At 41.7% G+C, this 57,671-nt stretch carries 48 protein-coding genes (1 of these 48 running past the window's edge); 20 read left to right on the plus strand and 28 right to left on the minus strand.

The annotated features are described in order from the left end of the window. Window positions 1-381: 381 nt before the first annotated feature. The 3 genes from clpB to rluD form a co-directional block, all read right to left on the minus strand. The gene (clpB, locus tag ACWU4D_RS13590; RefSeq protein WP_456051982.1) at window positions 382-2,955 is read right to left on the minus strand and encodes an ATP-dependent chaperone ClpB; all 2,574 of its coding nucleotides are present in this window, start codon (window positions 2,953-2,955) and stop codon (window positions 382-384) included. 129 nt (window positions 2,956-3,084) lie between these two features. Beyond that, on the minus strand, window positions 3,085-3,804 hold the full coding sequence (pgeF, locus tag ACWU4D_RS13595; protein WP_456051983.1) for a peptidoglycan editing factor PgeF: 720 nt from the start codon (window positions 3,802-3,804) through the stop codon (window positions 3,085-3,087). Next, window positions 3,804-4,784, minus strand: a complete 981-nt coding sequence (gene rluD / locus ACWU4D_RS13600) for a 23S rRNA pseudouridine(1911/1915/1917) synthase RluD (protein WP_456051984.1) — start codon at window positions 4,782-4,784, stop codon at window positions 3,804-3,806. The genes pgeF and rluD overlap by 1 nt, the downstream gene beginning before the upstream one ends. 152 nt (window positions 4,785-4,936) lie before the next feature. Here rluD and bamD point away from each other — a divergent pair, with 152 nt between their 5' ends. From bamD to yjjX, 6 genes are all read left to right on the plus strand, one after another. Next, entirely contained in the window at window positions 4,937-5,662 is a 726-nt protein-coding gene (gene bamD / locus ACWU4D_RS13605) for an outer membrane protein assembly factor BamD (protein ID WP_456051985.1), read from the plus strand. Between the two features lie 434 nt (window positions 5,663-6,096). Further along, window positions 6,097-6,426: a ribosome hibernation-promoting factor, HPF/YfiA family gene (gene hpf, locus ACWU4D_RS13610; RefSeq protein ID WP_456051986.1), complete on the plus strand. Its 330-nt coding sequence runs from the start codon at window positions 6,097-6,099 to the stop codon at window positions 6,424-6,426. A gap of 176 nt (window positions 6,427-6,602) precedes the next feature. Then, the gene (locus ACWU4D_RS13615; RefSeq protein WP_456051987.1) at window positions 6,603-7,781 is read left to right on the plus strand and encodes a chorismate mutase; all 1,179 of its coding nucleotides are present in this window, start codon (window positions 6,603-6,605) and stop codon (window positions 7,779-7,781) included. 159 nt (window positions 7,782-7,940) lie between these two features. Next, window positions 7,941-8,984 (plus strand): polyamine ABC transporter substrate-binding protein, encoded by a 1,044-nt coding sequence (locus ACWU4D_RS13620; protein ID WP_456051988.1) that lies wholly within the window; start codon window positions 7,941-7,943, stop codon window positions 8,982-8,984. Beyond that, complete coding sequence (locus ACWU4D_RS13625; protein ID WP_456051989.1) at window positions 8,968-11,307, plus strand: putative bifunctional diguanylate cyclase/phosphodiesterase; 2,340 nt, start codon at window positions 8,968-8,970, stop codon at window positions 11,305-11,307. Before ACWU4D_RS13620 ends, ACWU4D_RS13625 begins: the two co-directional genes overlap by 17 nt. Continuing rightward, window positions 11,279-11,794 (plus strand): inosine/xanthosine triphosphatase, encoded by a 516-nt coding sequence (gene yjjX / locus ACWU4D_RS13630; RefSeq protein ID WP_456051990.1) that lies wholly within the window; start codon window positions 11,279-11,281, stop codon window positions 11,792-11,794. Before ACWU4D_RS13625 ends, yjjX begins: the two co-directional genes overlap by 29 nt. Here the strand turns inward: yjjX and trpR are convergent. Both trpR and ACWU4D_RS13640 read right to left on the minus strand, forming a co-directional pair. Then, a complete protein-coding gene (gene trpR, locus ACWU4D_RS13635) occupies window positions 11,791-12,096 on the minus strand; it encodes a trp operon repressor (protein WP_456051991.1) in 306 nt (101 codons plus the stop codon). The two genes, yjjX and trpR, sit on opposite strands and share 4 nt — an antisense overlap. A gap of 58 nt (window positions 12,097-12,154) precedes the next feature. After that, window positions 12,155-14,116: a transglycosylase SLT domain-containing protein gene (locus tag ACWU4D_RS13640; RefSeq protein ID WP_456051992.1), complete on the minus strand. Its 1,962-nt coding sequence runs from the start codon at window positions 14,114-14,116 to the stop codon at window positions 12,155-12,157. Between the two features lie 279 nt (window positions 14,117-14,395). Here ACWU4D_RS13640 and ettA point away from each other — a divergent pair, with 279 nt between their 5' ends. Then, a complete protein-coding gene (gene ettA / locus ACWU4D_RS13645; protein ID WP_456051993.1) occupies window positions 14,396-16,063 on the plus strand; it encodes an energy-dependent translational throttle protein EttA in 1,668 nt (555 codons plus the stop codon). Window positions 16,064-16,169: 106 nt separating this feature from the next. Next, complete coding sequence (locus ACWU4D_RS13650; protein WP_456051994.1) at window positions 16,170-16,550, plus strand: PilZ domain-containing protein; 381 nt, start codon at window positions 16,170-16,172, stop codon at window positions 16,548-16,550. An 88-nt stretch (window positions 16,551-16,638) separates the two neighbouring features. On the opposite strand, the gene tyrA is transcribed toward ACWU4D_RS13650, so the two are convergent. Continuing rightward, window positions 16,639-17,763, minus strand: a complete 1,125-nt coding sequence (gene tyrA / locus ACWU4D_RS13655; RefSeq protein ID WP_456051995.1) for a bifunctional chorismate mutase/prephenate dehydrogenase — start codon at window positions 17,761-17,763, stop codon at window positions 16,639-16,641. A gap of 15 nt (window positions 17,764-17,778) precedes the next feature. Further along, a complete protein-coding gene (locus tag ACWU4D_RS13660; RefSeq protein WP_456051996.1) occupies window positions 17,779-18,855 on the minus strand; it encodes a 3-deoxy-7-phosphoheptulonate synthase in 1,077 nt (358 codons plus the stop codon). A gap of 311 nt (window positions 18,856-19,166) precedes the next feature. Here ACWU4D_RS13660 and ACWU4D_RS13665 point away from each other — a divergent pair, with 311 nt between their 5' ends. Beyond that, the gene (locus ACWU4D_RS13665; protein WP_456051997.1) at window positions 19,167-20,885 is read left to right on the plus strand and encodes a LytS/YhcK type 5TM receptor domain-containing protein; all 1,719 of its coding nucleotides are present in this window, start codon (window positions 19,167-19,169) and stop codon (window positions 20,883-20,885) included. Next, entirely contained in the window at window positions 20,879-21,592 is a 714-nt protein-coding gene (btsR, locus tag ACWU4D_RS13670; RefSeq protein WP_456051998.1) for a two-component system response regulator BtsR, read from the plus strand. The genes ACWU4D_RS13665 and btsR overlap by 7 nt, the downstream gene beginning before the upstream one ends. Before the next feature lie 37 nt (window positions 21,593-21,629). On the opposite strand, the gene nagZ is transcribed toward btsR, so the two are convergent. Further along, complete coding sequence (nagZ, locus tag ACWU4D_RS13675) at window positions 21,630-22,616, minus strand: beta-N-acetylhexosaminidase (protein WP_456051999.1); 987 nt, start codon at window positions 22,614-22,616, stop codon at window positions 21,630-21,632. A 174-nt stretch (window positions 22,617-22,790) separates the two neighbouring features. On the opposite strand from nagZ, the gene ACWU4D_RS13680 reads away from it, so the two are divergent. From ACWU4D_RS13680 to ACWU4D_RS13695, 4 genes are all read left to right on the plus strand, one after another. Beyond that, window positions 22,791-23,945: an anhydro-N-acetylmuramic acid kinase gene (locus tag ACWU4D_RS13680; protein WP_456052000.1), complete on the plus strand. Its 1,155-nt coding sequence runs from the start codon at window positions 22,791-22,793 to the stop codon at window positions 23,943-23,945. Between the two features lie 35 nt (window positions 23,946-23,980). Continuing rightward, window positions 23,981-24,898 carry an N-acetylmuramic acid 6-phosphate etherase gene (gene murQ, locus ACWU4D_RS13685; RefSeq protein ID WP_456052001.1) on the plus strand — a complete coding sequence of 306 codons (918 nt, stop codon included), beginning with the start codon at window positions 23,981-23,983 and terminating at the stop codon, window positions 24,896-24,898. 199 nt (window positions 24,899-25,097) lie between these two features. Then, window positions 25,098-26,576, plus strand: coding sequence for a carbon starvation CstA family protein (locus ACWU4D_RS13690; protein ID WP_456052002.1), 1,479 nt, complete (start codon window positions 25,098-25,100; stop codon window positions 26,574-26,576). 128 nt (window positions 26,577-26,704) lie between these two features. Next, window positions 26,705-27,214, plus strand: a complete 510-nt coding sequence (locus ACWU4D_RS13695) for a cytochrome b/b6 domain-containing protein (RefSeq protein ID WP_456052003.1) — start codon at window positions 26,705-26,707, stop codon at window positions 27,212-27,214. A 91-nt stretch (window positions 27,215-27,305) separates the two neighbouring features. On the opposite strand, the gene ispH is transcribed toward ACWU4D_RS13695, so the two are convergent. The 6 genes from ispH to murJ form a co-directional block, all read right to left on the minus strand. Continuing rightward, window positions 27,306-28,268: a 4-hydroxy-3-methylbut-2-enyl diphosphate reductase gene (gene ispH / locus ACWU4D_RS13700; protein WP_456052004.1), complete on the minus strand. Its 963-nt coding sequence runs from the start codon at window positions 28,266-28,268 to the stop codon at window positions 27,306-27,308. A gap of 42 nt (window positions 28,269-28,310) precedes the next feature. Next, complete coding sequence (gene fkpB / locus ACWU4D_RS13705) at window positions 28,311-28,742, minus strand: FKBP-type peptidyl-prolyl cis-trans isomerase (protein ID WP_456052005.1); 432 nt, start codon at window positions 28,740-28,742, stop codon at window positions 28,311-28,313. A gap of 114 nt (window positions 28,743-28,856) precedes the next feature. After that, on the minus strand, window positions 28,857-29,369 hold the full coding sequence (gene lspA, locus ACWU4D_RS13710) for a signal peptidase II (protein ID WP_456052006.1): 513 nt from the start codon (window positions 29,367-29,369) through the stop codon (window positions 28,857-28,859). Between the two features lie 5 nt (window positions 29,370-29,374). Beyond that, entirely contained in the window at window positions 29,375-32,221 is a 2,847-nt protein-coding gene (ileS, locus tag ACWU4D_RS13715; protein WP_456052007.1) for an isoleucine--tRNA ligase, read from the minus strand. Window positions 32,222-32,282: 61 nt separating this feature from the next. Then, window positions 32,283-33,218, minus strand: a complete 936-nt coding sequence (ribF, locus tag ACWU4D_RS13720) for a bifunctional riboflavin kinase/FAD synthetase (RefSeq protein ID WP_456052008.1) — start codon at window positions 33,216-33,218, stop codon at window positions 32,283-32,285. Window positions 33,219-33,289: 71 nt separating this feature from the next. Further along, window positions 33,290-34,852, minus strand: coding sequence for a murein biosynthesis integral membrane protein MurJ (murJ, locus tag ACWU4D_RS13725; protein ID WP_456052009.1), 1,563 nt, complete (start codon window positions 34,850-34,852; stop codon window positions 33,290-33,292). 271 nt (window positions 34,853-35,123) lie between these two features. On the opposite strand from murJ, the gene rpsT reads away from it, so the two are divergent. Next, on the plus strand, window positions 35,124-35,384 hold the full coding sequence (rpsT, locus tag ACWU4D_RS13730; protein WP_456052010.1) for a 30S ribosomal protein S20: 261 nt from the start codon (window positions 35,124-35,126) through the stop codon (window positions 35,382-35,384). 102 nt (window positions 35,385-35,486) lie between these two features. Here rpsT and ACWU4D_RS13735 read toward each other — a convergent pair whose 3' ends face one another. After that, window positions 35,487-35,798: an ArsR/SmtB family transcription factor gene (locus tag ACWU4D_RS13735; protein WP_456052011.1), complete on the minus strand. Its 312-nt coding sequence runs from the start codon at window positions 35,796-35,798 to the stop codon at window positions 35,487-35,489. Between the two features lie 173 nt (window positions 35,799-35,971). After that, window positions 35,972-36,862, minus strand: coding sequence for a transcriptional activator NhaR (nhaR, locus tag ACWU4D_RS13740; RefSeq protein ID WP_456052012.1), 891 nt, complete (start codon window positions 36,860-36,862; stop codon window positions 35,972-35,974). Between the two features lie 361 nt (window positions 36,863-37,223). On the opposite strand from nhaR, the gene ACWU4D_RS13745 reads away from it, so the two are divergent. Then, window positions 37,224-38,369, plus strand: a complete 1,146-nt coding sequence (locus ACWU4D_RS13745; RefSeq protein WP_456052087.1) for a Na/Pi symporter — start codon at window positions 37,224-37,226, stop codon at window positions 38,367-38,369. 82 nt (window positions 38,370-38,451) lie between these two features. Here the strand turns inward: ACWU4D_RS13745 and ACWU4D_RS13750 are convergent, their stop codons facing one another. The 4 genes from ACWU4D_RS13750 to rppH all read right to left on the minus strand — a co-directional run bounded on the left by ACWU4D_RS13750 (window position 38,452) and on the right by rppH (window position 43,088). Next, window positions 38,452-39,303, minus strand: a complete 852-nt coding sequence (locus ACWU4D_RS13750) for a thymidylate synthase (RefSeq protein WP_456052013.1) — start codon at window positions 39,301-39,303, stop codon at window positions 38,452-38,454. Between the two features lie 20 nt (window positions 39,304-39,323). Continuing rightward, window positions 39,324-40,127 (minus strand): prolipoprotein diacylglyceryl transferase, encoded by an 804-nt coding sequence (lgt, locus tag ACWU4D_RS13755; RefSeq protein WP_456052014.1) that lies wholly within the window; start codon window positions 40,125-40,127, stop codon window positions 39,324-39,326. Between the two features lie 184 nt (window positions 40,128-40,311). Continuing rightward, window positions 40,312-42,558, minus strand: coding sequence for a phosphoenolpyruvate--protein phosphotransferase (ptsP, locus tag ACWU4D_RS13760; protein WP_456052015.1), 2,247 nt, complete (start codon window positions 42,556-42,558; stop codon window positions 40,312-40,314). 2 nt (window positions 42,559-42,560) lie between these two features. Further along, entirely contained in the window at window positions 42,561-43,088 is a 528-nt protein-coding gene (gene rppH / locus ACWU4D_RS13765) for an RNA pyrophosphohydrolase (RefSeq protein ID WP_456052016.1), read from the minus strand. 613 nt (window positions 43,089-43,701) lie between these two features. On the opposite strand from rppH, the gene mutH reads away from it, so the two are divergent. Both mutH and ACWU4D_RS13775 read left to right on the plus strand, forming a co-directional pair. After that, window positions 43,702-44,370, plus strand: coding sequence for a DNA mismatch repair endonuclease MutH (mutH, locus tag ACWU4D_RS13770; protein WP_456052017.1), 669 nt, complete (start codon window positions 43,702-43,704; stop codon window positions 44,368-44,370). A gap of 144 nt (window positions 44,371-44,514) precedes the next feature. Beyond that, window positions 44,515-45,549, plus strand: coding sequence for an NADP(H)-dependent aldo-keto reductase (locus ACWU4D_RS13775; protein ID WP_456052018.1), 1,035 nt, complete (start codon window positions 44,515-44,517; stop codon window positions 45,547-45,549). Between the two features lie 64 nt (window positions 45,550-45,613). On the opposite strand, the gene ACWU4D_RS13780 is transcribed toward ACWU4D_RS13775, so the two are convergent. The 5 genes from ACWU4D_RS13780 to prfB form a co-directional block, all read right to left on the minus strand. Next, window positions 45,614-45,865: a DUF1127 domain-containing protein gene (locus ACWU4D_RS13780; protein ID WP_456052019.1), complete on the minus strand. Its 252-nt coding sequence runs from the start codon at window positions 45,863-45,865 to the stop codon at window positions 45,614-45,616. 103 nt (window positions 45,866-45,968) lie between these two features. Beyond that, complete coding sequence (locus ACWU4D_RS13785; protein ID WP_456052020.1) at window positions 45,969-46,142, minus strand: hypothetical protein; 174 nt, start codon at window positions 46,140-46,142, stop codon at window positions 45,969-45,971. Window positions 46,143-46,414: 272 nt separating this feature from the next. After that, the gene (vpsR, locus tag ACWU4D_RS13790) at window positions 46,415-47,749 is read right to left on the minus strand and encodes a cyclic-di-GMP-binding transcriptional regulator VpsR (RefSeq protein ID WP_456052021.1); all 1,335 of its coding nucleotides are present in this window, start codon (window positions 47,747-47,749) and stop codon (window positions 46,415-46,417) included. 332 nt (window positions 47,750-48,081) lie between these two features. Next, window positions 48,082-49,602, minus strand: a complete 1,521-nt coding sequence (lysS, locus tag ACWU4D_RS13795; RefSeq protein ID WP_456052022.1) for a lysine--tRNA ligase — start codon at window positions 49,600-49,602, stop codon at window positions 48,082-48,084. 113 nt (window positions 49,603-49,715) lie between these two features. Then, a protein-coding gene (prfB, locus tag ACWU4D_RS13800; protein ID WP_456052023.1) for a peptide chain release factor 2 occupies window positions 49,716-50,814 on the minus strand; the annotation gives its coding sequence in 2 pieces (ribosomal slippage) (window positions 49,716-50,738 and window positions 50,740-50,814; 1,098 coding nt in all). Between the two features lie 184 nt (window positions 50,815-50,998). Here prfB and ACWU4D_RS13805 point away from each other — a divergent pair. Together ACWU4D_RS13805 and srmB are read left to right on the plus strand one after the other, a co-directional pair. Next, entirely contained in the window at window positions 50,999-51,718 is a 720-nt protein-coding gene (locus ACWU4D_RS13805; RefSeq protein ID WP_456052024.1) for a tRNA1(Val) (adenine(37)-N6)-methyltransferase, read from the plus strand. 90 nt (window positions 51,719-51,808) lie between these two features. Next, entirely contained in the window at window positions 51,809-53,032 is a 1,224-nt protein-coding gene (srmB, locus tag ACWU4D_RS13810; RefSeq protein WP_456052025.1) for an ATP-dependent RNA helicase SrmB, read from the plus strand. Between the two features lie 76 nt (window positions 53,033-53,108). Here srmB and prfC read toward each other — a convergent pair whose 3' ends face one another. The 3 genes from prfC to ACWU4D_RS13825 all read right to left on the minus strand — a co-directional run. Further along, entirely contained in the window at window positions 53,109-54,698 is a 1,590-nt protein-coding gene (gene prfC / locus ACWU4D_RS13815) for a peptide chain release factor 3 (RefSeq protein ID WP_456052026.1), read from the minus strand. Between the two features lie 238 nt (window positions 54,699-54,936). Further along, entirely contained in the window at window positions 54,937-57,111 is a 2,175-nt protein-coding gene (locus ACWU4D_RS13820; protein ID WP_456052027.1) for an esterase-like activity of phytase family protein, read from the minus strand. A 153-nt stretch (window positions 57,112-57,264) separates the two neighbouring features. Continuing rightward, a protein-coding gene (locus ACWU4D_RS13825) for a low molecular weight protein-tyrosine-phosphatase (RefSeq protein WP_456052028.1) crosses the window boundary here: on the minus strand, window positions 57,265-57,671 show its 3' portion. Its footprint extends 37 nt past the window's final position; the window shows 407 of its 444 coding nt (coding positions 38-444); its start codon lies beyond the right edge, outside the window; it ends in the stop codon at window positions 57,265-57,267.

The following is a 57,671-nucleotide window of genomic DNA, read 5'->3' on the forward strand; positions in this document are numbered from 1 at the left end:
TTGAAACCTAAGTTACTTCTAAGAAGTAAAATTGATTATCATCAACGAGTGCCCACACAGATTGATAGGTCTAAATTTTTAAAGAGCGCTCTTCGTGAGTCATCACTGAAGAGGCGGTTATTCTAGCGATATAACTTAAAGTGTCAAACACTTTTACAATTTAGTTTTTATCAGCTTAAACACCTAACCAACTTGACGTACCGCCCTGTTGGTGTTGGCGCATTATAGGGAGTTAACAAAACTTGGCAATAGCAAAAACCATTATTTTTTAACTTTTCAAACCGACAGGTTAAAGAGTAGACAATCTGCCCATTTTATCTTCTTTATTTTAGTGAAAAGGCAAATTTACACTCGCCTTTCTTTCTAATAACCTTTCTAAATTTATTGTGTCATAACCAATTGGCCATTTTTCACTTTTAGATTGACAGCTTTGCCAGGTAATAATTGCCCACTCAAAATACTTTTAGCTAGGGGGTTTTCTACCATTTGTTGAATTGCTCGTTTTAACGGCCTTGCTCCATAGACAGGATCAAACCCAACTTCCGCGATAAGCTCAAGAGCATTTTTACTTAAATTTAAGTCATAATCTTTTTCTTGCATCCGTTTACGCAAGCGTTCTATTTGAATAGATGCAATCGACGCGATCTGTGCTTTACCTAACGGGTGGAACACTACGCTTTCATCGACGCGATTTAGAAATTCAGGACGAAAGTGCTTACCAACCACATCCATAACTTTCTCTTTCATTTGATCGTAATCGAGATCGTTAGCATTTTCTTGAATATGATGAGATCCTAAATTGGACGTCATAATGATAACAGTATTACGAAAATCTACCGTCCTCCCCTGGCCATCCGTTAATCGTCCGTCGTCGAGTACTTGCAATAAGATATTGAAGATATCCGGATGCGCTTTTTCTACTTCATCTAATAAGATAACGGAATAAGGTTTACGTCTAACAGCCTCGGTTAAATAACCACCTTCTTCATAACCAACATAACCAGGAGGAGCTCCGACAAGTCTCGCAACAGAGTGCTTCTCCATAAATTCTGACATATCAATTCGAACCATGGCTTCTTCACTATCAAACATAAAGTTTGCTAATGTCTTACACAGTTCCGTTTTACCGACACCCGTTGGGCCCAAGAAAATGAATGAACCTATAGGACGATTCGGATCTGATAATCCAGCTCGGCTGCGTCGAATTGCATTGGCAACTACTTCTACCGCTTCTTTTTGACCAATGACTCTTTTATGCAGTACTTCTTCCATGCGTAAGAGCTTTTCTTTCTCAGCTTCTAGCATTTTGGATACGGGAATTCCGGTTTGCTTTGATAACACTTCTGCTATTTCTGCATCCGTAACGTTATTGCGTAATAGCGTCATCTCTTGCATTTCAGCTTGCGCCGCAAGATCTAACTGTCGTTCTAATTCAGGAATTCGACCATATTGCAGCTCAGACATCCGATTTAGATCGCCAGCTCGCCGTGCAACATCCATATTCATTCGCGCTTGTTCTAACTCGGTCTTTATATGTTGAGTACCGGATAACGCTGCTTTTTCCGCCTTCCAAATTTCTTCTAACTCAGCATAATCACGCTCTTTCTCGCTCAATTCGTCGTTTAAGATATTGAGTCGTTTCTCACTGGCCTCATCTTGCTCATTAGAAAGCGCCTGTTGCTCTATCTTTAATTGGATAATGCGTCGCTCTAATTTATCCAGTGACTCGGGCTTTGAATCTATCTGTAAACGAATACTCGACGCTGCTTCATCAATCAGGTCAATCGCTTTATCGGGCAATTGGCGATCAGATACATAGCGATGTGAAAGTGTGGCTGCGGCAACAATCGCAGGGTCGGTAATATCAACATGATGGTGAAGCTCGTAACGCTCTTTAAGGCCACGCAAAATAGCAACCGTATCTTCAACCGTTGGCTCATCCACCAACACTTTCTGAAAACGTCTTTCAAGTGCAGGGTCTTTTTCTACATACTGACGATATTCATCTAGCGTAGTGGCACCAACACAGTGAAGTTCTCCACGAGCTAACGCTGGCTTTAACATATTACCGGCATCCATTGAGCCTTCACCTTTACCAGCACCAACCATAGTGTGAAGTTCATCAATGAAGAGAATCACATTCCCCTCTTCTTTGGCCAATTCATTTAGAACAGACTTTAATCTTTCTTCAAATTCACCACGATACTTTGCTCCTGCGACCAATGATCCCATATCGAGTGACAATACTCGCCTTCCGCGTAACCCTTCTGGAACTTCGTTGTTTATAATACGCTGAGCAAGCCCTTCAACGATTGCCGTTTTACCGACACCAGGCTCACCGATAATAACGGGATTATTCTTGGTACGACGCTGAAGCACTTGAATGGTCCGGCGAATCTCATCATCACGACCAATAACAGGATCGAGTTTGCCCTGCTCTGCTCGTTCTGTCAGATCTACCGTATATTTCTCTAACGCTTGGCGAAGCTCTTCAGCATTTTGATCATTTATTTTTTGTCCACCTCGGATCTGATCTATCGCACTAGAAACCTTTTTCTCATCCAATCCAACCAGTTTGAGCAGTTTTCCTAGTGGGCCTTTATCATCAAGTGCTGCCAGTAGGTAGATTTCCGAAGAGATATATGCATCTTGACGCTTCTGTGCCACCTTATCGCACACGTTGAACAACGAGCCAAGACCACTAGAAAGTTGTACATCACCACCAATACCACTCACTTTCGGAAGACGGTCGAGAATTTCACCTAACTTCGATCTCAATTGCATGATATCGATATTGAGTAGTGTAAATAGAGGTCGAATTGGACTGCCATTTTGATCGAGCAAAGCAACCATCAAATGTACTGGCTCGATATATTGGTGATCACGCCCAAGCGCTAGAGATTGGGCATCTGAAATTGCTATTTGGAATTTACTTGTAAAACGGTCAAGGCGCATAAGACACTCCTCATCTAATTCTGTTTTTGCTATTAAATTGATAAGCAACTGATAAGAAAATGGATACGAATTAAGCAGTTTTCAAGGGGGAAAAAGGAAAAGAATGAATAATGGTGAATTCAGTATGAACTATTCAAACCAGATAAATGTAGCTTGACGCCCTGTCACACCATCACGTCGGTATGAATAAAAAGAATCAGAGTCATTGTAAGTGCAAAGATCGCATGACGTCACTTGACCAATACCTGCACGATTTAGCCGTTGCGTTGCCAATTGATAAATATTCGCCACCCATTTACCTTCACCTCGACCAGAAACAAAAGCAGTACTCGCTCCAGCATCAAACTGACAAAATGCTTCAACGACATCTTCGCCCACTTCGAATGCACTCGGGCCAATTGCCGGACCAAGCCAGGCAAAAACGTCATCATTAAAATGTGATAAAGCTTGTTCTAATATTCCGTCGGATAAACCTCGCCAACCGGCATGAACCGCAGCAACCTGAGAACCTTGACTATTACAGAGTAAAACTGGAAGACAATCGGCAGTCATTACACCACAGACAAGGTTTGAACACTTAGTGAACGACCCATCGGCATCCAGTATTTGCGTTGTCGGCTTGGTGAGTTCAACAACATTTGTAGAGTGTGTCTGATTCAGCCACACCGGAGAACTGGGCATAGATAGTTGGTCAACAACCGATTGGCGATTTTGCATGACACGGTTTGGATCGTCTCCAACATGCATACCTAAATTCAGACCTTTATACTCAAGTTGAGATGCCCCGGTTGCACGCATCGTTGCATACGCTTTTACATTTTTTGGGGCATTCCAATTAGGCGTAATCATTAATCAAGCAACTCATCTCGACCATAAAGCACGGTATCTTCACGTAATGCTTCGGTAAGCTCTACCATGTCATCTGGAATTGGAGCATGAAACTCTAACTCTTCACCTGTGATAGGGTGAGCGAAACGTAGCATAGCAGCATGAAGTGCTTGGCGATCGAAATTACGAATCATGTCCGTTAACTCGTCGCAAGCGCCTTTTGGTATGCGTGCACGCCCGCCATATGCGCTATCGCCCAACAAAGGATGTTGAAGATAGGACATATGAACACGAATTTGGTGCGTTCGCCCGGTTTCAAGACGAAGGCGAATCCGAGAATGTTCTCGAAAATGCTCTGCGACACGATAATGAGTAATAGCGGGTTTCCCCATCGGACTCACAGACATCAATGTCCGTTTCGTCGAATGACGACCAATTGGTTTATCAACCAAACCACCAGCTGTCATTTTACCAATCGCAATCGCTTCATATTCACGCGTAATATTGCGTTTTTGTAATTCTCGAACCAGCTTAGTTTGAGCGGGTACTGTTTTCGCCACAACCATAAGTCCAGTTGTGTCTTTATCCAAACGATGCACAATTCCAGCTCGAGGAACTTCCGCAATCGGAGGAAAATGAAACAGTAGTGCATTCAACACTGTACAATCTGGTGTACCGGCTCCTGGGTGAACCACGAAATCGCGAGGCTTATTGATGACTAAAATATCGTCATCTTCGTAAACGATATTTAGAAAAATATCTTGAGCTTCCCAACGTTCTTCATCTTCCAATTCCGCTTGGAGCACCACTTCCTCACCGCCAAATACGCGGATTCTTGGTTTGGTGATAACCTTGCCATCGACTTGAACCTTGCCATCGACAAGCCACTCTTTTAATCGAGAACGAGAAAAATCAGGAAATATTTCAGCGATCGCTTGATCCAAACGCTGACCTAGTTGACTATCTTTTATTGTACTTTTTAATTCAATCTGCTGAGCCATATCGAACTTTTTCATAAACCTAGAGACTAAAAGCCTCTAGTAGGGATAAAATGATGGCTTATTCTATCTGTTACTATACAGAAAGTAACGAAACCTTTTTGAAACATTCATTGTCTCTGGACTATTTGAATAATTAGGAAATAACTTCTGACATGAAATATCGCGCAATCACTGGATTAATGACGCTTGCTTTATTAGCTGGTTGTTCAACACAAAAAGTAATGGTCCCCGACATTCCAGCCTCGGATCTTTATGCAGAAGCACAGTTTTCTTTGGAAAAAGGAAGTTGGACTGAAGCCATTAGACAGTTGGAAGCGATCGATTCTCGCTATCCATTTGGTGCGTACTCCCAACAAGTTCAGCTCGATTTAATCTTCGCGTATTACAAATCGGAAGACTGGGCATTAACGTTGGCCGCAATTAATCGTTTTGTGCGCCTCAATCCAACTCACAAAAAAATTGATTGGGTCGTCTATATGCGTGGATTGACTCATATGTCTCAAGATTCGAGCATGATGCATGATCTATTTAACGTTGATCGAAGCGATCGCGACCCTGAACCAGTTAAAGCGGCATTTAATGATTTTAAACAATTACTACAGCGCTACCCTTCTAGCATTTATGCGAAAGATGCTCAGTTAAGAATGTTGGCGTTGAAGAATCGATTAGCGAATTATGACCTAGCTACAGCTGAATATTATTTGCGTAGAGAAGCTTGGATATCGGCCATTAACCGTTGCCAGGAACTACAAAAATCTTATCCAGACACGGTTGCCGCAAGAAAAGCACTTAATATTCAACTTAAAGCTTATGAGCAATTAAAGTTATCCAAAGCGGCTGCGCATACGAAAACGCTAATTGAGTTAAACCCAATTTGATGTTTTAAATGGTAATTCTGACAATACGATTAATTAAAAAAAGCGTTCCTAATATCTTGGACGCTTTTTTACTATTTGAGGCAAAATAACTCAGGGTCTATTGATCGAATATGATCAACTGAGGAGAGTGAGAGCTAAGAAGGTAGAATAAATCATATTGCATACAAACCAAGTAGCACAACCTTCAAAAAAAATCGAGTTAACTCCCTAAAAAACAAGTGATTTTTTAGCGAACCCTAATTAACAACTTAACGACTATCGGTGAAAATTCAAGTTATCATCACAAATAAATTTCTACTTTTTGCAAGTGATCACGTTTATCTTGCACGATAATAAATAGCCCAGAAAATGTGATTTATATCACATTTATTTACTGTTAAATCGGTAATCTGAAGTTAACCCATAAGGGAAGGCAACAGAGGAAAATATGCTATATGAAAATAAATATCACAGGTAAGAACATCGAAGTCACCTCTGCAATCCGAGACCATATAGAAGGTAAGTTAAAAAAACTAGAAAAATGGCAAGTCGACATTATTGGATGCCAAGCAAGTTTTAGTGAAGAGCCCAACAAACAGAAAAAATTTGAAGCAACAATTACCATACCTAAAGGACAATTAAATGCTTCAGCACATCACGAAGATCTTTATGTTGCGATCAATGATGTGGAACAGAAATTAGAACGTCAGCTCAATAAAATTCGACATAAACCAGAAGCACGTCGCTCCGAAAAAATAGTAGCGATTGATAACGAAGAAGAATGAATACTAAGAATAGCGCCGACCGGCGCTATTCTTTTGTCTGTAATATCCCCTCTTATCTATTTTATTAATTTGTATTTCAGACTAAAATCGTTCGACATATTGTTGCACTATCGGTTGTTTATAAGCCACTATCGGCAATTCCCTCGAATGCTCTTGTTTTACTTACGGAAATTACTATGGCAAGTCAGAAATACTCTTTAGAAAAAATTCGCCTCCGGCTCAACGAACTAGATGATCAACTTCTTAGTTTGCTTTCTGAACGCCGAAAATTGAGTATTGAAGTAGCAAAAAGTAAGGTCGAAACAACAAAGCCAGTTCGAGATGCTGAACGTGAACAACAATTATTAGTAAAACTTATCCACAACGGTAAAGATGAATACGAACTTGATGCAGAATATATTACTAAGATTTACCACACGATCATTGAAGATTCTGTGCTGCTTCAGCAATCATATTTACAACATCTTGCTAACCCACAGCAAAACCGAAAACCACATGCAAGAGTCGCCTACCTAGGTTCTCAAGGATCCTATTCACACCTAGCGACACGCGAATACTTCAGTCGAAAAAACATTGATCTCATTGAGTTAAATTGTGAGCAATTCAAAGGTGTAACCAAAGAGGTTGAATCTGGCTATGCTGACTTTGGGGTTCTACCGATTGAAAACACCAGCTCAGGGTCAATCAATGAAGTCTATGACCTACTCCAACATACTACGCTGTATATTGTAGGTGAATTAACGCTGCCCATTGAGCACTGTCTAGTCGCAACCAAAGAAATTAATGTTGATGATATAAAGGTTCTCTATTCTCATCCTCAACCCCATCAACAGTGCAGTGAGTTCTTACACCGCCTTGGAGACATCAAACTAGAGTCATGTGTAAGCACCGCTGATGCAATGAAAAAGGTAAAAGAATTAAACCGTGACGATATTGCCGCTATTGGTAATGCATCTAGTGGCAAGCTTTATGGTTTACAACCGATTTTAGGTAACATCGCCAACCAAACTGAAAACCATACTCGCTTTATCGTTGTCGCTCGAAAACCCGTTGAGGTATCCACCCAAATCCCAGCAAAAACCACCTTGATAATGTCGACCGCGCAAACAGCTGGTTCGTTAGTTTCGGCGCTACTAGTACTACAGAGATTTGGTATTAATATTATTAAATTAGAATCGAGACCAATTATTGGAAATCCCTGGGAAGAGATGTTTTACGTTGATCTCGAAGCACATAGAAATTCACCAGAAATGCAAAAAGCGATCACGGAATTAACAGAGATTACTAAGTATCTAAAAGTTCTTGGATGCTACCCAATTTACAATGTAGCTCCTACACAAGTGATGCAAAAGTAAGACGAGATCACCTTTTGAGGAATAGGTATGCTGACAGTATTCAGCACACTGTATACAATAGATGACTTACTAATATAAATATCAATTTATCCATCAATGTTTGATATTCGCTGTCTTTGATTAAGGCAGTTTCTTTTTCTAGAGAGCTCCTACTGCACGATGAGATATCTGATCTATATTTGTCTATCACTAGTACCTTTCTCTTTTGTATTCGCAAATGAGAAAGCGCTAAACCTTTACTTTTGGGAAGATACACTATCACCAGATATCATCGCTAGTTGGGAGGCCCTAAGTGACACTAAGATTTCACTCTCACATTTTGACAATGATGATGAACGCAATTTATTGATGCTCAATAGTATTGAGCTGCCTTTTGATATTGTTTTACTTGATAACGTTTCTGCACAAATATTTTCACGACAAGACGCTTTTGAAGACCTATCAACATTAAGCAACCGGAAATACAATGAGTCTCGCTGGAATGAAGCCTGCGGCAATAATGCAATTCCGTACTTTTGGGGAACTGTCGGCATCCTTTACCGTAAAGATCTTGTAAGCCCAGCACCACAAACGTGGAGCGATTTGATTCAGCCCAAAGAAAAACACCGTGGACACATAGGTTTGATAGAAGACAGTGTAGAAACCTTGCTACCAGCATTAAAAACACTGGGATACTCTCCTAATACAGACAATATTGACCAGCTAAAAGCGTCTTATCACCTAATGACTGAATTTAACAAAGATGTGTTAACCTACGAATACGCCCTTAGTTATGTAAGAAGCCATCAAGATAGTAGCGCATTACACATGGCATTAGCCTACAGTGGTGACCAATTCTCCTTAAATCGTTTTTTTCACTCCGATCAATGGGACTTTGTTACTCCCGAAGGTTCACCATTTATATGGGTTGATTGTATTGCGATAAACAGCAATTCGAAACAAAAGGAGCAAGCCAAAGCATTTCTTAATTACCTGATGTCTCCTCATGTAGCCGCAGAAAATGCACTGTATATCGGTAGTTCTCCGGCTAATAAGGCTGCTCTGGAATTTCTTCCGGATAGCTTTAAAAATAATCCCAGTTTTTTTCTGGATAAAACTCGTTTAAGCAACGCAACTCTTGACCAAGAACTTACTCCTGAAAACCTAAGTATTCGGGCCAAAATCACCAATAATTTGTTTAATCAGTATGAAGCTCAACCGTAGAATTTTATTACTTATCGCACCCGTTATTCTCTTCAGTGCGGCGGCATCAAGTTACATTATTTATGAGATCCAAAAAGATGCGCTGCTCAAGAGAACCGATAGCTATTTACAACTCAATATGGAAAAGTTGGCAGGACATTATCGTCAGACCAATTCTATTCTGAGCGGCTACACCTATACCTTGACTAAAAGTGATATAATTCAACGCTACTTTTCCCATGAAAGCAATCCAATTCGTGAACTAGAGCTGATTGATAACCTGCAGCAAACAATTAGCAGTTTTCAACCCAAAGATGATCAGTTTATTGCTCTCTCGATTTTAGATGCTCAAAAAAAACCGATGTACTACACAGAGCACAGTGACGATCCGTTCGCAACGATGGATCCCCTCGTTCTGCATCACTTCAGTGAAGTCTATGACACAACAAACCAAAATAGTTTTGTTGGTTACAGTGAAAATAAAGACGCAGAAGGCATCTTACTGCGTTACGAAGCCCTTGATATTAAAACGCTAAAGCCCCCGCTGAGTTACAAAAAGAGCGAGATTATTTTCGTTGTTGTCTACTCAAAGCTAGAGCGATTTAATCAACAGCGTAAAGAATTAGAGAACAGCAATAAAAGCTCGATATATTTCTCTACTAAGCCTACTGAGAAAGTCGGGTTACACCAAAGCGTTGAATTGCAGTCAAATTTCTATGCGAACCTCGACCCTGCGCCATACATTCTGCAAAATAAATTACACGACATTCAAAAACAGCTCATTATTGCATTTAGTTTTTCGGCTTTATTAACCGTATTGCTGCTTGTTATCTCTTTGTATAAGCATGTCATCCAACCAATTTCACGGCTCGATAACCAACTGAAAGAAGTGGAAAGTAATAAACGCAAAAATATAGAAATTCTTGACTCCAAAGATGAAATTGGCCGACTTTCTGCTCGTTTCTACGCCATGTATAGCGAATTGGAAGATGCTTATCATCGGACAAAAATTCTAGCAGAACGGGATCATCTAACCAAACTTGCCAATCGACATCAGTTTCAACGACACACTGAAGCTGTTTTGACTCAAGAACATATCCACGTTTGGGTCTTATATATTGATATGGATAACTTCAAATACATCAATGATAAATATGGGCATCAAATTGGCGACTCGTTACTTATAAGTTTCGCAAACCATATTCATGATCTTTGTTCTGAATTTAACGCGTCTCATCATACGTTTGGGCTAGCGTCGCGCTTATCCGGAGATGAATTTGCCATCTTGCTTCATACGCCATTCCACCAGCCGGATTGTGCCGATGAATTTGCCTTAAAATTGCTGAGTTCTATTCAACATCGTATAACATCACCGCAAGGGAGTTACCCCATAACAGCAAGTATCGGCATCGCAACCTACCCACAAGATGGTGATAATATCGAGAAGTTACTCTCAAACGCTGATACTGCAATGTATCAAGCTAAACGTGCAGGTAAAAACCAAATCGCACATTACTCAGTAGAGCTAGATACTGTGGTTCAGCGACGAGGAAGTATTGAGCGAGCGTTACGTGCAAGCAACTTTGACGAAGAATTTAGCCTTGTGTATCAACCATACTTTACCTGTAAAAATTGTTGGTTTGCGGGATTTGAAGTATTACTGCGTTGGGAATCTAAATCCCTCGGATATATCTCTCCAGAAGAGTTCATTCCGATTGCAGAGCAAACAGGGTTATTCGGAACCATTGATCGTTGGGTAGTGAAAAAAACATTCGAACAGTTCAGCGAAGTACAATCATTATTTAGCAAACCACAGAAGTTAGCCGTTAATTTATCGTCGGCTGAATTAAACTCAACGCAGCTTTCTGAGTATATTGCACGACATACCGAAACCTACGATGTTGACCCAGCAATGATTGAATTTGAAATCACTGAAACTTTTGCGTCAGAATCACAAAGTTTTCCACTGTTACATGAACTATCAAATCTTGGTTTTGATCTCACCATTGATGATTTTGGTTCTGGCTATACTTCGATTTCTCAATTGGTGCAGTATCCAGTACAGAAAATTAAGCTCGATAGGCTTTTTCTGGATACTTTAATTGCCAGTAAAAAACAGCAGGTTATAAAACCACTTATCGATTTATGTCATTCACAAAATATGAAAGTGACTGCTGAGGGGATTGAAAGTGAGGAGATGAATAAGCTGCTAATTGATTATAATTGTGACTATCTCCAAGGCTTCTACTTCGGCCGCCCGATGACACTCGAAGAGCTTCCTAAATGGATTCAAACAATTAAGGTAATTGCTAACGATGATGCAAGTAATCATAACGTCGCGTAATCCCGCTAAAATATCGGCAGTTAGTAACGCATTTACAACATGCTTTCCCAATGAAGAGTTTCAGTTTATTGGTATCAAGGTCGAAAGTGACGTTCGAGATCAACCAATGAGCGATGAAGAGACTCGCCAAGGTGCTGTAAATCGTATCGAAAACGCTAAGCAACAATACCCTGACAATCATTACTATGTCGGCATAGAGGCGGGTATTGAAGGAAACGCAACCTTTGCCTGGATGATCATTGACAGTAGCAGCCAACGCGGTGAATCACGTTCAGCAAGTTTAATGTTACCTCCTGTTGTGCTTTCAAAATTAAATGACGACAACGAACTGGGAGAGGTAATGGATGAGGTATTTAATACTTCAAATATAAAACAGAAAGGAGGGGCGATTGGTTTGCTCACTCATCAACTCTTGACTCGAAGTTCTGTGTACGAGCAAGCACTCATTTTGGCGTTAATCCCTTTTCAGAATCCAGAGCTATATTAACTTTTTTGGGTACTATTGAATAATTCCCCTATTTGGGCCTTTTGCGACTCTTCAAGGCCTTTAAGTTCATTTGAACCTCGAGTAATGGTCGCGATACCCACACCTAACATTTGACTGATTTGACGCTGCGACATATCGCCGCGCAGCAGCTCAACTATAATATTGGCACGTGAAACCAATGCATCGCGCTCATCAGAAGTCAGCAAGATGGTTAGTAGCTGTTCTTCTTGACCATTTTTCACGGCCTCTCTAACCAATTCAATAAATGCAGACCAGTCTTCGAAACTAGGGGTTGATGTCATACTTGTACTCGCTAGGTGATACACACCTCTATTTTAGAGATAAGTATCCGTAATGGAATTAATATTTTGAATTAATTTCATTTTCTTTTAGAAATGGACGCTCTATACCTAGCTGATCACGGTAATAGGTTTCAAACATTAGGATATTCTGTACGTAACGACGCGTTTCGTTAAAAGGAATCGATTCAATAAACTGATACGCGTCAAGCCGACCAGCACGCTCACTCAGCCAGCGATCGACTCGATGTGGGCCTGCATTATAGGCTGCAAGTGCCAAGATACGATTCTGATTATATTTCTTCATTAGTTCGGCAAAATAAATTGAACCTAACTCAATATTTTTATCAGCTTCATAGAGCTCTTCACTACTTTGAAGTTTTACTTGATATTTCTTCGCGGTATAGCGAGCCGTTTTCGGCATCAATTGCATTAAGCCTCGAGCGCCAACACCAGAGCGGGCAATATTATCAAGCGCACTCTCTTGGCGGGCCAACGACAACAATGTAATAGGATCTAACTTTTGTTTTTGTGCTGCCTCGGTAAAGTTATCTAAATGAGCAACAGGAAAACGCAGCGTTACATTGCTCCATAATTTAGCTTGGATAGAAGCGACAACACCGTAATGTGACCACTCTTTTAATAATGCATATTGTGCAAGCATCGCCTTTTGTTCAATCGACGAACGTTTTAATAACCAGTACCATTCACTGCGCGCCGCACTTCCTTTATCACGAGCTAACAGCTCTTCAATACGAATCAAACTGCTATCAAATTCGGCAAGCAATTCAGGTTGGTATTCAATTTGATCCGTTGGATATTCAACGGGCTTATCGAGAATATTTGCTGCTGAAACACTGTAAAAATTGCGTAACCCAAGTAACTTACGTAGCCGCTCTTTTCCGGAAATAGTCTTGCCTAACGCAATTTCGGAACGGCCCAACCAATATTGCCACTCTGGTTCTTGTTGAATATCGTCACTCAATGCAGAGATCATTTGATGAGTTGTTGTCCAATCAGTTAGCTCAATTGCATAACGAATTCTTTGAGATACGACTTTTATATTGGGACTTTGCTTAAAAATTTCATCATTCCAACTAGCAAGCTTCGTATCTTGGGTTTCCATAAGTCGAAGTGCTATTTTTTCACTCAATGCTTGAATTACACCTTGCTCATCTTCTTTTAGCTTTGTCGAATTCATGTCGCTTAACATTGCTTGAACAGCTTTCGTACTAACATGGGTAAGTCGCGCTAAACCCAAATCAATCATTTCCCAGTCATACTTCTTACCGGTATTAACGACCTTGATATACCCTTTAACCAACTGAGGTTGTTCGTATAACTTAGATATTTGTTGTGCGCGTTTCTTACTTGTAGAACTCGTTAACTTTTTGGCTAAATATCCCATCAAGCGCGGATTATTCTCTTTAAATGCTAACTCAATCCGCTGGAGAATATGTTCATTAGTAATTTTCTTCTGGTTAAACAACTGAGAAAATAACGGGTCACATTCACTGGCAACACTGTCACCTGATAGCCACAATTTTAGCCCGCCATCTAGAGCTTGCTGACGGTCACCTTTATGCCACTGTGCAGTATTGTAGAAACATTGACTCACTTCTCCTTTTGGCTCTGTACGAGAAAATTGAAGCAGTTTGTTCCACTGTTTCGATTGACCAAGCAGCTGCAGGTAAGTCTTACTAATCACATTAGAAAAGGGCAATTCTTGATATGTTTCAATGAAGCGTTGTACTTCTTGCGGTGACCGCTGCTCCAAACCAATTAGAAACGACCGATATTCTAAATAAGGCGTAAGTGGATAGCTTGCCAGTTTACTTTTTACTTTTTGGTAGCGTTGCGGAGTGCGGGCATCAAACCATTGTTGAGCTTGGTCGTACAACTTTCGTTGCTGCTCAAGTTGGCTGTTCGCCAATGCGGCGCTTGCTGTTTGCCAAGAACCCATAAGCGTAACTAGAATCAACGTCTTTGTGATGCCCTTACACTGATAATCTATCCTACTCATATTCCGCAACAACCTTACTAATGAAATAAATTGATATTTTAATTGTAGACCGTAGTCGAAGCTAACCGTGCCCTATCTTGCAAAATTAATTGTACAAATCCAATCACATTCACCAAACATCACAGAAAAACATTCACTTAACAGTATTCTTAACAACATTTAAATAAGAGTAATTACTGCTTTTCAATAGCTAAATTAGATCGAGATAGTAACAATAGCGAATGCTTTAGTATAAAATATTTAGCTTAATTCATTAGTTACCATTAGGAATGATCGGCAATGGCTGAATACGTATATACCATGTCACGGGTGAGCAAAATTGTTCCCCCGAAACGACAAATTCTTAAAGATATCTCTCTTAGCTTTTTTCCTGGTGCCAAAATCGGTGTACTTGGCCTTAACGGCGCAGGTAAATCAACTTTACTTCGTATCATGGCTGGTATCGACAAAGATATCGATGGAGAAGCTCGTCCTCAACCTGGACTCAATGTCGGCTACCTTCCCCAAGAGCCTGTCCTTGATGAATCAAAAACAGTGCGTGAAATTGTTGAGGAAGCTGTTTCAGATGTTGCCGATGCATTAACCAGACTCGATGCCGTTTATGCAGCCTATGCTGAAGAAGATGCTGACTTTGATGCTTTAGCAAAAGAGCAAGGCGAATTGGAAGCTCTAATCCAAGCCAAAGATGGACACAACTTAGAGAATGCGCTTGAGCGTGCGGCAGATGCTTTACGCCTACCAGAATGGGATGAAAAAATCGCAGTACTTTCTGGTGGTGAGCGTCGCCGTGTTGCCATCTGTCGTTTGCTACTCGAAAAACCCGACATGTTGTTGCTCGATGAACCAACTAACCACTTAGATGCGGAGTCCGTTGCTTGGCTGGAGCACTTCTTAGTTGATTACAGCGGTACTGTTGTAGCCATTACCCACGACCGCTATTTCCTCGACAATGCAGCGGGTTGGATATTGGAACTTGACCGTGGTGAAGGTATCCCATGGCAAGGGAACTATACTTCATGGCTTGAGCAAAAAGATGAACGTTTAAAACAGGAATCATCACAAGAAAGCGCTCGTCAGAAAACCATCGAGAAAGAATTAGAATGGGTGCGTAAAAACCCGAAAGGCCGACAAGCTAAATCAAAAGCTCGTATGGCTCGATTTGATGAACTGACTACCACCGATCATCAAAAACGTAACGAAACTAATGAACTATTTATTCCACCAGGTGAGCGTCTTGGAGATAAAGTTCTTGAAGTCAACAACCTCACCAAATCATTTGGTGATCGTGTATTAATCGATGATTTATCGTTTAGTATGCCGAAAGGGGCAATTGTCGGTATCATTGGTGCCAACGGTGCGGGTAAATCTACCCTATTCAAAATGTTAAGCGGCACTGAACAACCAGACTCAGGTAGCATTGAACTTGGCGACACGGTTAAACTTGCTTCCGTTGAGCAGTTCCGTGACAGCATGAACGACAGTAACACCGTATTCCAAGAGATTTCAGAAGGTAGCGATATTATTCGCATCAATAACTTTGAAATCCAAGCTCGTGCTTATTGCTCTCGTTTCAACTTTAAAGGTGTGGATCAGCAAAAGCGGATTGGCGATCTTTCAGGTGGTGAACGTAACCGTGTTCACCTAGCGAAACTGCTTAAGGCTGGAGGCAATGTATTGCTTCTCGATGAACCGACCAATGACCTAGATGTTGAAACGCTACGAGCATTGGAAGAGGCCTTACTTGAATTCCCTGGTTGTGCCATGGTTATTTCCCACGACCGTTGGTTCCTCGACCGCATTGCGACACATATTCTTGATTATCGTGATGAAGGTCAGGTCAACTTCTACGAAGGCAACTATACTGAATATACCGAGTGGTTGAAACAGACATTAGGTGCTCAGGCAGCTGAACCACATCGAATCAAATACAAACGCATTACTAAGTGATGCTTTGATATCATGACTTGATGTAAGGGCTGCCGTTTTAGGTAGCCCTTTTTTTGTTTTCTAGACACGATAACCACCTTATTTAGAGCAAATAAGAGAGATTCACATGACTGAAAGACGACGTTTTTCCAGAATTATTTATCGAGCTCCAGCGTTGATTACTTATCAAGGGCAAACTATCAAATCGACCGTTCAAGACCTTTCATTACATGGGGTTCTTTTACTCTTGAATGGTGAAAATACCTTTAATTGTGGAGACGAAGTAGAGGTTGAACTTACGTTACCAGAGAGTGATATTATGATTCATATTGCCGCTCATGTAGTTGAAACTGACAACACCACAATTCGAGCTCGTTTTGGCAATATTGATATTGAGAGTATTAGTTACTTGCGACGTTTCGTTGAACTCAATGTCGGTGACGATTCTCTTTTACATCGAGAGTTAGAGCATTTAACCGATTTAGCCGATCATATGGAAGAAGATTGATCCTTTTCTATTGATACCGTCAAAAATAAAACCCTGCAATCAGATTGCAGGGTTTTATGCAGTTGTTCCATTCAATTTATATCTGAGCTTAGCGCTGAATTGAATCACTCGCCTGCTTCAACAGATGCTGACTTTCTGACATAAACTGCTGAGAGTAATCCCCAAACCAATCACTTACCGCATTAAAGCTGGATACAAAACCTTCTTTATCACGATTTTCAATCAACTCTAACGCTTCAGTAAAACGTTGGTGAAAGCGTTTAATCATTTCAATATTCTCTGTAGACGACAGAATAATATCACCGTATAGATCTGGGTTTTGACAGAACAAACGTCCAACCATCGCTAACTCAAGCCGATAGATTGGTGAACTCAAGGTCAGTAGTTTATCCAAGTCAGGATTCTCTCGTGACAAATGCATCCCGTAAGCAAACGATGTAAAGTGCCGTAATGCTTGAATCAAACTCATACCTTGATCATGAGAATCTGCATTGATCGGGCATAAATACGCCCCCCAAATCCGCATCTGCTCTACTAACCATTGATAATGCTCTTCACCTCGGCCGTCACAATAGACAACGACCTGTTTTGCCAAGCTAGGCACATCTGGACCAAACATAGGATGAAGACCAACAACAGGACCTTGGTGAGCTTCCATCATTGCAGTTAACGGCTCACCTTTGATAGACGTCAAATCACACAAAATACAATCATCAGGAAGATTGGTTAAGCGAGAAATAACATCGACCGTTTTATAGATCGGTACGGTTACAACCACCAAGCCTGCATCTTTCAATATGTCATCAGCACGATCCCAATCTTGGCTACCAAGGATTTTGACGTTATAGCCAGAAAGGGTAAACATTCTCGCAAATAAACCACCAAGCTGTCCTTTACCACCAACAATCACGATAGAGCGTAGATCTGGCTTTAAACATTTAAAGCCAGCATCCTTTTCACTCGCATAAGATTCACGCATCGTACGACGCAAAATATCTTCAATCAACTGGGGTGGCACGCCTTGACGAGTCGCCTCTTCTCGGCGTGAAGCCAACATAGCCGCTTCACGGTCAGGGGCGTAAATGGGTAACCCATGTTTACTTTTTACTTCCCCAACCTTCTCAACCAGTGACAAACGACGAGCAAGAAGTTGCAATATCTGTTTATCGACATCATCAATTTGGTCACGTAACTCGTTGAGTTCAACAGCCATTTATTCCAACCTCTCTTACTCTTTGATCAAACGTTTTGCTAAAAATGGAGCCAATTCTTGGTGCGTCTTGCGAAGTAGCGCTTCAGTTGTCTCCCAATCAATACATCCATCGGTAATCGACACACCGTATTCCATTTCCGCAAGAGGGAGATCTGATGATTGATTACCCGCATTAATGTGACTTTCTATCATTAGACCATTAATCGATTGGTTACCATTGCAAATTTGCTGAATAGCATCTTCCGCTACTAATGGCTGACGACGGTAATCTTTACGAGAATTAGCATGACTACAGTCTATCATAAGAGAAGGTTCCAAATTGGATTTAGCCATCTCTTGTTCACACTCTGCGACCGATACTGAATCATAGTTAGTCTGCTTGCCACCACGTAGAATTACATGCCCATTCGCATTACCTTGTGTTGTCAGCAATGCAACTTGACCTTCTGAATTAATGCCCATAAAACGGTGACCAGACGCTGCAGCTTGCATCGCGTTAATCGCAGTTCCTAGGCTACCATCGGTTCCGTTTTTAAAACCAATCGGCATCGATAAGCCACTTGCCATTTCACGGTGAGTTTGTGACTCAGTAGTACGAGCACCAATCGCAGCCCAAGTGAACGTATCGGCCAAATATTGTGGGCTAATCGGATCAAGTGCTTCAGTGGCTAGCGGAATTTCCATTTCAGCTAACTCAACTAATAGCTGACGACCAATATGAAGTCCTTGCTCGATATCAAAACTACCATCAAGATGTGGGTCATTGATCAAGCCTTTCCATCCAACTGTTGTTCTAGGTTTTTCAAAGTACACTCGCATAACGAGGAACAATTGATCGCTTAACTCTTCCGCAATCTCTTTAAAGCGGCGAGCGTACTCTTTCGCCGCATCAAGATCATGAATAGAACAAGGACCGCATACGACTAAGAGTCGATGGTCACGCTTATGGATAATATCCGCAACGGTTTGACGAGATTGCTTAATGTATTCCCGAGCATTAGCACTTAATGGCAATTTTTTCTTTAGTTGTTCTGGTGTAATCAAAACTTGTTGGTCCACTATATTGATATCTGATAAGTCACTTTTAGCCATGCTATTCACCCAGTATATAATTCTTTACAAATGTTCCTGTTCGAAACTCTTTAGCTGTTACTCAGCTCTTGAGGTGAACAATATCATTTTAACTGAACATTACAAGTGTAAGATAATAAAAACAGAAAGTGTAAATATTATTTTACACTATCTGTTTATTAATATAGAAACACTTATAATTATAGAAAATAGAAGCATATTTCGTACAAAATAATATACACATGTAAATTTTGTGTATTTTTGAAACGTCTCCCTTTTATTTTCCCATAATTGAGTAAAATATAATTATCATTTATTCAAATAACCTTGCTATGGACTTAATCCTCTCTCTCCTGCAACAGATGTGCGTATATTTGGTTTTAGCGTACCTCTTAAGTAAAACCCCATTGGTTTTGCCATTGCTCAATGTCCCTACTCGACTCGACCATAAGCTCGCTACTTATGTCCTCTTTTCTCTATTTTGCATTATGGGAACCTATTTTGGCCTACAAATAGACGATGCCATCGCCAATACACGAGCAATTGGTGCGGTTATGGGTGGGTTATTTGGGGGGCCTGTCGTTGGCGTTGCTGTAGGATTAACTGGAGGGTTACACAGATACTCACTCGGAGGCTTTACCGATCTCGCATGCGCGATATCGACGACAACAGAAGGACTTGTTGGTGGGCTACTGCACAGTTACTTGATGAGTCGAAATAAGAAAGAGTGGCTATTTAATCCCGGGATTGTGTTTAGCATTACACTGGTCGCCGAGGTCCTTCAAATGTCGATTATTCTTGCTGTAGCGCAGCCCTTTGATAAAGCCTATGCACTGGTTTCAACTATCGCGATACCTATGCTCATTGCCAACTCTATTGGTGCCGCACTATTTATGAGTATTTTGCAGGATAAGCGAACTATTTTTGAACAATACTCTGCAACATTTTCACGCCGAGCACTGCGAATTGCAGAACGGTCTATCGGCTTACTTGCGGAAGAATTTGAAGCAAAGAGTGCCAAACAAGTCGCCAAGATCATCTATGAAGAAACCAATGTCGGAGCCGTTTCCATTACTGATCAGGATAAAATTTTAGCCTTTATCGGTATTGGTGATGACCACCATAAACCAAACACACCAATCTCTTCTGATAGCACCCGCCAAGCAATAGACGACAATACTATTATCTACCTTGATGGTAACGAACACCCTTATCAATGCTCTCTTAGTCATGAATGTAAACTAGGGTCGGCGCTGATTATTCCTCTGCGTTCAGGGGACCAAGTCGTGGGAACCATTAAGCTTTACGAACCAAAACGTAAACTATTCTCTTCAATCAATATGTCCATGGCAGAAGGCATCGCAGAACTGCTTTCAAGCCAAATTCTCTATGGACAATATCAGCAGAAGCAAAGCCTGCTCGGCCGCGCTGAGCTCAAATTACTGCAAGCACAAGTGAACCCGCATTTTTTGTTTAATGCACTCAATACAATTAGTGCGATTACTCGACGAGATCCTGATAAAGCAAGAGAACTCATTCAACACCTCTCCCAGTTCTTTCGCAGTAATCTCAAACAGGACATCGAAAACGTCACTTTGAAAGAAGAACTGGCACACGTAAACGCCTACCTCACTATAGAGCAGGCACGCTTTAGTGATCGTTTAACCGTGATTATCGACATAGAACCACATTTACTTTCAGTTCGCCTACCTAGCTTCACATTACAGCCTCTAGTGGAAAATGCGATAAAACATGGCGTATCAAACCTTCTCAGCGATGGCGTTATAAAAATTTATAGTGAAGCACAACAAGATGGATATTGGATCATCGTCGAGGATAATGCTGGGTGCTATGTGACTCCAGATGAACATCATGATGGTTTGGGCATGGAAATTGTCACAAAACGATTAACAAACCTATTTGGATCAAGCTCAAAATTGGACATCGAATCTATACTCAACAAATCGACTCAGATGAGTTTCTTTATCCCTAGCGATGCAATAGAAAGCTCCAATCACACTCCACAACACGAAGAGAATCATTCATGTTAAGTGCGCTTATTATCGATGATGAAATGTTAGCTCGAGAGGAGCTTATTGCTCAATTGGAGCATTGCAATCATATTGACATAATAGGTCAAGTCAGCAATGCGATAGAAGGTCTCAAGGCAATACAGCGCCAAAAGCCGGATATCATATTTCTCGACATTCAGATGCCACAGGTGACCGGAATAGAACTTCTAGCAATGCTCGACCCTGAAACTATGCCTTATGTTGTGTTTGTTACTGCTTACGACCAGTATGCGGTTCAGGCATTTGAAGACAACGCCTTCGACTATTTGCTAAAGCCTATCGACCAAAAACGATTGGAAAAGACCATCAAGCGTTTAGTAAAACAAACGCATCATAAACAAGATCTTTCGGCCATTACACCAACATTAGATCAAATCCCTTGCATTGGCCTAAATCGAATCTTATTGATTGCCACCAATGATGTGGAGTTTGCCTTTAGTGACGTATCAGGTGTTCAAGTTCAAACCATGCAACAACAAGCAACGAGTCAATTGTGCTTAAAGCAATTAGAAGCCAAAACAACACTGCTGCGCTGTCATCGCCAGTATTTGATCAATCCAAAAGCCATTCATGAGATTAAGCTATTGGAAAATGGTTTGGCGGAAGTCATCACCCGAAGTCAACATTCAGTTCCCGTAAGCCGACGCTACCTAAAACTCCTCAAAGAGTCTCTGGGAATGATCTAACTGCCACTCAAAAGCCTTAAAATAAGATGGGCACTAGTTACTGATTGATGATTAGTTTCATTGTCTCACTTGCCTCTTTCCACTCAGTACTGGATTTTAAGTCTGCCAGCGTAAAAGCGGTGCTTTTTAACATATTAGTGGCTGTTGGCACTTCCATTATTGGTAGGTTATCGATGACTTCAACCGCCTTAGTCGGATCGTTACACACCAAGATCATGTCACACCCAGCCGCTAACGATTGGTGAGCTCGTTCGACCACGTTGCCCATCACCGATGCCCCTTCCATACTAAGATCATCTGAGAAAATAATACCGTTAAAGCCTACCTGTTGGCGTAATATCTGCTTCAACCAAAACGTAGAGCCACTTGCAGGTTGGTCATCATAATGTGGGTAAACCACGTGTGCAGGCATCACCGCATCCAGTAATTGAGCGTCAATTTGAGCCTTGAATATCGCCATATCTTGCTCAAATACTGAGTCTCTTGGATCTGAAGGTAACTCAAAGTGTGAGTCAGCCAATACGGCACCATGGCCGGGAAAATGCTTACCGGTCGTTGCCATACCCGCTGTTTTCATCCCATTTAAAAAAGCCGTGCTATAGCGAATCACTTGCTCAACAGATTCTCCAAAAGAGCGACTGCCAATCGCCTTTGAATCGAACCCTTTATCTAAAACTGGGGCAAAACTTAAATCAATATCATGAGCAATCAATTCGGCAGCCATTAACCAGCCCCCCTGATCAGCAAACGAAACCTCTTTTGAGTAATTCGCGTAATCTTGCGCCGCCGGAAGAAGAGTAAAACCTTCACGAAAACGCTGAACACGCCCACCTTCTTGATCGACGCCAATAATGATCGGCGATCCTGCCGCTTGGCGAATTGAACGATTAAGGGCGACGAGCTGTTCACTATCGTAATAGTTTCTCGCAAATAAAATCACACCACCTACCGTTGGGTGTGCGAGTATCTCTTTCTCTTCCGCCGTTAATTCATAACCCGCGACATCTAACCACAAAGGGCCCATATCTGATCCTTGCTATCTAAATCTATGATTCTATTCTAGCAAGCAACACGTTGGCATTGGAGCACTATCTTGAGATTCAACGATGTTAGTGAGACTATTGCACCATAAATAGCTCAGCAAGGCTTTGGTGACACCGCTGGCAGCAGACATTCCAATCTAAACAGGCAACTAAAAATGGCAACGAACGAACCCGAATACTATATTGGCGTCATGTCTGGCACGAGCTTAGACGGTGTCGATGTCGCTTTAGTCGAATGCCAACAGTCATCGTCTCGTCTCATTACGCACTATTGTCATCCGATGCCAGATAGTCTCAAGCAGCAAGTCACTAAAATTAGCACTGGACAAGCACTGTCTATTAAAACATTCGGCGAACTTGACCACCAACTTGGCCAACTCTTTGCCGATGCCGTACTCGCATTGCTGGCATTGCCCGAATGCACAATAGAACACACAAAGATTCGAGCAATTGGGAACCACGGCCAAACAGTATTCCACCAACCGGAAGGTGAAACGCCATTTACCTTGCAATTGGGTGATGCCAATATTATTGCAGCACGAACAGGGATTGAAACCATTGCTGACTTTCGCCGCAAAGATATGGCGTTTGGAGGTCAAGGTGCGCCGCTTGTTCCTGCTTTTCATCAAACGCTTTTTGAATCCAATAACTCGAGTTTGATTGTGCTTAATATTGGCGGCATTGCCAATATTTCCGTATTCACGCCAGATGGTCAGGTCGTGGGCTATGACACCGGCCCCGGCAATGGTTTGATCGACAGTTGGTGCTATCAACACACTGGAAATAGATTTGATTGCGGTGGCAAATGGGCGCAACAAGGAAAGGTAAATTCGGCATTTTTGTCGCAAATGCTTAGCGATCCCTTTTTTAGTAAACCCGCTCCTAAGAGTACTGGAAGAGAGTATTTTCATCTTGATTGGATTCGCAACCAAATCGAATTGTGCGATGAAGAAATGACGCAGCAAGATGTGCAACGAACCCTTACCGAACTGACAATCAGCAGTATTGTTGCTGAAGCCGTCTCTCATCAAGCAGGCTCTTCTCCTCAATTATTGGTCTGTGGCGGAGGCGTACAAAACCCTTTAATCATGCAACAGCTAAAACAACAACTTCCAGCGTGGCAAGTAATGACGACCTCTCAGCTAGGTATTGATGCCGACTTTATGGAAGCGATGGCTTTTGCCTGGTTAGCCTATCGACGAGTTCACAACCTACCCAGCAACTTGCCGCTGGTTACAGGGGCAAGCAAAGCGGTAAGTTTAGGGGTTATTTACCCAGCCGATAACATTTCAGATATCGATCGTAACTAACTTAGATTCTACACATAACTAATTTGAGAATAACCATGGCCGACGACACACTACTTTCTACCTTATCTCAACTCGTATCCGAAGGGAGAAATCCTGACACCATGGATATTGATTTACTCCCGACGCTCGCTTTGGTCGAAAAACTAAATCAACAAGACAAACTCGTGCCTTTAGCCGTAGAAAAAGAACTGCCCAACATCGCGACAGCGGTTGACCATATCACTCAAGCATTTAAAAAGGGTGGCCGCTTAATTTACCTTGGAGCGGGAACCAGTGGGCGATTAGGTGTTCTTGATGCCTCAGAATGCCCGCCAACCTTTGGCGTAAGCGATGAGATGGTAATGGGGTTAATTGCCGGTGGTAAATCTGCGATGTTTAAAGCCCAAGAAGGCGCAGAAGACTCAAGCGATCTCGGAGAAAACGATCTTCGTAGTATTAATTTTTCACAGAACGACATTGCGGTTGGTATTGCCGCAAGTGGACGTACCCCTTATGTCATTGGCGCATTAGATTATGCCAATCAACTCGGCGCGACCACTATCGCGCTATCTTGTAATCCAGACTCTCCGATTGCGAATATGGCAACCATTGCCATTTCACCGATTGTGGGACCTGAAGCGCTAACAGGATCAACTCGATTAAAGTCAGGAACCGCTCAAAAACTGGTGCTGAATATGCTCACTACCGCCAGTATGATCCGCCTCGGCAAGAGCTATCAAAACCTTATGGTCGATGTAAAAGCCACCAACGAAAAATTAGTTGCTCGAGCAATCAGAATTGTCATGCAAGCCACCGACTGCGACAAAACAACGGCAGAACATTTGCTCAATCAAAGTAACAACAATGCCAAAGTAGCAATACTGATGCAGTTGACTGGTTTTGATTATCAACAAGCTGTTTCTCAATTAGAAAAAAATGAAGGTGTTCTACGTCACGCTTCTCAACCCAAGTAGCGCCTTTGCCACCATTGATATCCGTCAATTAAGCACACAATGCTTAATTGACAAACCACTTAATTACTCCAAAGACCACTTATTTTAATATTCGACCACTTACCTCAATAGCTAATGTTTCTATTTCATCAAAGCGATATTGTGCAATCTGACCTTGATTACACTCTACACAAAATTACAAAAATAGAAGGAACATCCTATGCTATGGTTCTTAACTTGTATGGCCGCCCTCCTAGGTGGCTATTACCTTTACGGAAGCTTTGTCGAAAAAGTATTTGGTATCAATCATAAACGCACCACTCCTGCTCACAGCATGGAAGATGGCGTTGATTATGTGCCTATGTCAACTCCCAAAGTTTATCTCGTACAATTACTCAACATCGCAGGTGTTGGCCCAATTTTTGGCCCAATCATGGGTGCACTATACGGTCCTGCTGCAATGTTGTGGATTGTCCTCGGTTGTATCTTTGCCGGCGCAACCCATGACTATTTCTCAGGAATGCTATCGGTCAGAAATGGTGGTGCTTCCGTCCCTACTTTAACTGGGCGTTACCTAGGCAATGGCGCAAAACATTTCATGAACATCTTTGCCATTATCCTTCTGCTTCTAGTTGGTGTTGTATTCGTATCAGCTCCAGCAGGTATGTTAACCAAACTGGTTAATGATCAATTCAATCTTGGTATTGGTTCAATTGTAATGGTGCTGGGGATCTTCGCTTACTACATCATTGCGACTATCGTTCCCGTCGATAAAATCATCGGTCGCCTATATCCATTCTTTGGTGCTCTGCTGATCTTTATGTCAGTTGGACTCATGACCGCAATTGGCTTCTCTGACCAACATACAGTTCTTGGTGGATTTGAAGTTTCTGATATGTTCAGCAACATGAACCCTAATGACATGCCTTTATGGCCTGGCCTATTTATCACCATCGCATGTGGTGCTATCTCTGGGTTCCACGCAACTCAGTCTCCAATGATGGCTCGTTGTATGGAAAATGAAAGCAATGGTCGCTTCGTATTCTACGGTGCGATGATTGGCGAAGGTATGATTGCACTTATCTGGTGTACAATCGCTCTATCGTTCTTCGGTACGCTTGAAGGCCTACAAGAAGCCATTAAAGCAGGTGGCCCTGGTAATGTTGTTTACTCTGCATCATTTGGCTTACTTGGTGTATTCGGTGGTATCCTTGCATTCCTTGGTGTGGTTATCCTTCCAATTACCTCTGGCGATACCGCGTTCCGCTCTAGCCGCTTGATTCTTGCTGAATACTTCAACATGAAGCAAAAAACACTAGTAAGTCGCTTAATGATGGCCGCACCACTATTTGTTATCGGTGCAGTACTAACGCAAGTTGACTTTGGGATAATCTGGCGCTACTTCGGATTTGCCAACCAAAGTACAGCTGTTGTCATGCTATGGACTGCAAGTGCCTACTTGATTCGTCACAATAAGTTCCACTGGATTACAACGATACCTGCTATGTTCATGAATACAGTCGTTCTTAGCTTTATCTTAAGCAGCTCGAAGCTTGGCTTTGGTCTACCAATGCAAATATCAACTGTCCTAGGTTTCTTAGGCGCTATTGCAATGTTTGCCTTTGTTATCAAAAAAGCGAAACAAACTGACGGTGTCGATCTATCAGACGCAGAACCCGCAACTCCGAGTAAAGTATAAGTTTATATAACAACATTGATCATTTGGGCTCAGAAATGAGCCCTTTTTTATTGTCTACAACTCAACTTGACTTTAGCCTCACAAAAACGCAAGTTATCTCCATTACTGAATCGAATATGGAGTAGACAATGACGAAAGGCTTTCAATGGGATTGGGTAGTCAAAATCACACACTGGTCAGTGGCAATACTATTTATTGCTAACTTTTACTTCACAGACGAAGGTGGTGATATTCATATCTGGTGTGGCTATGGCATTCTCGGTTTGGTGGGACTTCGTTTACTTTGGGGATTAGTAACCCATTCCCCTGCACGCCTATCGTCCTTTTTTCCTTCTCCTTTTTCAGCATTAAAACACTTAAAAGAAGTCCTAAAAACTCGAAAAGACGATCATGAAGGACACAATCCCGCTGGAGCCATAATGATTTGGGCTATGTGGTTAGGTCTACTTACCACGGGAACATCTGGGTGGATGATGGAAACGGATATGTTCTGGGCCGAGATTTGGGTCGAGGAATTACACGAAACGGCGGCAAACGTAACGTTTACTTGTGTCTGCATTCATGTATCAGCTGTCATATTAATGAGCTTTTTGACCGGCAATCGGTATATCCAAACGATTTCACCGTTTAAAAAATAAAAAGTCCAATTAGAACACTGACTAATCGGACTTAACATTTAAACGTTAGAATTCACAACTTTATAGCCGCATAATTAGCGGCGATGAAGTTCTATTCAACCTGTTTAATCTGAAGCTCTTTAGGCACTTCAAAGAACATATTTTCTTCTCGACCAAGCACTTCTTCAATATCAGTAGCTCCAAGATCTTGAATTCTAGCCAATATTTGATTCACAAGTTCCTCTGGTGCAGAGGCTCCAGCAGTGACACCGACCAAGGTTTTATTATCAAACCAATTTGCTTCAATGTCTTCTGGACAATCAATAAGGTAGCTCGATGTACCCAGCTTTTCCGATAACTCTTTTAGCCGTGTTGAGTTGGATGAGTTTTTAGATCCAACGACAATCATCACATCAACTTGATTCGCTAAAATACGTACCGCATCTTGACGGTTTTGCGTCGCATAACAAATATCATCTTTCCGGGGACCTTGGATATTAGGAAAGACCTTACGTAGCTCATTAATAACATCAGAAGTTTCATCGACAGAGAGCGTTGTCTGGCTGACGTAATGTAAATTATTAGGATCTTTCACTTTATCCAATAGATTCACAACATCACTAGGGTATTCCACCAAATACATTCCGCCTTGGTCACTTGAGTACTGCCCCATCGTGCCTTCAACCTCAGGGTGTCCTGCATGCCCGATCAATACAACTTCCATATGGCGACGACTTGCTCGAGCGACTTCCATATGCACTTTTGTTACCAAAGGACACGTTGCATCAAAAACCGTTAAGTCACGATCTTTCGCCTCATTACGTACTTTTTGTGATACCCCGTGTGCCGAGAAGATCACAATATTATCGTCGGGTACATCACTAATATTTTCGACAAAAACGGCACCACGCTGTTTTAGGCCTTCAACAACAAATCGGTTGTGAACCACTTCGTGGCGAACATAAATCGGCGGTTGATACATTTCTAACGCTCGCTCGACGATGCTAATAGCACGGTCAACACCGGCACAAAAGCCACGCGGGTTAGCGAGTAAAATTTTCATATTATTGCTCATACTAATTAATCTGCCGATATTTCAGTTTGTTAAAAGTGTTGTTTATTGTACAGATAAAATCTCTACATCAAAGATTACATCTTGCCCCGCCAAAGGATGATTGAAGTCCACCTTAACTGACTCACCTTCAATCGACGTAATAATTCCAGGAATTTCAACCCCGTCAGCTCCCGTAAAAGCCATGATGGTTCCGACTTCAACAGCAGCATCACCGACAAATTTTGATTTATCCATATAGTGAATCGCATCAGGGTTAGGCTGGCCAAACGCATCATCCGCTTTTAGCTCAATAGCTTGAGCATCACCTTCTTTTAGTCCAAGCAAGCTCTGCTCAAAGTTGGGACTAAGGCTTCCGTCACCCATAACAAACACCGCAGGCTTGTCCATATTGCGGGTTGAATCCGCCACCGAACCATCTTTAAGTTTGATGGAGAAATGAAGTGTTACAGTCGAATTTTGAGTAATACTGGTCACAGAAGTGCTCCAAAATAGTCATAAAAAGTAAAAGCGATATAGATATATCCCTTTATGACAAAAAGCGCCACCTGAATCAACAGACAGCGCTTGTGGTTATTCATATTAGTGAACTTAACTCACTCTTTTATCGTCAGTGCTCTTGGTGCGAAAACCGTCCAAAATCAACATTCCAGCGCCAATACAAATCGCACTATCTGCCAAATTGAATGCAGCAAAGTGGTAGCTTCCCCAATAAAAATCGAGGTAGTCGACGACAAAACCATGAACGATTCGGTCAAATACATTGCCGACAGCACCACCAATCACTAAGGCGTAAGCACAATTACTCCACTTTTCAGCAGCCGATTGTTTGCCCATCCAAAACATCAGCATAGCAACGACAAAAAACGCAATCGAACTAAACAACCAACGTTGCCATCCGCCTTGATCACTGAGAAAGCTAAAGGCTGCTCCGTGATTATGAACATACAACAAATTGAAAAATGAGGTCACTTCAATTCGATTTGCCCAGCCATACCCCATCTTATCCATCACCAGTAATTTAATACCAATATCAGCAATAAAAATAAGGAGCGCTAACCAAAGCCAACGCAATCCAGATTGTTTAATGTCGTTCATACTCATGCTAGTTACGCAAACTGACGAGTTTCGCCTTCACCAGTAACATTAGTTACACAGCGGCCACAGATTTGCTCGTGTCCTGCAATGGTGCCAACATCATCGGTATGGTGCCAACAACGCTCACACTTCGCAGCAGACGTAGGCGTCACTTCAACAAATAAACCTTCAACTTCAGTTTCATTTGCAGAGTCACTTTTCTCACTCAGAGGTTTCACAAGCGCTTTTGAGGTTAATAATACAAAGCGTAGCTCATCTTGAAGTTGGTTCAGTTGAGTCGCTAAAGCATCATTTACATAAAGCGTTACTTCTGCCTGTAAAGAGCCACCAATGACTTTCTCGCTTCGAGCGACTTCAAGTAACTTATTCACCGCATTACGGACTTGCTGAGTTTGTGCCCAAAAGTCATTGTTTAATGCTTCTTCTGCGGACAAAGCAAACAGCTCTTCATACCATTCTGACGCAAATACAAATTGACCACGGCTCTCACCTGAAGGCAGTGTTTGCGGCATTTCATTCCAAATTTCATCGGAAGTAAACGACATAATCGGAGCCATCCAACGAACCAACGCTTCGACGATATAATAGAGCGCTGTCTGACAACTACGTTGCGCGTGGCTACCTTGCTTCGCGGTGTATTGACGGTCTTTAATCACGTCAAGATAGAAAGAGCCCATTTCTACTGAACAGAACTGCATTAAGCGCTGAACAACAGCATGCGTGTTGTATTCATCGAATGACTTAACAATATCTTGTTGCGCTGAGAACGCTTGACCTACAGCCCAACGGTCTAGAGCCACCATATCTTCTGGGGCAACCATGTCTGTTTGTGGATTAAACCCATTAAGGTTCGCTAAGAAAAAGCGAGCAGTATTACGGATACGACGATAAGCATCTGCACTGCGTTTTAAGATCTCATCAGATACAGCAACTTCACCGGTATAGTCAGTTGATGCAACCCACAAACGAAGAATATCTGCACCCAGTTTGTTAGTGACATCTTTCGGTGAAACCACGTTACCCACAGACTTAGACATCTTACGACCTTGGCCGTCAACCACGAAACCATGAGTCAATACTTGGTTGTAAGGGGCTTTACCTTTCATCGCAATCGAAGAAATCAATGACGATTGGAACCAACCACGGTGTTGATCCGATCCTTCTAAATACATATCTGCGGCATTGCCGTTAAATTCTGGACGACTATCAACAACTGAGTAATGAGTCACACCCGAATCAAACCATACATCTAAAGTATCGAGTACTTTTTCATACTGCTCGGCATCTTCAGCACCTAATAGCTCAGCAGGCTCAACATCCCACCACGCTTGAATGCCTTTTTCTTCAACCAATAGTGCAACTTTCTCGATAAGCTCGAGTGACTTAGGGTGAAGGTCAGAAGTTTCTTTATGAACAAATAATGCAATTGGAACACCCCAAGTACGTTGGCGTGAAATACACCACTCTGGGCGCCCTTCAATCATACCCTCGATGCGGCTTTGACCCCACTCAGGGATCCATTGAACACTTTTAATCGATTCAAGAGCCTTTGCACGAAGGCCCGCTTGTTCCATAGAAACAAACCATTGAGGTGTTGCTCGGAAGATAATTGGGCTTTTATGACGCCAGCAATGTGGGTAGCTGTGGGTGTAATCAACATGATGCAATAATGCGCCTTTCTCTTTCAGTAAATCGACTACATTGGCATTCGCTTTAAAGACATGTTGCCCAGCAAAAATCTCTGTATCTGAAAGATAAACACCATTAGAGCCCACTGGGTTCGCAACTTCTAAACCGTATTTTTGGCCTACAATAAAGTCTTCTTGACCATGTCCAGGAGCAGTGTGAACCACACCAGTACCCGAGTCAGTCGTTACGTGATCGCCTAATACAGCAGGAACTGAGAAATCATAAAATGGATGTTGGAACTGACTAAGCTCTAAATCAACACCAGTTGCAAAACCAAGCTTCTCAAACTCTTCAATTCCAGCACGCGATACAACATCATCAACTAATTCACTAGCAACAATAATTCGCTCTGGGTTGTCTCCTTTCACTTGCAAAAGAACATACTCTAAGTCTTCACGTAAACAAACAGCGCGGTTTGCAGGAAGAGTCCAAGGCGTTGTGGTCCAGATAATAATAGAGATATCGCCTTGACCTTGCTCAGAGCCACATTCAAATTTGGCTAGCAATGCAGCTTCATCAGCGGCCTTAAAACGTACATCAATCGAAGGAGATACTTTGTCTTGATATTCAACTTCAGCTTCCGCTAGTGCCGAACCACAATCGGTACACCAATGAACAGGTTTAAACCCTTTAAGTAAATGACCGTTATCGGCAATCTTACCTAAGGCACGAATAATGTTTGCCTCGGTACCAAAATCCATCGTGCGGTATGGCTTATCCCACTCACCAAGAATACCAAGGCGCTTAAAGCTTTCGCGCTGACCATCAACTTGAGTTTGAGCGTAAGTACGACATTTCTCGCGAAATTCCGCAGCAGTTACTTTCTTTCCAGGTTTCCCTACTTTCTTTTCTACCATCAACTCAATAGGTAAACCATGACAATCCCAACCTGGTACATAAGGTGCATCGTAGCCAGCTAGGGTTTTTGATTTAATAATAATGTCTTTAAGAATCTTATTTAGCGCATGGCCAATATGAATATCGCCATTTGCATAAGGAGGACCATCATGCAAAATAAAAGATTTTTTGCCTTTTTTAGCTGCACGAATTGCACCGTATAAATCTTGCTCGTACCAACGTTTAAGCATTTCTGGTTCGCGGTTCGCCAGATTGCCACGCATTGGAAACCCTGTTTCAGGTAGGTTCAGGGTATCTTTATACTCACTCATTGATTCTTAATTCCGTAAATGTGGGCGGAGTTAAACATGATGCTAAGTAGCAGTAATGCACTTAACCGTTATGCTCGAGCAGCCACACCCTTGCTGCTTGTGCATCAAATTCGATTTGTTGTTTTAAAGCGTCAAATGATTCAAACTTTCGTTCATCACGCAGCTTATGCAGCAATATGACTTCGAGCTGTTTTCCGTACAAATTTTCTGAAACGTCGAACAAATGTACTTCAAGCTGCCGTCGCATGCCATTCACTGTTGGGCGTTGACCAATATTCGCTACACCATCAACAACGGACTGTCCTAATCCCTTAACTTGCACAACGTAAACACCAGAAACGGGAGACACGCATCGCTTCATTGGAATATTTGCGGTTGGAAAACCAATGGTTCGTCCTAACTTTCGCCCATGTGAAACGCGACCAGAGATACTATAGTCTCGTCCCAGCATCTCAGCAGCTCGTTGTAATTGGTCATTTGCTAATGCTTCTCGAATCAAAGTACTACTGACTCGCTTGGACTCTACACAAAAACTTTGCGTACTTACCACATCAAAGCCTAACTCTTTACCGATTCGCTGTAATAATGCGAAATCACCACGCCGCTCTCGACCAAAACAGAAGTCGTCACCGATAACAAGAAACTTAACACCCAATTGTCTTACCAACAAGTCACGAATAAAGGCTTCTGGTTCAACATTTGCAAATTGATAATCAAAACCAACACACAGCATTCGGTCGATATTCAACTTACTTAACTGAACAAACTTGTCACGTAACTTAGTTAACCGTGCTGGGGATTTTTCTTTTGCAAAAAACTCCATCGGTTGTGGTTCAAACGTCATTACAACAGACGACAACCCAAGTTGCTCAGCTTTTTCTGATACTTGCGCCAATACTCGCTGATGCCCTAAATGAACACCATCGAAATTTCCGATCGTCAAAACACAGCCATAATGCTGTGCTTGAATGTTATGAGTACCGCGGATCAGTTCCATGAAATTAGCTTATAACCTGTCACTTCGTATCTATCATTCGATAAAACCGCAGGATTATATACCAATCCCGTTTAATCTGTCGCGGCTTTTAAGTGCTTTGGTCGAATTCCGAGCAAGAGAAGCATAACAATATATGAAAATGCCCCGATAACAATCAGTAAAAACAAATGTCCACTGCGACTTAATTGATCCCACGTAGTCCATACCGATATATCGTCTAGACAATACCACACAATGCTACTCATGATGATGCCCGCCAAAATCACTCTTATAATAAAGAACACTGAGGAGCGACATAAACGATATACATTGGTTAAATGCAATCCTCGATACAAAAGAGCCATATTAATAAAAGCAGAAAGCGACGTTGCGATGGCTAAACCAATATACCCATAGAACCAAGCAAAAATAGCGTTGAAAACCATATTGGAAACCATGGCAATTATGCCATATTTAACAGGCGTTTTCGTATCTTGTCGCGAGTAATACCCCGGTGCCAATACTTTAATTAACATGAAATTAGTTAAACCTGCACCATAGGCAAGTAATGACAATGAAGCCTGATTAACATCATGTACCCCAAACTCCCCTCGCATAAACAACACCATGATCATTGGCTTCGCTAATACCATTAAACCAAACATGGCAGGAATACCAAGTACACACACCATTCGAACGCCCCAATCCATGGTGTGAGAAAAACCATCATTCTGTGCATCAACATGTTTTCGAGAAAGAGCGGGCAAAATAACAGTTGCGATGGCGATACCAAAAATACCCAATGGAAATTCCAGTAGCCGATCAGAATAATAAAGCCAGCTAATAGAGCCAGTTTCGAGAAAGCTCGCAATAAAGGTATCGAGCAGCAAGTTTATCTGACTTACTGATACGCCAAACAAAGCCGGAATCATCAACGTCCGTATTTTTACCACGCCGGGATCACGCCAGCCCCACTTTGGTTTAACCAACACTCCTTGACGCCACAAAAAAGGCAGTTGAAAGAAGAACTGCACCATTCCGCCCAAAAATACGCCAAGTGCTAGCCCAAGTTCTCGTTGCTCTAAGTTGGGCGCGATAAACCAAGCACACCCAATGATCATGACGTTCAGAAATACGGGCGTAAACGATGACACTGCAAACTGACCCAATGTATTAAGAATTGCCCCTGATAACGCAACAAAGGTAATAAACCATAAATAAGGGAAGGTAATTTTTAATAACAAACTCGCAAGTTCAAACTTTTCAGCACTTGGACCACCATTCAGCCAATCAATAAACCACCCAGCGCCGAATAACGCGGTAACAACACCAGAAAATAGAACCCCTAATAAGGTCACTATGGTGACAATTCCGCCCAAGGTTCCAGAGACCTTTGCGATTAAATCATTGGTTTTTTCCTTATCACCTTGAGCATGATATTCAGTTAAAACAGGTACGAATGCTTGAGAAAATGCGCCTTCGGCAAACAAGCGGCGTAAGAAGTTTGGAATCTTATTGGCAAAAAAGAACACATCTGCACTTGTTCCCGCTCCCATTAAATTCGCGATAACAATGTCACGCACCAATCCCAAAACTCGTGAAACCAAGGTCATAGCACTTACTACTATGCCTGACTTAAGCAGTCGTTTACTCACCGCAACCTCAATATAAAAAGTAGAGAAACACACCCGCCTCCATCCTAAAAAGGTAAGATAATAAATATCTAGGGATAGGAGCGGATAAGTATTAGCATTAAAAAAAAAATACTGTTAGAATCCCCGCCATCTTAACCGCGAAGAGCTGCTATACCAAAATTTTGTTTCTGGTAGAGTGGTTTTTGCACAAATCATTTGACATTCGAGTGCAAATAAGGGATATTTCGTGCCCTTAAAATGTCACCGAACTAAGTTTTTGGGAGTTAAACCCTTGGCAAATAGTAAATCTGCTAAGAAGCGCGCCATACAAGCTGAGAAACGTCGCCAGCACAATGCTAGCCGTCGTTCAATGATGCGCACTTACATGAAAAAAACTGTTGCTGCTATTGAAGCAGGCGACAAAGAAGCTGCAACTGCTGCATTGGCTGCTGTTACACCGATTTTAGACCGCTTAGCGACTAAAGGTCTTGTTCATAAGAACAAAACTGCACGTCATAAAGCTCGCTTCGTAGCTGCAATCAAAGCGCTTTAATTTAGCTTTGTTTTATACTTATAAAGTATAAATAAATAAAAACCGGCTTTTGCCGGTTTTTTTGTTTCTAGCTTATTTAAATCAATCAAACATTCAGTTTAGTCAGACAACATCTTCTTCGGTTTGACAATATAAACGATGCAATAGCTCTATCATCTCTTTCACTTCTCCGCTTTTCAATGAATAGAAAACGGTTTGTGCCTCTTTACGAGTCGATACAAGGTTATCACGCCTTAGCCAAGCCAAATGCTGTGATAGCGCTGACTGACTTAACTCAAGTTTTGAACACAGTTCTCCTACAGACAATTCATGCCCAAGAAGAATACAGAGAATTTGCAATCGGCGTTCATTTGCCATTGCCTTCAGTAACACTACAGCTTGAGCTGAATTCTTTTCCATCTCATGAAGATTCATAAAATGATTCCTCGATAAATAATCGCGTTCAAAATATATTCTCGATAGTTTAATCAATAATGCTTATCACTTCCAGTCTAGCACAGCAAAATAAAGTTAACGAAAACGCTATAAACAGCTGAAGTTGTAAAGTTACACTAACATCACACATTATTTTTATTAACAATTATAGCTTATGCAAATAACCCTTGATAATCCGCTTGGCAAATACACTTCACCGAAGGGTGTTGAATCATTCGTTCAGCAAAAATCACATAGTATTCTTCTTGCAAGGCTTCTATTGTCGTAATAAAGGTCATCGGCAGATCCTGCTTTACTTCAACACGGTATGCATTCGGTGCAAGAAAAAGAGCATCTGGCTGATATCTGGCAAAAGCCTGAAGTAGAGCGACATCATCAAACTCACCTAAAATATCCGGTGTATAACCTTGTTGGTCAAACCATTGCTGTACGTTACGCCCCATCGCAGTTCTACTTCCAGGCACTAATAACTTGCGCTCAGCAAGCAACTTGGATAAATCACAATCCTCGACCTCTCCAAAAGAGAATAAACTCATCTGACACTCTCCGATCTTACGACTATACAAACCCGGGCTTTGTGCTGAATCAACAGGGCAATCAGAAATAATAATATCCAGTTGATGTTGAGATAACTGTTCTAATAGCAGTTCATGAGTAGACTCAAAACAACGCAAATGTATTTTTTCATCTTCGGGTATCGCATGAAGTAAGATCTTACTGACCAACCTTTTAGAAAGTGCATCAGCGACTCCCACGTCAAAGAGAATATTTGAACGCTGACTATAGTTAACAATATCAAGCATCTCATAACTTAAACCAAACATTCGATCTGCATACTTATAGACCAGTTGTCCTAACTCACTTGGTTCTATCTTTCGTCCATTGCGTTTAGTTAATTTCCCACCCATTCGCTCTTCAAAGGCTTTAACCTGCCCAGTCACGGTTTGAGGTGTCAAAAATAAAGCATCCGCTGCTTTGGTTACTGAGCCCTGTTTGCACACCATCCAAAAATAATAAAGGTGGTTGTAATTAAGATGAGCCATCTAAAACACTCCTGACTATAAATGCTTTCTCACAAACAAGAAAAACATGACAACATTGACATATATGACAACAAATAACTCGAAAATATCGTACTAATCTACAAAAAAACACGGTTATTACGAAGTTTATTATTACATTGATTTCATTTAACTTTCTAATATCATTCAATTTTCCATAAAAGACTAGTGATAATAATTAAATAAAAAACCAATAAAATCATAAACTTAAATTAAAACCAAGTTAACTTTAATAAATATTAAAATTAGAGAGGCGACTGTAATATTACTGAAACATTCAACTTCTATTATCCGCGAAGATTAAACAACAGGTCTCGATTAAACGACCCCGGAGAAATTGATGATGAACCAAGCAACGACGACAATACCGTCAGAATCAACAGGGAAACTGATGTTTCGCTGGATCAACTTGGCGTTCATGCTTTACCTTCTGCTTTTAGCTGTTGGTATGATAGGAAGTGGCTTTAAATGGGCAACGGCTGATCAAGCCAAAGTACTGTTCGAATTCGCATCGCATCCTATTGCTGGTCTTATGATTGGTTTAGTCGCGACAGCGCTTATTCAATCATCAAGTACGGTTACCTCGATTATTGTAGGACTTGTTGCAGGTGGCTTACCTGTTGAATTGGCGATTCCTATGATTATGGGAGCAAACATCGGCACGACGGTGACCAATACACTCGTTAGCCTTGGTCACGTTCGCTGTAATACTGAATTTAAGCGAGCATTTGCCAGTGCAACCATTCACGATTTTTTCAATGTCCTAGCCGTAGTGATCTTCCTTCCATTGGAAATGGCGTTTGGACTGTTAGAAAAAATCTCTCATTGGCTTGTTTCCCCGCTACTTGCCACCGGCGATATGAGCATGAAAGGTTTAAACTTTATCAAACCTATAACCAGTCCTGTGATTTCCGCGGTTAAAACCCCTCTTAGCAGCTTTGGCGATACTGTGGGAGGTATTCTCCTAATTGCTGCCGGTATCATAACCATCTTTATCGCCATTACATTCATGGGGAAACTGATGAAGAAGTTAATGGTAGGCCGCGCAAGGGATATTCTAAAAGGTGCAATTGGCCGAGGCCCACTGCACGGTATTCTATCGGGTTCAGTTGTCACTGTATTGGTTCAATCCTCTTCAACAACAACCAGTCTTATGGTTCCTCTGGTAGGGTCTGGCGTACTAAAAGTAAAAGAAGTCTATCCTTTTACTCTTGGGGCCAATATTGGAACATGTATCACTGCTCTACTTGCTGCAACCGCAGTATCAGGCGAATTTGCGGTATTTGCACTCCAGATTGCATTGGTCCACCTTGCGTTTAATATTTTAGCGACACTGTTTATTTACGGTATTCCATTTTTACGTAACCTACCGTTACAAGGTGCTGAAAAAATCTCTGAGTTAGCAATTAAAAACAAGTCAGTTGTTGCCATATATTTAGTGTCTCTATTTTTCATTATCCCAGGCGCTATCCTTGCGATATCTGTGTAAAGTCTTGCCATAATAGAAAGAAACAAAAATGCCGAGCATCTTCATGCTCGGCATTTCTATTTTTTACGTTACTGAAGAATCATTAAACTGAAAATGGATACCGAATAGCATCGTGACATTCGTAGCCTTCAACTTCAAAGTCATCCAATGTGACCCAAGTTTCCAAGTCTTCTAAAGTCTTAACGTTAGGGTTAATCTTAAAAGTAGGCGCAGCTAATGGTGTACGCTTGAGCTGAACATCACGCATCAGTTCTAACTGATCTTCGTATATGTGTGCATTCACTATTTTATGATAAGCCTTTCCAGGTTTGTTACCCGTTATCTGAGCCATAATAGCCAAAAATGCATAAACCTGAACCATATTAAAATTTAGCCCTAAAGGCACATCACAGGACCTTTGAGTGCTATTTAGATATAGAGTATCACCTAATAATGAAAAGTGGTGGCTATACATGCATGGACGTAAACACCCCATATGAAACTCACCAGGGTTGTAGAAGTTTAGAATTTCTCCACGGTCATCAACACCACGGCTCAAATCATCAACAATTTTACGCAGTTGATCGATATGCCCGCCATCAGGTTTTGCCCAGGATCGCCCTTGAACGCCATATACACGCCCCATATCATCTTCACCTTTACGGTAAGAATTATCTAACCAAGCTTGATTATCGTTGGCGTTAGCATTCCAAGTTGGGGTGCCTAGGGCTCTAAAATCTGCCGCACTGTCATAGCCACGAATATACCCCAAAAGCTCAGCAACGGCTGACTTCCAAAAACTCTTTCTCGTCGTTACCAATGGAAATTGCCCATTCTCCACATCATAAGTTAGATCAGCATTAACAACGGTTAAACAACGTTTACCTGTTCGCTCATTTTCAATCCAAATGCCATCGTCAACGATACGCTGACAAAGTTCTAAATACTGTTTCACAATCGTTCCTCAGGATAACGTTATTGAGTGATATTACGGCGGTATTTATAAGACCAAACCACCAAAAGCAAACCAGGGATAATCATAGGCAATGAGAGGATTTGCCCCATTGAAATAATATCGCCATACAGACCTAACTGAGCATCCGGCTCACGGAAATATTCTATGATAAAACGGAAAAATCCATAGCCTAACAAAAACAAGCCAGATACTGAGCCTACAGGCCTTGGTTTACGAATAAACCAATTAAGGATAAAGAAGAGAACAACGCCCTCTAAAGCAAATTCATACAGTTGAGATGGATGACGAGGTAACTCGCCAGCATTTGGAAATACGAAAGCCCACGGAACATCTGTGGTTCTGCCCCAAAGTTCGCCATTCATAAAATTGCCCAATCGGCCCAGACCTAACCCAAAAGGAACAAGTGGAGCAACAAAGTCAGCGACAGCAAAAAAGCGACGCTGCTGTCGATGCGCATACCAGAACATCGCCGTTATAACCCCGACCAACCCTCCATGGAATGACATCCCACCGCTCCAAACCTTAAACAAATAAAGTGGATCTTGAATGAAGTAATCAAAGTTATACACCAAGACATATCCGACTCGTCCACCAACAACCACACCGATGAAACACGCAAATAGTAAATCGGAAACCTGTTCCTTGGTCCAGCCACTATTGGGTTTTGATGCTCGTCGGTTAGCCAGCCAATTTGCAAAAAGGAAACCTAACAAATACATCAAACCATACCAATGGATGGCTATTGGGCCAATAGCAATAGCAACAGGGTCAATTTCAGGAAACGGTAAATATTCTTGCGACATAAAATTCAAACTTACTCAATAATTATGGGGATTTAACTAGGACAGTTATTGCGCCAACACGTTCAGTACTATAAGGCATATTGCATTATGCCTTAAATTTATTAATAAATATTCTCTCAACAACACGGTAGGACATTATGAGGGACGACCAAGTTCGATGATGATGTATCATTACGCCATTATCTTATTTTTTACCCGCACGAATAAATCCAGCAAAACCATTTTTCTCTAAATAATCACTCATCAAAGTATAAATTTGATGTCCATGGGTTTGCACCAAAGCTTGGTTAACGAGATGCTCTAGTTCTGCCAATTCGGTATTACGAATCATATATTTAACTTTAGCGACATTAGAGGTGTTCATACTCAACGTTCGATACCCCATCCCAATCAACAACATGGCTCCGAGAGGATCACCGGCTAACTCTCCACATACACATACATCAATATTGTTATTCTGACATGTGTCATAAATGTGTTTTAGCGCGAGAAAAACCGCAGGGTGCATCGATTCATAAATATCTGCAACCTTAGCATTATTACGATCAACCGCGAGTAAATATTGAGTTAAGTCATTGGTACCAATCGAAACAAAATCAATTTTATCGCAAATAAGCGGAAGCAGATAGATCATCGAAGGTACTTCAACCATGATGCCAATTTTAGGTTTAACGAGACTCGGATCAATTAGGGAAACTTCACTATACGCCTGTTCTATCAATTCAAGTGCGTCATCAACTTCTTGGATACTCGAAACCATTGGTAAAAGAATACTTAGGTTTTTCGAACCTGCACTTGCTCTGATCATCGCTCTGAGTTGAATAAGAAAAATATCAGGATGGCCTAGAGTAAACCGAATCCCACGCCAACCAAGAAATGGGTTCTCTTCAATAATAGGTAAATATGGTAAAGGTTTATCGCCGCCAATATCAAGCGTGCGCATAACCACTTTTTTATTAGGGTACGTACTTAAGATGCCACTATAGAGCTGAGTTTGTTCTTCTTCTGAAGGGAAACCATTACTAAGCAAGAAAGATATTTCAGTGCGATAAAGCCCTACACCATCAACACTTTGATTTATCGCGATACTGCTATCCATACTTAAACCAGCATTTAACAATACTTCGATCGCCTGACCATCTTGAGTCACAGCCGGTTGATCAACATGGAGGTTGACCATCGCCGACAACTCAGTTTCTTCCGTCGCTAAGGATTGATACTCCTCCAATAGACGCTGATCGGGATCGATATAAACTAAACCTGCATAGCCATCGACGACACCTTGGTGCTCACCAATAGTATTTAAGTTCACAGACGCTCCCATAACCGCAGGAATGCCGAGTGCTCTTGATAATATTGCCGCATGAGAGTTCGCTGAACCATCAACGGCAACAACTCCTAATAACTTATCTTTAGGTATACTGGCGAGAATTGAAGCGGTCAGCTCTTGAACAACCAAAATAATAGGCTGTTCAATGGATTGCATTTCATTTTCACTGTTGTAGAGAAAGTAAAGAACTCGTTGACCCAGCTCTTGAATATCCTGGGCACGTTCACGTAAATACGAATCAGACATACTAGCAAAACGTGCTGCATACGTTTCAACGACTTGACGCAATGCCCAATCAGCCCTATCTCCTAGTTTAATTTGAGTTTTCAGATCCTTTCTCAACATAGGATCATTCAGCAAGTGGGTAAAGAGATCGAATATCGCTAATGCATCTTTATTCAAATCTCCATCGAGCTTATTTCTCATACGACGGAAGTCACCTAATGCTCGATCAATTGCGAGCATTAGCCAATCGTGTTCTTTGTCAGGATTTAAACCCGATGCTGGAGAGACATCTTCTAATTGAGGTTGGCTGTTATCACACCAAAACTGACCAATAACAACCCCAGATGAAGCGGCAATACCGGATATTGCTCGATGCTGTTCCGATAACAACCACAAACCTTGAGTTTGAGCATGAGCAATCAAGATCGCTATCTGAGCAGCAAGAGTGACGAGGAAGGACTCTTCAACCTCATTAAATTGACGAGAAGAGCGTTGCTGAACAACTAAAACACCAAGCACTTTTTTACGATAAATAATCGGTGTACCTAGAAAACTATGGTAGACCTCTTCCCCTAAACTTTTAAAATACTTAAAGCTCGGATGTTTAGACGCTTCAGCAAGATTTATGGGTTCAGCCGAACGTTTTACCAGGCCTACTAACCCTTCTTCGAACCCAATATGAACCTTATCACCTTCAAACTTAAGGCCTTGAGTTGCCATAAGTTCTAGGCGAGATTTATCCTCATTTGCTAAGTATATCGTGCAGCATTCAGTTTCCATCGCAAGGCATGTTTGTTTAACTAGCACCTCCAACGCTTGATGAACGTTTTCTACTTTGGAAACCTGCTCAACGATTTCCCTTAGCTGAGAAAGCATGATTATCCTCTTCGATATCTACGTTTATTTTTTGCGGACGCGGTCTTACGCTCCCTAAATGGCATTGCTGTTGAAGCAAACTCCTTCATCGCTCGGCGATATACATCTCGCTTAAATGACACTACTTGTCTAACTGGGTACCAATAACTTACCCAACGCCAACCATCAAATTCAGGGGTTTGTCCGCGCTGCATATTCACTCTAGAGTCACTTGATTCTAGACGCAGGAGAAACCATTTCTGTTTTTGTCCGATACAAACTGGTTGAGAATCCCGACGAACAAGGCGCTTGGGAAGTTTATACTTCAACCAATGGCGACTCGTCGCCAAAATTTTCACATCCTTAGATGTTAGTCCAACTTCTTCATACAGCTCACGGAACATAGCCTGCTCAGGTGACTCACCTTCATCCATGCCGCCTTGCGGAAACTGCCAAGAGTGTTGTCCGTATCGTTTCGCCCAGAATACCTGACCATGGCTATTGCAGATAACTATACCAACATTGAGCCGGTAACCATCGCCATCGATCACTGGAAAACCTCTAGTAAATTTTTAATTACATTGATTTTTCCACATATCCCCAGTAGGAGCAAATTAACCTTGCAGGGAAAGACGAAATTTATGCACTGTAACGTGAAATGACGAATAAAAACCAAAAACATAAGTTATCAACATCATTTCAGCTTAACACGTCAATTTATTCACGTTTTCTGTGTATAACTATGTGAAGAAGCCAATGAAAAACTAGCTAGCAACAGATAACCACTTCAATATAGAAAATAAAAACCTCAAAAATATAATTAATTAATATTTAATTTCAATAAGTTAACCAATAAAACCAATTAAATAGTCAGCCAAAGATCTTTTTTGGATCGATTAAAAAAGTAAGTGTTCAAAGATCCATCAATAAAAAGATTATCCACATGTAATTTAAAATCTAAGGCTAAATCAATAATAAACTGCACTAAATTGGACAAGATCCTCATATACACAGTGCAAATGATTTATTTTTCCTTGTAATATGATTAATTTCTGTGGATAACCGTTTACTTATCCAACAACTCTTGATGAACGATCAATTTATCAAGATCTCGAGAACCTCTTTTGCTAAAATCAGATCACGTAAACGATCCCGCACTTATATATGAAACCAGAGCCTAAATCAGAACAAGAGTTACTAAAACGAGCTCATGAAATCGCTGGACTCACATTCGCTGAGTTAGCCGAGCACGCCAATATTCCCGTACCTAATGATTTGACTCGAGATAAAGGTTGGGTTGGGCAATTGCTGGAATGGCATTTGGGTGCTCAAGCAGGCAGTCGTCCTCAACAAGACTTTGAAACACTGGGTATCGAGCTAAAAAGCATTCCAGTGAGTTATCAAGGTAAGCCGCTGGAGACAACGTTTGTCTGTGTTGCTCCGTTAGTTGGTATACATGGACTAACTTGGGAGAATAGTCACGTTAGAAACAAACTGTCACGTGTGCTTTGGATTCCAGTCGAAGGCGAACGAGAAATCCCATTAGGAAATCGACGCGTTGGTTCACCACTTATCTGGTCACCAAACCAAGAAGAAGAAGCAAAACTGAAAGCCGATTGGGAGGAGTTAATGGAATTAATAGCATTAGGTCAGTTTAATCAAATCACTGCTCGTCATGGTGACGTTCTACAATTACGCCCTAAAGCGGCAAACGGTAAAGTTAAAACTGAAGCCGTTGGCAGCAGTGGAAAAATGATAAAAACCTTACCTAGAGGTTTTTATTTACGTACTCAATTTACTGATCTTATTCTAAAAACCCACTTTATTGGCTAATCCCGCTCTTCTTCTAAGCACCTTGTTCACATCTAGCTACTCTACTTAAGCTCGTTACTTTCCAATCAATAGGCACTTAGCTTATATTGGTGGTATATAAACGAAAATCATTGCCTTTTATGCCGCTGATAACAAGGAAGCCTTATGCATTATACGAAACTCCCTCATTCAACGTTAGAAGTCAGCAAAATATGCCTCGGTACAATGACGTTTGGAGAACAAAATACGGTTGATGACGCCTGTTCTCAACTTGATTATGCTCTAGAACGTGGGGTTAACTTTATTGATACCGCTGAAATGTACCCTGTGCCACCAAACGGAAAAACACAAGGGTTAACCGAAGACTATATTGGCCAATGGTTAGAAAAATCAGGAAAGCGTGAAAAAATTGTTCTTGCAAGTAAAGTCTCGGGCCCCACTCGAATTAACCATATTCGCGATAACATGGCGCTCGATCATCGAAATATTCATCAAGCGATTAATGATAGCCTCACGAGACTTAAAACAGATTATATCGATTTATATCAGCTTCATTGGCCACAACGTCAGACTAACTGTTTTGGTCAACTCAATTACCAAGAATCAAATGATCGCGATGATATACCGTTGATTGAAACCTTAGAAGTGATGACCGATTTAGTTAAAGCAGGAAAAATTCGCTATATCGGGGTATCAAACGAGACACCTTGGGGCGTAATGAGTTATCTCCGTTTGGCAGAAAAACATGATTTACCACGCATTGTTACGATTCAAAACCCTTACAACTTGCTCAATAGAACGTTCGAAGTGAGTTTATCTGAAATCAGTCATTACGAAGGCGTACAATTGTTGGCTTATTCTCCACTGGCTTTTGGAACATTAACGGGAAAATACCTTAATGGCGCAAGACCAACGGGGGCTCGATGCTCGTTATATGAACGCTTTCAACGTTATTTTACACCACAAGGAATTAAAGCTGCCGAGGCATATGTCCAGTTAGCCAATGAGCACAACCTAGATCCAGCTCAAATGGCGCTAGCATTTGTCAATCAACGTCCTTTTGTCGGTTCCAATATCATTGGGGCAACCAACCTTGAACAGTTAGCGAGTAATATTGATAGTATCAACCTCACTCTTTCAGATGAGGTACTGGCAAAAATCGAAGAGCTTTCAATACTCTATTCCAACCCTTGTCCGTAGCCTAAGTAGAGTTGCCTCCATTTTTCTTATTAAGTTGGGCGCCTAAGCAAGGCGCCCTTACTATTTACGTTGGTATTCTCAACCGATAAAAACGGCGAAGATGATATAGACGACGTTCAACTTGATTTGCAGAAAGTGGTCTATCTCCAATGGCTTGACCATCCGGTAAGATGCCAATATCACGTAATAAATACTCGCTATGCCATGGGATATCATTCGCTGTACGGCGTAATTTTCGCTGAAAAGCTCGCTCTTTATGTCGAATATCCGCACCAATAAACCAAGTTGCTAACGTAATATAAATAGAATGACGCATAACCTAACTCCTAAAATAGATTGAGCTGGGAGTAAGGCAGATTGAATAAGGGGAGTAGTGATCTTTTTCAAGCTGCCTGTTCCGCAGCTTGAATAAATAATGGCTAACGGATCATTTCATTGTTGGTTCGGTTATCTCGTTTATCTGCAAAAATCATGGCGACAGACGAATGCATAGACACCATAAGGTAGGCGTTATTACGCAGCATCACTGAAGACACAAAATGAGAGAAATGAGAAGAAGCAGAACATTGAGATAGTATCGATGTGATATTCATGTACGCCTCCGAAAAATGAAAAGTCCAATTAGTGTGAGGTGACAACCTCATAAATGATTATATGAAAATGAATTCACAATACAACCTAAATGTATGAATTTTATTCAATAGACTAGAATTAACTAAAAATCCGCTATTTAACACTGAAATAGCAACGTTATTCTCTGATATAAAATCGACTCTAAGTGATTTATATTGTTCGACTTTACAGATATAAAAAAGCCGCTGCGTTATAACACAGCGGCTTTTAGAAACAATAAATACGAATCTGCTTAAGCAATCTCTTCTGTCAGCAACCCATGTTTATTTAACAAACGGTACATCGTTGCTCGTGAAATTCCTAACTCTTTGGCTGCCTGAGATACCTGACCACCATTTGACTCAAGTACCATAACCAATGCTTCTTTTTCAGAGCGTTCTCTTACGCATTTGAGGCTCATCTTGCCTTCGCTACGTTTTGGTAAGTCCAAGTTATCTTGAGTTAGCATGACAGTATCTGACATCAATACCATGCGTTTGACCTGATTCGTTAGCTCACGAACATTACCCGGCCAGCTATATCGAGACAGCTCTTTCAATGCGTCATCGGTAAAACCACGTGCTTGGGCATTGTATTCCTTTGAAAAAAGCTGCAGATAATGTCGAGCCAATAACGGGATATCCGCTAATCGTTCTTTTAAACTTGGAACATTGACTCGCAGTACATTGATATAATGATAAAGCTCATCGTTAAAGTCGCCATCAATTAGCGCTTTTTCTAAGTCTGTCGAATTTGCTGCAAGAATACGTACATCAACCTTTTTAAAACCAGTCGATGATTCTACTGTTCCTTCTTGGAAAAAACGTAACAAGTTAACTTGTTGCTCTGCAGTAATAGACAGAATATCGTTAAGGAGGATCGTTCCACCATCGGCTTGCTCTAATAGTGATACAAATTCTTCTTCGTCATTATTAACGCCAAAAAGCTCTTTTTCAAAGCGACGTTCTGACATAGCACGACAATTTACAGGAATAAATGGACGCTGAGAACGAGCAGAATTTGCGTGAATCGCTTTCGCTACCATTTCTTTACCCGATCCATTTTCACCATGAATCAAGATGCTTACATCCGTTGGAGCGATGCGCTTAATTTGATCTCGTAAACGTTTAATCGGTACAGATTCCCCGATCAGTCCCATATCACCAGACGAACCATAGTTAGGCCAAACTTTTTTCTCAAGTTTCAACATTCCCAATTGATGACCAATCGTACTAAGCAATTGTGCATCTGGTATTGGAGCTGTAAAGAAATCAATACAAAAGTTAACAATGAATTGGCAAATCGTGTCTGAGCTTAACTGTGACTCACGAATAAAGGCAATCCAGCGAACTTGACGATGAGAACTCACCAAGGTTGCAATTCCATTTAAGCTGAATTCATCTTCACTTAAATCGACTACACCAATACAAGGCCCTGTTGACGCAAACAACGTATCAGCTTTGCGTAAATCAGCAACTTGAGAACAACGCCACCCAACCTGTTCTAATACTGATAACCATGGTTCATAGGTTCCACCAACTACAACCAAAGATCCTGGAACGGAATCCATTCGAAACTGATTATTCATGAACGATCCTTACCACTATTCTATTTAAAATAATTATTAACTATTTTACAGTGTACTAATATATGCAAAAGACGTAACTAAAAAAAAGCATTAGATTTTGGTTGTCTTATTAATAGGACAAGTAAAATTAATAATCTCAACAATACGTTATCCAACTCATTCTTCATTTAATAATACAAATATAAAATCTATGTCTTTTTGTTCTACGCCAAATCCGTATTACTACAAATGAGTACTATATTTTTTAGCATATAAAATAAAGAGCCTCTTCTAAATAGAAGAGGCTCTTTATAACAATTACAAATCGTAAAAACTGAACTAAGATCCAATAATTAATTCGATTGAGGTCTCATTGCAGGGAACAAAATCACATCACGAATCGTATGTGAATTGCTAAATAGCATTGCAAGACGATCAATACCAATTCCTTGACCCGCGGTTGGCGGTAGCCCATGTTCTAGCGCAACGATGTAATCGGCATCGTAGAACATCGCTTCATCATCACCTGACTCTTTCGCGTCGACTTGAGCTTTAAAGCGCGCATCTTGATCTTCTGCATCGTTAAGCTCAGAGAAGCCATTTGCCACTTCGCGGCCACCAATAAAGAACTCAAAACGATCGGTAATAAATGAGTTTTCATCATTACGACGAGCAAGCGGTGAAATATCAGCCGGATACTCTGTGATGAACGTTGGCTGAATCAGCTGTGGCTCCGCGGTTTCACCAAAAATTTCTTCTAGCAATTGACCGCATGTCCAGAAGGTTTCAACCTCGATATGTAGCGATTTAGCAATAGATACCATTAGGTCACGATTTTGAACGCCATCGTAATCTAGAGCTTGGATATCGGCATGATCTGGGTTGTAGTGTTTAATCGCATCCAACATGCTCATACGAGTATAAGTGCCACCAAATTCAACCATTTCATCGCCATACGGCATTGCGGTTGCGCCTAACACATCGAGCGCACAGGTTCTTAGCATCTCTTCAGTAAGATCCATCAGATCACGGTAGTCTGCGTATGCCATATAGAATTCCATCATGGTGAATTCTGGGTTATGGCGTGGTGACAAACCTTCATTACGGAAATTGCGGTTCACTTCGAATACACGATCAAACCCACCGACAACCAAACGCTTTAAGTAAAGCTCTGGCGCAATACGCAGATACATATCAATGTCTAACGCATTGTGATGCGTCACAAACGGACGAGCTGATGCACCACCAGGAATGGTTTGCATCATTGGTGTTTCTACTTCTAAGAACCCTTTTTTAGACATGAACGTTCGAATCGCAGCAACCAACTTAGAACGAATGATAAAGGCGTTACGAGAATCTTCGTTAACAATCAAATCGACATAGCGCTGGCGGTAGCGTTGCTCTTGGTCTGTTAAACCATGAAACTTTTCTGGAAGTGGACGAAGTGCTTTAGTAAGCAGTTCATACTCTTCCATATTAACGTAAAGATCGCCTTTTCCTGACTTATGTAACGCACCTTTAACACCAATGATGTCGCCAATGTCTAAGCCTTGATAGACTTCTTTTAGCTCTTTCTGCACAGGTTTCGCAGCATAAGCTTGAATACGACCCGATGTTTCTTGAATCACCAAGAAAGGACCACGCTTGGCCATAATGCGGCCCGCAATCGCAACGATATGATTTAAAGCTTCTAACTCTTCTTTACTCTTCTCACCAAACTCTTTTTGAAGATCACCAGCTAGGCTATCACGACGAAAATCATTCGGGTGACCATTAGATTTACCGATCTTTCGGATATGCTCCAATTTAGCGCGGCGCTCTGCAATCAGTTTGTTCTCTTCTAATAAATGGTCGTTTTGATTCGCATCAGTCATTTGGGATATGCCCTATACATGGTTTTCAGTAAAAAGTTACAGTAAAAATTTGTTATTTCTCTTTAACTTAAAAATATAAGCTTAGAAATATAAGTTTAGAGTTAGAACGAAAGCTAAAGCCCAGATTTTAAGCTTGCTTCAATAAATCGATCTAAGTCACCGTCGAGTACGGCTTGTGTATTTCTGTTTTCAACGCCGGTGCGCAAATCTTTTATTCGAGAATCATCCAATACATAAGATCGGATTTGGCTTCCCCAACCGATATCAGATTTGGCATCTTCGTTTGCTTGCTTCTCAGCATTTTGCTTATGAAGTTCCAATTCAAACAGTTTTGCACGCAACTGCTTCATCGCTTGATCTTTGTTTTTATGCTGTGAACGATCGTTTTGACACTGAACCACGGTGTTAGTGGGTAAGTGAGTAATACGCACCGCCGATTCTGTAGTGTTTACGTGCTGACCACCGGCACCAGATGCTCGGTATACATCAATGCGCAACTCTGCTGGGTTAATGTCGATCGCAATATTTTCATCCACCTCAGGATAAATAAAAGCAGAAGCAAACGAGGTATGTCGACGGCCGCCCGAATCAAATGGAGATTTACGCACAAGACGGTGAACACCGGTTTCGGTTCGTAACCAGCCATAGGCGTAATCACCAGCAATTCTTATCGTCGCCGATTTCAATCCAGCCACATCACCATCTGAGACTTCAATCACTTCAGTTTTAAAGCCTTTCGATTCCGCCCAACGCAGGTACATTCTGAGTAGCATTGACGTCCAATCTTGCGCTTCAGTACCACCAGAGCCTGCTTGAAGGTCGATATAGCAATCAGACTCATCATGATCGCCCGAGAACATGCGGCGAAATTCCAGCTTCTCTAATTTCGCTTCCAACTCAGATAGTTCAGGATCGATTTCATCAAACGTTTCTTGATCTTCTGCTTCAACAGCGAGTTCAAGTAACCCGTCAACATCATCGACACCTTGATCGAGCTGATCAATGGTTTCAACCACCGCTTCTAAGGCTGAACGCTCTTTGCCTAACGCTTGAGCACGTTCAGGTTCGTTCCACACATCGGATTGTTCTAGTTCAGCAGTGACTTCTTCTAAACGCTCTTTCTTGGCGTCATAGTCAAAGGTACCCCCTCAGGATATCTGTACGTTCAGATACGTCCTGTAGGCGGTTTTTTATAGGATTGATTTCAAACATCGTTGCACATTACTTTCGCATAGAATTTAACCGCAGAATTCTACTGAAAAATGTGATGAAGATACAGGAAAAAATGGAAAATTGGCCATTACTCTACAACAAATAGATTTCGCTCAGTTTTGTCCACAAAACCAAGTACCATAAAGTCGTTTTTAAATGCCATTATTCAGACGTTCAGAGGCTTATGACTATTCTTCATGATGAGAAAACCTTTCACTTCAAGCAGTTTGCTGTTACGCAAAAAGGTTGTGGAATGCCAGTGAGCACCGATGGGATTTTACTAGGAGCTTGGTTCGATGTGGAAAGCGCACAGCGTCTACTTGATATTGGTACCGGTACTGGGTTACTGGCACTGATGGCAGCACAGCGTTTTCCAGAAATCAGCATCGATGCCATCGAAATCGACTCAACAGCTTGTAAGATTGCGCAACACAATATTGATAATTCAAACTGGGCTCAGCGTATTTCAGTTCTGCAGCGTGATCTTTTATCTTTTACCAGCACTGCCAATTATGATGCGATTGTGTGTAACCCGCCCTATTTTACTAACGGTGAAAGTGCGCAAAGCATAGAAAGAGCAACCGCCCGCCACACTCTTCACTTCACTCATGAAACGCTACTGAAATGTTGCTATCAATTACTTTCTGCAAAGGGCAAAGCCAGTTTTATTCTGCCGATAATCGAAGGAAATAACATGATTGAGCATGCTAAGCAGGCAGGATGGCACCTCAGCCGTTATTGTGAAATACAAACTACCCCAAGAAAACCAACCTCGAGAGTACTATTCGAATTAACTAAGAAAAAGTCATCGTCTGTAGAGCAAAGAAATCTGATTATTCAGCAAGATGGTCACTACAGTGTGGAATTTATTAAGCTAACCAAGGCATTTTACCTTAAGATGTAATCAATTAGTGATGTGATTCCTACTAGGAAGCCACTATAATACTCGCCCTCAATTTTGCCACAATAATTGTCGTCACTCGGAGAACAGACAGTGATTAAAACTTTTGCCGACTTAGAACTAGACCCTAATTTGCTCCAAGCAATAGATGCGATGGGCTATTCTCGTCCAACTGCAATTCAAGAAGGTGTGGTTCCTCATGCGCTTGATGGTCGAGATGTATTAGCTTGTGCGCCTACTGGGACAGGGAAAACGGCTGCGTTTGTTCTTCCTGCATTGCAATTCTTACAAGATTTTCCACGCCGCCAACCAGGCCCAGCAAGGATTTTAATTCTCACTCCGACACGTGAACTTGCCATGCAGGTCGCCGACCAAGCGCGAGAGTTAGCCAAAAATACACACCTGCACATTTTTACAATTACAGGTGGCGTTCAATACCAAGAACACGCGGATATTTTGGCAACCACTCAAGACATTGTTGTTGCGACACCAGGTCGATTAATGGAGTACATTGAGGCTGAACGTTTCGATTGTCGTGCGATTGAATGGTTAATTCTTGATGAAGCCGATCGAATGCTTGATATGGGTTTTGCCCCTGTCGTCGACCGATTAGCCGCTGAATGTCGTTGGCGCAAACAAACACTCCTATTCTCAGCAACCCTTGAAGGACGTGGTGTCGAAGGCTTTACTAGCGAACTACTGAAAGAGCCTGTTGAAGTCAATGTAGAGCCACCTCGTCGAGAACGTAAAAAGATCTCTCAGTGGTATCACCGATGCGATGATATGCCACATAAGTTAACCCTTCTAAAAACGATCTTAACGGATCAGGCCGAGCGAGCCATTGTCTTTGTGAAAACGCGTGATCGTTTGGCTGATCTTCGCTCGGAACTCGAAAGAGCCAATATTCCTTGTGCATGGATTCAAGGGGAAATGCCTCAAGATCGACGCAATAATGCCATCAGTCGCTTTCGCGATGGTACGGTTAATATTTTGCTTGCCACCGATGTAGCCGCACGTGGTATCGATATCCCAGACATCAGTCATGTGATTAACTTCGATCTTCCTCGTACTGCTGATGTATTTCTTCACCGCGTGGGTAGAACTGCGCGTGCCGGCAAAAAAGGCATCGCAATTTCTTTGGTCGAAGCACACGATCAGGCAATGATGGAACGTATTTGTCGTTACACTAAAGAAGAAATTAAAGAGCGGTTTGTTAATGGTTTGCGTCCACAACATAAAAAACCGATCGTAAAGAAGAAAAAGAAAAAAGAGCCTGCTAAAAAAAGCGTGAAGAAAAAAGTGAAGAAGAAAAAATAACGCTTTTAGTCTGTAAATAAAAACAAAAGGGGACACTGCTACCAGTGTCCCCTTTTTTGTTTCGCTCAATAGACGATTAGTGCTCTCGTGTCGCACGGAACTCAACGTCAGGAAAACGTTCCTTCGAAAGATTCAAGTTCACCATCGTTGGGGCGATATAGGTCAAGTTATCCCCACCATCAAGGGCAAGGTTTGACTCACATTTACGTTTAAATTCTTCAAATTTCTTAACGTCAGTGCTATCAACCCAACGCGCGGTCGCGACACTCACACCTTCGTAGATGGCTTCCACGTTATACTCTGATTTCAAACGTGCCACCACCACATCAAACTGAAGCACACCGACGGCTCCAACAATAAGATCGTTATTTTGAAGCGGACGGAAAACTTGAACCGCCCCCTCTTCAGAAAGCTGAACAAGCCCCTTTAACAACTGCTTTTGTTTTAGTGGATCACGTAAACGAATCCGACGAAACAGTTCTGGTGCGAAGTTAGGAATTCCCGAGAACTTAAGTGCTTCACCGACAGAAAAAGTATCACCAATTTGAATCGTACCGTGGTTGTGTAAACCAATAATATCGCCGGCGTAAGCATGCTCGGCACGCGAACGATCACCCGCCATAAAGGTAACGGCATCAGAAATACTGACCTGCTTACCTATACGTACATGATTCATTTTCATGCCCTGAGTATAAGTTCCCGAAACTATTCGCATAAAGGCGATGCGGTCTCGGTGTTTCGGATCCATATTGGCTTGAATCTTAAACACAAAACCAGAAAAGCTATCTTCCGTTGCAACAACTTCACGCTCATTGGCTTGACGAGGCATCGGTGCCGGGGCCCACTCCGTTAATCCATCCAACATATGATCAACACCAAAGTTACCTAATGCTGTACCGAAGTAGACGGGGGTTAATTCACCTTCAAGGAAAAGCTCTTTATCGAAATCATTCGATGCGCCCATAACAAGCTCAAGTTCATCACGCAATTGTGCGGCCAGCTCGTCTCCGATCTCTTTATCCAAATCAGGATTATCTAGTCCTTTAACAATACGTTCTTCTTGAATCGTCGAACCTTGACCTGTTGAGTAAAGAATCGTCTCATCACGATGAATATGATAAACCCCTTTAAACTCTTTCCCACATCCGATAGGCCAGGTGATCGGCGCACAAAGAATGTTTAACTCATTCTCTACTTCATCAAGTAATTCCATTGGATCGCGAATATCGCGGTCGAGCTTATTCATGAACGTAATGATAGGAGTATCACGCAAACGAGTGACTTCCATTAATTTACGCGTACGATCCTCTACCCCTTTTGCGGCGTCGATAACCATAAGGCAGGAGTCAACAGCGGTTAACGTACGGTAGGTATCTTCCGAGAAATCTTCGTGTCCAGGAGTATCAAGCAAGTTCACCAAGCATTCGTTATATGGAAACTGCATCACTGACGTAGTAATCGAAATACCACGTTCTTTTTCCATATCCATCCAGTCAGATTTTGCGTGCTGCTTAGAACCACGGCCTTTTACAGTACCCGCTTGCTGAATCGCGCGACCAAAAAGCAGAACCTTCTCGGTAATCGTCGTTTTACCCGCATCAGGGTGAGAAATGATGGCGAACGTACGTCGCGTAGACACCTCGTGTAAAAGTTCTGCATTTGACATTAATTGAGTCTTCTCTGTTAAGGACAGATCGGATACCGAATTCCTCGTAATCATACGAACGGAACGAGGATTCGGTATCCAATCTAAATAAATTAGAAAAATTGGGCGCTATTTTCGCTTATCTTGATCGTTGACACAATCAAAACTTGGAAGGATGAATATAAATCAAAGATAATGGAACGAGAAAGGGAAGCAGGAAAAAACCCGCACTCAACTCAAGTACGGGTTTTATTAATAACTAGAAATGTTTAACTTCGAAGAAATAGGTCTCACCACTACTATCATCAACACCATCGTTATCGGTTACAGCATAGGCTTTACCCGCTGCGTCAATCGTAAAACCTTCTAATTTGTCAACGACAGGTCCATGAGTCGCGCTTAATTCTGGAAGGAAATCATGCGCCAAAGTCTTAGTTACCACGGGTAATGAATCACCAATGGCGGCCGGAGTCATCTCGTTAAGTTCGACTTTGTAGAGACGTTTAACCCCAGCATTGTCCGCCATCTGATTATCTCGTTCCAAAATATACGCATAATCACCATGTATCGTAATTTCCGATAAACCTATCCAACCCGTTTTAGGGGATTCTAAAGGATAACTGACCGCTCCCCACGATTGCGTGTTGATGTTATAGGCCAACAATTTTACATGATTTTTCGCATCATCTTTCCAAGAACGTTGAACCGCGACCCATAAAGTATCGTTATGAAGTGCGATGCCTTCCGCTCCGAAGCGAACTTGGTGCTTCAACAATTCAGAAGGAAAGTCGACACGTTGATCAATCTCACCATCAGAATCAACATGATAAAGAGCATGAGGAACGTCTTTCTTTTCATTTCCTTCAGATGCCAACCAAAAACCACCATTAGGATCGGAAGCCATCCCTTCAAGATCAAGTTTTTCAGCGGGCTTTCCATTGCGTGTAACCGTCATTGCTGAAGTGATCTGCGCTGGAGTTGTTGATGCATCAATCGTAAAAATTCGCGGTTGATTATGATAAAAACTGTCGCTTACAGCATAGAGTTTTGCTGGCGTTTTTACATCGGCCGCTAAGCCAGAAAGTGCCCCCCAACCAATATAGTGGCCGTGCTCATCGTGCTGAGATTCAATTTGTGGGTAACTTGCAGGCTTATCTTGCAATTGATATAGCATAATATGTGAACGCAACCCGCCATCTTCGATCAAGTCACCTTCATTTGCTGTTGCAACTAAACCACGTTCGGGAATAGCAATCGCGGACTCGGGAGCAATTCCCGATGGTAACATTTGAACCAACACCGGTTCTGCACCTGTATCTCGATACACCGCAGCAATCGAACCACGCTCTGAAAGTACGAAAATATACGTTTGACCTTTAAATGATGCAACTTCCAATCCTTCAGGTTCAGCGCCTTTTTTACCAGAGCGTTTATCAGGATAGTGCCCTACTCGTACAACTTGTTGCTCAAAACTCGTTCCACTTTCAAACAGCACTTCTCCTTGCTTATTGAAAATAGTAAAACCTCGAGCGCCGCCTTTATAGTCACCTTCATTTGCAATCACAAAGCGGTCACTGTCTAACCACTTAACTGAATCTGGTTCACGAGCGACATTCTTAAGAGAACCGGTAAAATCCAAAGCACCATCTTTCTTAATATCAATATCGGTTAAATCAACCGTTCCCGCTGAAAAGTGGTTTATCACTTCACCTGAATTAGCATCAATAATGGCAATATGATTGTTTTCTTGTAGGGTTAATACGATTTGATTATCGTCGTTAAACGCAACAAACTCCGGTTCAGGATCAGACGCCCCTACAGATGCAAACCCAGTAAGCTCAACTCTTTTGCTGTTTTCACAATCAAGCATATTTCCTTTTGTCGGGATAATCGTCATAAAACCAGCAGGTAACTGAGGTAGTTCGCCGTCGTTAAGATCTTCATCTCGTTCATTCTCAATAGCAACAGCAATATAACGACCATCTTTAGAAATAGCGACCGAGTCAGGCTGGCCATTTAAATCACAACGACCTGTCAACGTACGACTTGAAATATTCCCCATTGCGAGAAAACCCGATGGCTCGATGTAGCTTTTTGACGTATTAACGCCAGCCACAAACCAATCAGTATACGCAGCGACGGAAGTAGGCTCACCATCAAGGGCTAAAAACCCTAAAGCGCTTGGTGCTGCAGGATCTTCAATATCGACAAAACCAACGCCGCCTAGAGGGCTATCAGAATAGATAAGCGTATTACCATCGCCACTTGCCGCAATTATCTCAGCAGACGTCTCATGTTTATTGCTAATATTATTTGGAAGGTTTTCTGCAACAGGGAAGCTTGCGATTCGATTAAATGACTCAGCGAACACGGAGGATGAGCACGCAGCCAATGCACACGCTATTACCGTGGGTTTAAATAAAGAAGTTGCCATATCAGTACCATATCAATGTGGCCAAAGTTATGGTTTGAAATAGTAGTCGAGCACTATGACAATAACGTGTGGATTTAATTGCGGTTTAGTGACATACAACTTAACAGTGTGAGGAACTGACACTTGCAATCAGTATTCCTCCCACCGTAATAACTAACCTAGCTTTCTTAACCAAGAGTCGGCGGCTTTATCAATGTTAGAGAAAGCTTGGCGAAACGAAGCTTCTCCTTTTCGATATGGATCATCAATAGTACTCAATCCAATCCAGTGACCAAATAAGAAAGCTTTTGAGCGAGCAGTAGGAAACTTCTCACATAATACTTCTATCTGATTTCTCTCCATCGCAAGGATCAAATCAACATCATCGATCATATCGAAGGTAACTTGTCTTGCACGATGAGCACTAAGGTCATAACCAAGATCCCGTGCCACCTCAATTGCTAACGGATCGGCAGGAGATCGCTCTAACCCACTCTTCTTCGTCGCAACTCCAGCTGAAGATACAACCTTATTAGGCAGTAGATGCTTTAACTTCTCTTCTCCATAAGGAGAACGACAAA

This window comes from Vibrio phycocola, assembly GCF_053850235.1.

Bases quoted from the DNA above. Each gene is read 5' to 3' on its own strand.
- ACWU4D_RS13620 (WP_456051988.1), top strand. From the start codon at position 7,941: ATGAGATATCTGATCTATATTTGTCTATCACTAGTACCTTTCTCTTTT.
- ACWU4D_RS13665 (WP_456051997.1), top strand. From the start codon at position 19,167: ATGGACTTAATCCTCTCTCTCCTGCAACAGATGTGCGTATATTTGGTT.
- vpsR (WP_456052021.1), bottom strand. From the start codon at position 47,749: ATGAATAATCAGTTTCGAATGGATTCCGTTCCAGGATCTTTGGTTGTA.
- ACWU4D_RS13640 (WP_456051992.1), bottom strand. From the start codon at position 14,116: ATGAGTAGGATAGATTATCAGTGTAAGGGCATCACAAAGACGTTGATT.
- lgt (WP_456052014.1), bottom strand. From the start codon at position 40,127: ATGTCGCAAGAATATTTACCGTTTCCTGAAATTGACCCTGTTGCTATT.
- ACWU4D_RS13660 (WP_456051996.1), bottom strand. From the start codon at position 18,855: ATGGCTAAAAGTGACTTATCAGATATCAATATAGTGGACCAACAAGTT.
- nhaR (WP_456052012.1), bottom strand. From the start codon at position 36,862: ATGGCTCATCTTAATTACAACCACCTTTATTATTTTTGGATGGTGTGC.
- hpf (WP_456051986.1), top strand. From the start codon at position 6,097: ATGAAAATAAATATCACAGGTAAGAACATCGAAGTCACCTCTGCAATC.
- ACWU4D_RS13695 (WP_456052003.1), top strand. From the start codon at position 26,705: ATGACGAAAGGCTTTCAATGGGATTGGGTAGTCAAAATCACACACTGG.
- ACWU4D_RS13785 (WP_456052020.1), bottom strand. From the start codon at position 46,142: ATGAATATCACATCGATACTATCTCAATGTTCTGCTTCTTCTCATTTC.
- ACWU4D_RS13625 (WP_456051989.1), top strand. From the start codon at position 8,968: ATGAAGCTCAACCGTAGAATTTTATTACTTATCGCACCCGTTATTCTC.
- rluD (WP_456051984.1), bottom strand. From the start codon at position 4,784: ATGGCTCAGCAGATTGAATTAAAAAGTACAATAAAAGATAGTCAACTA.
- ACWU4D_RS13780 (WP_456052019.1), bottom strand. From the start codon at position 45,865: ATGCGTCATTCTATTTATATTACGTTAGCAACTTGGTTTATTGGTGCG.
- ACWU4D_RS13820 (WP_456052027.1), bottom strand. From the start codon at position 57,111: ATGGCAACTTCTTTATTTAAACCCACGGTAATAGCGTGTGCATTGGCT.
- prfC (WP_456052026.1), bottom strand. From the start codon at position 54,698: ATGTCAAATGCAGAACTTTTACACGAGGTGTCTACGCGACGTACGTTC.
- lysS (WP_456052022.1), bottom strand. From the start codon at position 49,602: ATGACTGATGCGAATCAAAACGACCATTTATTAGAAGAGAACAAACTG.
- yjjX (WP_456051990.1), top strand. From the start codon at position 11,279: ATGATGCAAGTAATCATAACGTCGCGTAATCCCGCTAAAATATCGGCA.
- ACWU4D_RS13650 (WP_456051994.1), top strand. From the start codon at position 16,170: ATGACTGAAAGACGACGTTTTTCCAGAATTATTTATCGAGCTCCAGCG.
- ribF (WP_456052008.1), bottom strand. From the start codon at position 33,218: ATGGAACTGATCCGCGGTACTCATAACATTCAAGCACAGCATTATGGC.
- clpB (WP_456051982.1), bottom strand. From the start codon at position 2,955: ATGCGCCTTGACCGTTTTACAAGTAAATTCCAAATAGCAATTTCAGAT.
- nagZ (WP_456051999.1), bottom strand. From the start codon at position 22,616: ATGGGCCCTTTGTGGTTAGATGTCGCGGGTTATGAATTAACGGCGGAA.
- ptsP (WP_456052015.1), bottom strand. From the start codon at position 42,558: ATGCTTTCTCAGCTAAGGGAAATCGTTGAGCAGGTTTCCAAAGTAGAA.
- ACWU4D_RS13805 (WP_456052024.1), top strand. From the start codon at position 50,999: ATGACTATTCTTCATGATGAGAAAACCTTTCACTTCAAGCAGTTTGCT.
- ACWU4D_RS13615 (WP_456051987.1), top strand. From the start codon at position 6,603: ATGGCAAGTCAGAAATACTCTTTAGAAAAAATTCGCCTCCGGCTCAAC.
- btsR (WP_456051998.1), top strand. From the start codon at position 20,879: ATGTTAAGTGCGCTTATTATCGATGATGAAATGTTAGCTCGAGAGGAG.
- ettA (WP_456051993.1), top strand. From the start codon at position 14,396: ATGGCTGAATACGTATATACCATGTCACGGGTGAGCAAAATTGTTCCC.
- mutH (WP_456052017.1), top strand. From the start codon at position 43,702: ATGAAACCAGAGCCTAAATCAGAACAAGAGTTACTAAAACGAGCTCAT.
- pgeF (WP_456051983.1), bottom strand. From the start codon at position 3,804: ATGATTACGCCTAATTGGAATGCCCCAAAAAATGTAAAAGCGTATGCA.
- ACWU4D_RS13735 (WP_456052011.1), bottom strand. From the start codon at position 35,798: ATGAATCTTCATGAGATGGAAAAGAATTCAGCTCAAGCTGTAGTGTTA.
- tyrA (WP_456051995.1), bottom strand. From the start codon at position 17,763: ATGGCTGTTGAACTCAACGAGTTACGTGACCAAATTGATGATGTCGAT.
- ispH (WP_456052004.1), bottom strand. From the start codon at position 28,268: ATGAGCAATAATATGAAAATTTTACTCGCTAACCCGCGTGGCTTTTGT.
- bamD (WP_456051985.1), top strand. From the start codon at position 4,937: ATGAAATATCGCGCAATCACTGGATTAATGACGCTTGCTTTATTAGCT.
- ileS (WP_456052007.1), bottom strand. From the start codon at position 32,221: ATGAGTGAGTATAAAGATACCCTGAACCTACCTGAAACAGGGTTTCCA.
- ACWU4D_RS13775 (WP_456052018.1), top strand. From the start codon at position 44,515: ATGCATTATACGAAACTCCCTCATTCAACGTTAGAAGTCAGCAAAATA.
- ACWU4D_RS13745 (WP_456052087.1), top strand. From the start codon at position 37,224: ATGAACCAAGCAACGACGACAATACCGTCAGAATCAACAGGGAAACTG.
- ACWU4D_RS13690 (WP_456052002.1), top strand. From the start codon at position 25,098: ATGCTATGGTTCTTAACTTGTATGGCCGCCCTCCTAGGTGGCTATTAC.
- ACWU4D_RS13680 (WP_456052000.1), top strand. From the start codon at position 22,791: ATGGCAACGAACGAACCCGAATACTATATTGGCGTCATGTCTGGCACG.
- lspA (WP_456052006.1), bottom strand. From the start codon at position 29,369: ATGAGTATGAACGACATTAAACAATCTGGATTGCGTTGGCTTTGGTTA.
- trpR (WP_456051991.1), bottom strand. From the start codon at position 12,096: ATGACATCAACCCCTAGTTTCGAAGACTGGTCTGCATTTATTGAATTG.
- murQ (WP_456052001.1), top strand. From the start codon at position 23,981: ATGGCCGACGACACACTACTTTCTACCTTATCTCAACTCGTATCCGAA.